We start from the raw sequence: 57,240 nt of genomic DNA on the forward strand, positions 1-57,240 counted from the left end.
GACGGCCTGGCCCGAGGGCCCGGGCGCCCCGGTGACGCTGTGCTGACCTGCCCGACCACCGAGGGACACGAAGAGAAGGGATCGTGATGCACGCAACCCCGGCCGCGACGGCCGGCCAGGCCCTGACCCCACCCTCCTGGGAGGACCTCGTCACCATCGCTCTCCTCGGCACCGACCGGCGCCCTGCGGCGCCGGCCGTGCCCGGGCGGGAAGCGCCCGTGGCCCTGCTGGACGCCGCCGCCGTGGCCACCCTGCGCCGGCGGGCGGGGCTGCGGCCCGGACCGGCCGCGCCGCGGCCGGAGCCCGCTCCCGAGGATCCGCGTCCGGCGCTGCCGGCCGCCGCCGCGCGCAGGCTCGCGCTGCTGCTGGCCGACCGCTCCGGCGGCCAGGGCGGTGGCAGGCGGGGCAGCGCACCGGACCTCATGGAGCTGCTCCCACAGTGGCTCGCGGCGGCCAACGCCCACGGGTACGCGGCGCCCCCGCAGGCGCTGCCCGCACTGCTGGACGCCGCCCGGGGCCGCACGGACCTGCGGCCGGCGGCGCTGGCGTTCGCGGGGCCGCGGGCGCTGTGGCTGGCCCGGCTGAACCCGGACTGGCGGTTCGCCCTGCGCTCGGCACCGGGCGGCGGAGCGACGCTGCCCGACCCCGAGGACGACGCGGCGGTGCAACGGCTGTGGCAGGAGGGCCTGTTCGCCGAGCGGGTCGCCCTGCTGTCCGCCCTGCGCGCCCGCACGCCCGGCCCCGCCCGGGAGCTGCTGACCACGACCTGGGCGACGGAGCGGGCCGAGGACCGGCTGATGTTCCTCGACGCGCTGCGCACGGGCCTGTCCGCCGAGGACGAGCCGTTCCTCGAGCAGGCCCTGGGCGATCGCAGCCGCAACGTCCGGGCGACTGCGGCGGAGCTGCTGTCCGCGCTGCCGGGCTCGGCGCTCGCCGGGCGGATGGCGGTGCGGGCCACGGCCTGCGTGGCCGTCGACCACATGGGGAACACGCCCACGATCGTCGTGGAGGCGCCCCTCGAATGCGACCCGGACATGGAGCGGGACGGCGTGGCGGCCAAGCCCCCGACAGGCCGAGGTGAACGGTCGTGGTGGCTGGGCCAGTTGGTGGAGGCGGCGCCGCTCGGCACCTGGCCGGGCCGGCTGGGCGGACGTACCCCGGAGCAGATCGTGGCGCTGCCGGTGGCCGACGGCTGGCAGGGCGAACTGCACGCGGCCTGGTGCCGGGCGGCCGTGCGGCAGCGGGACGCCGCGTGGTCGAGGGCGCTGCTCGGGGTGCCGTCGGCGCCGGAGGCCGGCGGGCCCGGGGCGGTGTCCCTGGCGGAGCGGGCGAAGCTGCTGGCCACGCTGGGGGACAGGGAGCGGGCCGAGTGGGTGGCGGGATTCATCGCGGCCCACGGCCTGTCCGAGGCGTTCCAGCTGCTCGGGGTGTGCGACATCCCCTGGGGCGCCCCGCTCGGCCGGGCCGTGGTGGACGCCCTCAATATCGCCCGGGACGCGGGCAGTTACCCCTGGAGCTTCAGCGGGGTGATGGGACTGGCCGAGCGCTGCCTGGACCCGGCCGAGGCCGCCCGCCTGGACGGCCTGCTGGCGATACCCGACGAGCGCGAGGACGCCTCGCCCGGCGCCGGGGGCTACTGGGCGGAGGCGTTCCAGCGGCTGGTGAGCACGCTGCGGTTGCGGGCGGCGATGGCCGCGGAGTTGAGCGAAACTTCCGGCACTTGACGACGAGCCGCCGCAAAATCCAGCCCGTCCGGCGCTTGAGGACGAGGCCGTTCAGGCCGAAGCGGGGGTCCGGGGGCGGCAGCCCCCAGCGACCGCAACAACAGCTCAGCGCACCGTCGGCCCAACCGCCGGAGGCACACGCACGTTCTCCCGGACCCACTCCACGATCGCCGTGGTGGTCGCGCCGGGCGTGAAGATCGCCGCGACCCCCTTCTCCTTCAGCGGCGGAATGTCCTCCTCCGGGACGATGCCGCCGCCGAAAACGAGGATGTCCGCGGCGTCGCGCTCCTTGAGGAGGTCGATGACGGCGGCGAAGAGGGTGTTGTGGGCGCCCGAGAGGATGGACAGGCCGATCGCGTCGGCGTCCTCCTGGATGGCGGTGTCGACGATCTGTTCCGGCGTCTGGTGAAGCCCGGTGTAGATGACCTCCATACCGGCGTCGCGCAGCGCCCGCGCGATGACCTTGGCCCCACGATCGTGGCCGTCGAGCCCCGGCTTGGCGACCACCACGCGGATCGGACCGGCTGCCACACCCATCACTGCCTCCATCAAGCGACCACGGAAGCGGCCGCTTCCGTCCGTACCGACAAGTACCGCATATCTGGCACGTTCCGCCACCCGTCGGGAAGTGAACGAACGTTATCTCCAGCATCCCGCAACCGGCGGTTTTACGGTGCGCAGCGAGGGGGAAATCACACGGTGGGACATGAGGGCGCACGGGGGATCGAGCCGTCTCTCCGTGTGCCGACAGGAGGTCGGCCAATGAAGGTCACCGGGGTACTGCCACTCTTCCTGCCGCTGTACCGGCGCTTGTGGCCCGGCAGGCTGGTCGATCTGGCCGCGCTGTCCATGACCCTCCTCAAGGCGACCGCGCTCGAGGCCGCGATCCTGGCCGGCCACCTGCTGCTGTATCCGACCGGCCTCACCCAGGAGCGCCGCTCCCCCGCGCTCCCCGCCGGGGAGGGTGCCACCCGGCTGCCCGACCGGGCCGGACCCCCGGTCGTCCTGCTGCACGGCTTCATCGACAACCGCTCGGTCTTCGTCCTGCTGCGCCGCAATCTCGCCCGGAACGGCAGTCAGCGCGTCGAATCGCTCAACTACTCCCCGCTGACCTGCGACATTCGCACCGCCGCCGAACTGCTGGGGCGGCACGTCGAGGAGATCTGCGAGCGCACCGGAAACGGCCAGGTCGACATCGTGGGGCACAGCCTCGGCGGGCTGATCGCCCGTTATTACGTACAGCGCCTGGGCGGTGACCTGCGGGTGCGCACCCTGGTCACGCTGGGCACCCCGCACTCCGGCACCCGGGCCGTACCGCTGGCCAGCGCCCATCCGATCGTGCGGCAGATGCGGCCCGGCTCGGAGGTGATCGAGGAGCTGACCCGGCCCGCGCCGGGCTGCCGGACGCGTTTCGTCAGCTTCTGGAGCGATCTCGACTCCGTGATGGACCCGCCGGAGACGGCCTGCATCGACCACCCCGACCTGGACGCCCTGAACGTCCGGGTGACCGGGATCGGCCACCTTGCGCTGCCGGTGCACCCCGCGGTGGCGGCAGGAATACGCGACGCGCTCGACAACACCCTGCACGAGGAACCGCTCAGCGACGGCCTGACGGTGGCCTGAGGGCGGCGGCCGACGGGCGGTCGGGGCGACGGCATGGGCGCGGCACAGCCGGTCCACAGGTGACGCACGGTCATCCGACATCGAACACTCTTCGAACACAAGGCCAAACTCGTGTCCGTCGTCCGCCAAAACACGGCTGATTGCCCGTTTCCGGCCCACGTGAAACCGGCCGAAGATTGTCGCGCCCGCGTACCGCCGGGTACAGTCGCCGCACTGCTCTGGCAGCCCCTGTTGTCGAGGCGAAAGAGAAGTTGGTGAACGATCGTCACCCGTCGGGGACCATGACCACCCCGACCCCGGCTTCCGACGCCTCCGCCGCGCACTACGCGCAGTACTACGGGGTTCAGGAAGCCCAGTACGACGACCTCACCACGTACGGCGGCTACGACGCCACAGGTTTTGCGGGCTGCACCACCGGCACCGGATCCTTCGCCACCGACCCGCTCTTCGGCAGCCTCCCGGGCAACGAGCAGCACACCGGCACGTACGGCACCACGCAGTGGCAGACCGGCACCGGCCAGACCCTGAACTACGACCCGTACGCGGCCCAGCACCACGCCGCCTACGACTCGGGCGTGTACGACAACACCGCCTGGTCGGTCCCCGCGCAGCCCACCGGGAACGACATCAGCGGCCAGTGGGACGCGAGCGCCTGGCTCCAGCCCGACCAGTCCGCGGCCGCCGACCCCACCCAGCAGTGGGAGTGGGGCACGCAGTCGTTCGAGACGGGCACGTACGACGCCACCCAGTGGAACTCCGACGGCGCGGCCGCGCCGCACGAGCAGCTTGCCGAACCGTTCGACCACCAGGCCACGGCCGCCTTCGAGCAGGTCGGCGAACCGTTCGACCAGCAGGCCACCACCACCTTCGAGCAGGTCGGCGAGTTCACCGAAATGCCGTCCGAGGACGGCGAGTTGGGCGACACGGGCGAGCTGCCCGCCGTACCGTCCCTGCTCGACGACCAGGAAGAGGTCACCCCGGCCCCGGCGACCCGCGCGGGCTCCCGCAGTGCGGCGCGTTCCCGGCGCCGTACGCCCCCCAAACGCTCCGCGCTGCTGACCGTCGCCGTGCCCTCGGTCTGTGTGATGGGCGTCGCCGGGATCGCCGCCGCCTCCGTCGGCAGCCTGACCGACGGCAACAAGGACACCACCGCCACCGCCTCGGACGCGCACGCGGTGAAGCCGTCGGTCGCCAACAGCAAGCTGGACTCCCAGCTGCGGACCCTCTCCGCCGGCGCCGACGACTTCGCCGACCGGGCCAGCCGGACGCAGGAGCGCATCGACCTCAAGGCGCAGCAGGAACTGCAGCAGAAGAAGGCGGCCGCGGAGGCCGCGCTCAAGGAGCGGCTGCGTCCCAAGTTCGCGCTGCCGGTCTCGCAGCACGGGCTCAGCGCCTACTTCGGCCAGGCCGGCGTGAACTGGATGTCCGTGCACACGGGCATCGACTTCCCGGTCTCGTACGGCACCACGGTCATGTCCGCCACCGACGGCGTCGTCTCCACGAAGTGGAACAGCGCCTACGGCAACATGATGATCGTGACGGCGAAGGACGGCACGGAGACCTGGTACTGCCACCTCTCCAGCTACCGCGTCGCCTCCGGTACGACCGTCAAGGCCGGAGACGCAATCGCCTACTCCGGCAACTCGGGCAACTCCACCGGCCCGCACCTGCACTTCGAGGTACGGCCGGCGGGCGGGGCGGCCATAGACCCCCTGCCGTGGCTGCGCAGCCACGGCCTGGACCCGACCTGAGCCATTGACGAACCCAGCCCCGCCGATCCGGCGGGGCTCACTCGTCCCCCTACAGCTTCTCCACCGGCGCGTACCGCAGCAGCAGCCGCTTCGGCTTCCCGTCGCCGAAGTCGATCGTCGCCTGGGCCTTGTCCTCCACGCCCGACACCGCGACGACCGTGCCGAGCCCGAACTGGTCGTGGGTGACCCGGTCGCCGACGGCCAGGGACACGACCGGCTTCTCGGAGGCCCGCCGGGTGGCGAACCCGGACGCGCCCGCCGCCGACGAGCGGGAGCGGGACGAGGACAGCGAGGCCGCGATCCCGGAGGCCGGCCCGGAGGACACCGGGGCGGCGGCTCCCGTCCGCTTCCACTCCATGTGGGTGGCCGGGATCTCCTCCAGGAAGCGGGAGGGCGGGTTGTACGACGGCTGGCCCCAGGCGCTGCGCAGCGTGGACCGGGTGAGGTAGAGCCGCTCCCGCGCGCGTGTGATGCCGACGTAGGCCAGCCGCCGCTCCTCCTCCAGCTCCTTGGTCTGGCCGAGGGCGCGCATGTGCGGGAAGACGCCGTCCTCCATGCCGGTCAGGAAGACGACCGGGAACTCCAGGCCCTTGGCGGTGTGCAGGGTCATCAGGGTGATGACGCCGGAGCCTTCCTCGTCCTCGTCGGGGATCTGGTCGGAGTCGGCGACCAGCGCGACCTGCTCCAGGAAGTCGGACAGCGCCACCGACTCGCCCTCGCCGCGCTCCTGCTCGAACTCCAGGGCCACGGCCGCGAGTTCCTGGAGGTTCTCGATACGGGTCTCGTCCTGCGGGTCGGTCGAGGCCTGCAACTCGGCCAGGTAGCCGGTGCGTTCGAGCACCGCCTCCAGGACGGTCGCCGGTCCCGCGCCGGACTCCACGATCGTGCGCAGGTCCTCCATCAGCGTGTTGAACCGCTTGACCGCGTTGGTGGACCGCGCGGCCATGCCGTACGCCTCGTCCACGCGCTTCAGGGCCTGCGGGAAGCTGATCTTCTCGCGCTGGGAGAGGGCGTCGATCATCGCCTCGGCGCGCTCGCCGATGCCCCGCTTGGGGACGTTGAGGATGCGGCGCAGCGGCACCGAGTCCTCGGGGTTGGCGAGGACGCGCAGGTAGGCCAGGACGTCCCGGACCTCCTTGCGCTCGTAGAAGCGGACGCCGCCGACGACCTTGTAGGGCAGGCCGACGCGGATGAAGACCTCTTCGAAGACACGGGACTGGGCGTTGGTGCGGTAGAAGACGGCGACGTCACCGGACTTCGCCTCGCCCGCGTCCGTGAGGCGGTCTATCTCGTCGGCGACGAACTGGGCCTCGTCGTGCTCGGTGTCGGCGACGTAGCCGGTGATCCGGGCGCCCTGGCCGGCGTTGGTCCACAGGTTCTTCGGGCGGCGGGACTCGTTGCGCTCGATGACCGCGTTGGCGGCGGACAGGATGGTCTGCGTGGAGCGGTAGTTCTGCTCCAGCAGGATCGTCGTCGCGTTCGGGTAGTCCTCCTCGAACTGGAGGATGTTGCGGATGGTCGCGCCCCGGAAGGCGTAGATCGACTGGTCCGCGTCACCCACGACGCACAGTTCGGCGGGCGGGAGGTCGTACTCGCTGGGCGGGGTGTCGGCGTCCTCGGGGGCGTGCTCGCCGGTGCCGACCAGCTCGCGCACCAGCGCGTACTGGGCGTGGTTGGTGTCCTGGTACTCGTCGACCAGGACGTGCCGGAAGCGGCGGCGGTAGTGCTCGGCGACGTCCGGGAAGGCGCGCAGCAGGTTGACCGTCGTCATGATCAGGTCGTCGAAGTCGAGCGCGTTGGCCTCGCGCAGCCGCGACTGGTAGAGCGCGTAGGCCTGGGCGAGGGTCTTCTCGAAGCCGTCGGCGGCCTGGGCGGCGAAGTCCTCCTCGTCGATCAGCTCGTTCTTGAGGTTGCTGATCTTGGCGCTGAAGGACTTGGGCGGGAAGCGCTTGGGGTCGAGGTCCAGATCGCGGCAGACCAGGGCCATCAGGCGCTTGCTGTCGGCGGCGTCGTAGATGGAGAAGCTCGACGTGAAGCCGAGCTTCTTCGACTCGCGCCGCAGGATCCGTACGCACGCGCTATGGAAGGTCATGACCCACATCGCGTTCGCGCGCGGGCCGACGAGCTGCTCGACGCGCTCCTTCATCTCGCCCGCGGCCTTGTTGGTGAAGGTGATCGCGAGGATCTGGCCCGGGTGCACGTTCCGCTCGGCGAGCAGGTGGGCGATGCGGTGGGTGAGCACACGGGTCTTGCCGGAGCCTGCGCCGGCGACGATGAGCAGCGGGGAGCCGGCGTGGACGACCGCGGCGCGCTGGTTCTCGTTCAGCCCCTCCAGGAGCGCCGCCGCGTCGAGCGCGGGGCGGGGCGCGCCGTCGCGGTAGTACGCGTCCCGGTCCGGCGGTACGTCGAACTTCCCGCCGAACAGATCGTCCGGAAGCGGCTCCGGAGCGTGATCGTCCTCGGGCGGCGGCGGGGGCTCCTCCTCGCGCCCGCGAGGGGCCTGGAGGTCCGCCAGGAAGCTGTCGTCAAAGAGGCTGCTCATCGCTCTCCGAGTCTAGGGCGCCGCACCGACAACCGGCTGCCGTCCCGGGAACATGGCTGGTTCGGAAAAGACGGGTCCTTCGCACCCAGGACGGCCGAACAGCCCCTCACACAGCGGAATCACCCTGTGACACGGGAGCGATCCCACACCCAGGTCACGAAAATGTATCGGACATATCGTGCACCAACCTTCACACGAGACACACCAGTTGGCTAGGTTGCGGGGCGGGCCGCACGCCCCCTTCCGGCGAACGTCGCCGATCCGCGCGGCCTCCGCCGAGTCCGGCGCGCCCCCGCACGGTGCCCGGAGCCGGGGACCCACCGACCTTTGGGGTGAATCGGCACACGTCCCGTCCCGGGACGAGTGCCGTAGGGCAAACCTTCCGACCACCCGCCCGAACCCGACAGCTAACCCGGTAGGCGGCACATGGAAGGAGTCGCCTCCCTTGGCGTCGCACCGCAAGTCGCGCCCCGCGGGCACACTCGGAGCAGGTTTCCGCACCCCAGTCCTCGCCACCGCCGCCCTCACCTCCGTGGCCGTGCTGTCCCAGACGGCCGACGCCGCTCCCGCGGCCGATGGAAAGCCGAGCCTGGAGGAGGTCGAGAAGAAGGTCGACGACCTCTACCGCCAGGCGGAGTCGGCGACCGAGAAGTACAACGCCGCCAAGGAGCAGACCGGCAAGCAGCGCACCCACATCGACAGCCTGCGCGACGAGGTCGCCCGGCGGACCGCCCGGATGAACAAGGCCCGCGAGGAGCTGGGCACGTTCGCCGCCGCCCAGTACCGGACCGGGGCCGCCTCGTCCGACACCGCCACCTTCCTGCTCGCGGACAGTCCCCAGGACTACTTCGACCAGAGCCAGCTGATGAACCGGCTGACCTCGCGACAGAAGAGCGCCGTCGACGATTACGTCACCGAGCAGGCCGCGACCATGAAGAAGCGGCAGGAGGCCGCCAAGAGCCTCCAGACGCTGTCCGAGTCGCAGAACGAACTGCAGACCGCCAAGGCCACCGTCCAGAAGAAGCTCGCCTCCGCGCGCGAACTGCTGTCCCAGCTGACGGCCGAGGAGAAGGCCCGGCTGGCGGCGATCGAGCGGCAGAAGCAGGAGGAGGCCGCGCGCAAGGCCGCGGAGCTGGCCAAGCAGCAGGCGGCAGCGGCCAAGTCCAAGGAGGAGGCCCAGGCCCAGGCGCAGGCGAGCGGTTCGTCCACGTCCAGCGGCTCGTCGACCTCCGGCGGCTCGTCCAGCTCTGGGGGCTCGACCAGCTCCGGCGGCTCGTCGACGTCCTCCGGGACGTATGCCACCAAGGCCGAGAAGGCGATCGCCTTCGCCCGCGCCCAGATCGGGAAGCCCTACGTGTGGGGCGCCACCGGACCAGGCTCGTACGACTGCTCGGGCCTCACCCAGGCCGCCTGGAAGGCCGCCGGCGTCTCGCTCCCGCGCACCACCTACGACCAGGTGAACGCCGGCACCACGGTCTCCCTGGCCAATGCGCAGCCCGGCGACCTGATCTTCTTCTACGACGACATCAGCCACGTCGGCATCTACATAGGCAACGGCATGATGATCCACGCCCCCAAGCCGGGCGCGTACGTCCGCGAGGAGTCGATCTACTACGGCGGCGAATCGATCATCCACAGCTTTGTCCGACCCGCCTGACCACCCCCTTCGTCCAGCCCGACCGTCCCCTTTTCGAAGTTTCGAGCGCCACGCGCGCGCGTGGCCTCCGCGCCCCGCCCGCGCGGCTGCCTAGCATCGGGCCCATGCCCGGCATCTCAGCTCTGCGTACGTGGTGGGCGGGGCGTCCGCCGGCGGCGGGTGCCGCAGTCATGGCGACCGGCATCGTCTCGGTGGGCCTGCATCTGACGGGCCCCGAGCCGGTGTCCCGGGTCTTCCTGTGGCTGGCCTGCGTCGCCTGGGTGGCGCTGGCCGCCGACTTCCTCGTACGGCTGGTGGCGCAGCGGGAACGCTGGGTGGCCGAGGCGCGCAGCCCGGGCTCGCTCACCGCCGTCGCCGCCACGGCCGTGCTCGGCGCCCGGTTCTCGGCGCTCGGCCGGCAGACGCCGGCCGAGGCGGCGCTGGCGCTGGCCGTGGTGCTCTGGCCGGTGCTGCTGTACCTGGTCATGCAGCACTGGGAGCGGCACATGCCGGGAGCGGTGTTCCTGTGTTGTGTCGCCACACAGGGGCTTGCGGTGCTGGCGGCCACGCTGGCCGCGGCCGAGACGACGGCCTGGCTCGCGCACGCCGCGCTGGTGCTGTTCTGGCTGGGCCTGGTGCTCTACGGCCTCGCCCTGCCGCGCTTCGATCCGCGGCAGATCCTCGAGGGGGCCGGGGACCAGTGGATCGCGGGCGGAGCACTCGCCATCTCGGGGCTGGCCGGGGCGAAGCTGCTCGCCGCCGACGGTCCGCGGCTGTACCTGTGGAACGACGACGACCGAGGCGTGCTGCGGAACGTGACGGTGGCGCTGGTCTTCCTGGACCTGTCCTGGTACGTGGTCCTACTGGCCGCCGAGGTGGCCCGGCCACGGCTGCGCTACGACATGCGGCGCTGGGCGACGGCGTTCCCCATGGGGATGACCGGGGCGGCCACGCTGTCGGTGGCGGCCGCCGTGGGCATCGGGTGGCTGAAGGGGCCGGGGCGGGTGCTGGTGTGGGTGGCGGTGGCGGCCTGGGTCGCGGTCGCGGCCGGCGCGGCCCTCGCGGCCCGCGCCGGGATCAGCGGACGGCGCTGAGCGTCACGTCCACAGCACGGCGATGAAGATGTTCGCCGTGGTCAGCAGGCCGACCAGCCCGAAGAGGCTCTTGTCCACCTTCTCCTCGTCGCGCTTCACGTAGACCAGCCCGAGGATCACGATCAGCAGGGCGAGCTTCACGCCGATCTTGACGGTGTTGAGGTGAGCGCCTTGGGCCTGGTTGAGGCCGACCAGGGCCACACCGGTGACCAGCATGGTGAACGCGCCGTGCAGCATCGCGGGGACGAAGCGGGCCGTGCCCTGGCCCATCGCCTTCGTCTGGGTGAGGAAACCGCCGAGCAGCGCGGCGATGCCGATGATGTGCAGGCCGACGAAGAGATGGATGAGTACGTCCATGAGCCCGGAGCCTAATCAGGGGCCCGGGAGCCCTCTGTCACCGGGCTCGCCGGGAGCACCGGTGCATCCTGCATATATGCGCCCCATAGCAGCACATGGCTCCCGTGTGTCCCACATTCCGCGCATCGGTCACCACGCTACGTGAAGGCGGCGACTCCATACCGGCAATCCGGTCACATGCGGTCACTATTCGATCGCTCGAAGCCAGTTCCGCACTCCGCGTTACCGGCCCGTCACACTCGGGTTTAGCGTCCTCCCCCAGGTGACCGGCTCCCCACCGCCGCCCGGGCCAGGGGCGGCAGTCGGGCACCACCGCCGAGAAAGGTCCGGCGGCGGCCCGCTTCCCCTGTGCGGGCCGTCGCCGGACGCACCGCTCGTTCGGTCGCAGGAGTCCTACGGAAGGACGTGACGGTCCAGGTGGCAGCGCACCGCAAGCCCCGACAGCGCTCGCTCGGCGGAACCACGGCCCGCACGGCCGTCACCTTCGCCCTGGCGGGCGCGGCCACCGCCACGGCCTTCGACGGAACCGGCCACGCCGAGCCGCAGCTGACACCGACGCAGGTGAAGGCCAGGGTGGACAAGCTGTACCAGGAGGCGGAGACCGCCACCGAGAAGTACAACGGCGCCAAGGAGAAGGCGGGCACGGCCCAGCGGCGGCTGAACTCGCTGCGGGACGAGACCGCCCGCAAGCAGGACAAGCTCAACGCGGCCCGCAACGCGCTGGGTTCGTACGCAACGGCGCAGTACCGCGAGGGCGGGATCGACCCCGCCTGGCAACTCGCGCTGTCCAGCGACCCCGACCGGTACCTGGACGGGGCCGCCTTCGCGGAGCGGGCCGGCGACCGGCAGGCCGGGGCGGTGGCGCGGGTACGCGAACAGCTGCGGGAGATCGAGCAGTTGCGCGGCGCCGCCCGGACCGAGCTGAACGCGCTGCGGTCACGGCAGGCCGAGCTGAAGCGGCAGAAGAAGACCATCACCCGGAAGCTGGCCGAGGCGCGCGACCTGCTGGCCCGGCTCACTCCGGCACAGCGGGCGCAGGTCACCGGCGACGGCACCGCGGCGGGGCACGCCTCGCGCTCGGCCCCGGGCGCCCGGCCGGACCTGGAGCCGACGGACTCCCCCGCCGCCCCGAACTCCCGCGCGGCGGCGGCCATCGCCTACGCCTACCAGAAGCTCGGCAGCCCCTATGTGTGGGGCGCGACCGGCCCGGACGCCTTCGACTGCTCGGGCCTGGTCCAGGCCGCCTACCGCTCCGCCGGCGTCTCCCTGCCCCGCACCACCTACACCCAGATCAACGCGGGCCGGCGGGTCTCCCGCTCGGAACTCCAGCCCGGCGACCTGGTGTTCTTCTACTCCGGCATCAGCCATGTGGGCCTCTACATCGGCAACGGCCAGATGATCCACGCCCCGAACCCCTCGGCACCGGTCCGGGTGGCCCCCATCGACCAGATGCCGTTCGCGGGGGCCACCCGGGTGGCGTGAGGGCGGCTGCCCGGCGGGGTCAGACCAGGCGGCGGGCCGTGGCCCAGCGGGTCAGCTCGTGACGGTTGGACAGCTGGAGCTTGCGCAGGACCGCCGAGACATGGGACTCGACCGTCTTCACCGAGATGAACAGCTGCTTGGCGATCTCCTTGTAGGCGTAGCCCCGGGCGATCAGGCGCAGCACCTCCCGCTCGCGCTGGGTGAGGCGGTCCAGATCCTCGTCGACCGGCGGGGCGTCGGTGGAGGCGAAGGCGTCCAGGACGAACCCGGCCAGACGCGGGGAGAAGACGGCGTCGCCCTCCTGGACCCGGAAGATCGAGTCGACCAGGTCGGTGCCGGTGATGGTCTTGGTGACATAGCCGCGGGCGCCGCCGCGGATCACACCGATCACGTCCTCCGCCGCGTCCGACACGGACAGCGCGAGGAAGCGCACCGGCTGCTCGGCGTCAGCCATCAACCCGGCGCACCGGCGCAGCACTTCGACCCCGCCGCCGCCCGGCAGGTGGACGTCCAGGAGGACCACCTCGGGCCGGGTCGCGGTGATGACCGTGACCGCCTGGTCGACGTCCGCGGCCTCGCCGACCACCTCCACGCCGGTCTCGGCGGTCTGCCCGATCTCGGCCTGCACCCCGGTGCGGAACATGCGGTGGTCATCGACGAGCACCACGCGCACGTGCCGCTTCCCGGCGGTGCCGGACCCGGCCGGCTCCGCCGCTCCCGCCGTACCGTTCGCCTCGGTCGCGTCGCTCATGACGTCTTCTCCGCCCTCTCCATCTCCAGCTCGACCTCCGTGCCGCCGCCCGGCACCGCCCGCAGCCGGGCCGTGCCGCCGTTGCGCTCCATGCGGCCGATGATCGATTCTCTGACGCCCATGCGGTCGGCGGGTATCGAGTCGAGGTCGAAGCCCGGGCCGCGGTCACGGACGGACACGAAGACCGTCCTCCCCTCGACTTCGGCATAGACCTGCACGGCACCGCCGTCGCCACCGTACTTGGCGGCGTTGACCATCGCCTCGCGCGCGGCCTGCATCTGCGCGGAGGTCCTCTCGTCCAGCGGGCAGTCGCCGACCACGACCACCTCGATGGGTACGCCGTGCTTGTCCTCGACCTCGGCCGCGCTGCGCCGCACCGCCTCGGCGACCGTGTCCGGCTCGTCGGCCTCGTCCTTGCCGGTGCCCTCCGGCTTGTACAGCCAGGTGCGCAGGTCCCGCTCCTGGGCGCGGGCCAGGCGCCGGACCTCGCCCGCGTTGTCGGCGTTGCGCTGGATCAGGGTGAGGGTGTGCAGCACGGAGTCGTGGACGTGGGCGGCGACCTCGGCGCGCTCCTGGGCGCGGATGCGCATCAGGCGTTCCTCGGACAGGTCCTGGGTCATGCGGACCAGGTAGGGGCCGGCGAGCAGCGTGATGCCGACGAGGACGACGAGGGCGGCCTGGAGGACCGCGCCGAGGTGGGCGGCCGAGCCCTGCATGACGAAGATGGCGGAGACGCCGGCGGTGACCAGCAGGACGCCGGCGCCCGCGCGCAGCAGGGTGAGGGTGCGGCGCCGGCTGCCGACCTCGACCCAGCGGGCGCGGCGGGCGTTGTCCGCCTGGCGCCAGACGAGGGCGACACCGGCCGCGACCAGGACGGCGGGCAGCAGATAGGCCTTGGCCGCGCTGGTCAGGTTGATGCTGCCCACGAAGACCATGGACACGATGACCATGAGGAGCAGGGCGACGATCTGGCCCTTGTCCGGCTTGCGGGCCAGCAGTCTGCGGCGGCCCTCCGGCGAGGTCGCGGTGCCCACCGGCGGCTGCGGCTTCTGGTCGCCGACGCCGCCGACGCCGAGCGGCACGAAGAACCAGAACGCGGCGTACAGCAGTGCTCCGAGTCCGTTCGCCATGAACAGGCCGACGAAGGCGAGCCGGACCCAGATCACGGGCAGCCCGAGGTGCCCGGCGAGGCCCCGCGCCACTCCGCCGAGCCAGCGGCCGTCGCTGCTGCGGTAGAGCTTGCGCGGCGGCCGCGGGTCGTCGAGGGGCAGGGCTGCGGCTTCCGGCATGCCATCGATGGTCACATGGCCGCGGGCGCGGAGCATCAGGGTCGGCCCCCTAGACTCCCCTGATCTTCGAGCCGGGCGTTCGAATCGGCCCGCCGGCCCGGTGTCGAACGCCTCCCCGCCGCCTCTCAGGGCCGATCTCAGGGTTTGCCCAGGGTCATCCCGACTGCCGTCGCGGCGGCCGGGCCGTCACCATGGACGCATGACGGATCACGAGCACGCCGCGACGGGTCCGGGACCCGGCCCCGGCCCGCGCCCGGCCCCGGGCACCGGACCGACGGATGCCGCGCCCGCCGCGACGGGAGGGACGGGAACCGCAGGAGAGAGGGAAGAGAAGAAAGAGAGGAAAGGGACGGAAGCGAGGCGGGAGCAGGACACCGCCGGGGAGCCGGAGACCACCGACGGTGTCCTCCAGTTCCGGCGCGACCGCCGGCACAAGATGATCGCCGGGGTGTGCGCCGGGCTCGGGCGGCAGACGGACATGGACCCGGTGATCTTCCGGATCACCCTGGCCGTGCTGTCCGCGACCGGTGGCATCGGCCTCATCTTCTACGGCTTCGCCTGGCTGCTGGTGCCGTACGAGGGGGAAGAGGAGAACGAGGTCCGCAGGCTGCTGACGGGCCGGGTCGACGGCCAGGCGCTGGCCGCCGTGCTGTTCGCCCTGGTCGGCTGCGGGATCTTCCTGACCATGCTGAAGAACGGCGGGGTGCTGACCTTCGCCGTGGTGCTCTCCCTGCTGCTGGCCGGCGCTGGGTACTGGTCGCGGCGGCGCGGTGCCGCCGACCCCGATCCGCTCGCCGCGCAGGCCGCCGCCGACGCCCCGCCGGAGGCCCAGGCGCCGCCGGTCGTCACCACCTACCCGTCCTGGTGGCGGGACCCGATCGTCAAGGACGGCACCCATGTCGGCGGCACCGGCTACCTCTGGGGCCCCGGGGACACCCGCGACCTGACCTCGGCCGTGGACGTCGGCATCGCCACCCCCTGGCCCCACGGCGGCTCGGCACACCCGCCGCGCACCGCACCCCCGAGACCACGCGGCCCGCGCTGGATCGGCGGCTGGATATTCCTGCTCGCCCTGCTGGCCGGGGGCGTGGGCACCGGGCTGACCTGGGACACGCACCCGCTGGGCATCAGCCTCCAGGCCGGCCTTGCCTGCGCGCTCGTGGTCTTCGGCCTGGGCATCACGCTCAGCGCCTTCCTGGGGCGGACCGGGGCCGGGTCGGTGTTCCTCGCGATTGTCACGGCGGCGCTGCTCGCCGGGGCCACTGCCCTGCCCAAGGACATCACGACCCACTGGAGGCAGACGTCCTGGAAGCCGACCGCGACGGCGGACGTGCGGTCCACGTACGGCCTCGGCACCGGTGTCGGCACGCTGGACCTGACCCGGGTGCACCCGGCGAAGGGGCAGACGGTGGCCACGGACGCGGAGGTGGGAGCGGGTCAGCTGAAGGTGATCCTGCCGACGGACGCGACCGTGCGGATGAGTATCGACGTGGGGGTGGGCGACATCCGGTTGCCCGGCGAGAACGGGAAGGACGTGGACGTGCAGCCCGGTAGGCACAAGGCCGTGACGCTGTCGTCGGTCAAGGGCGGCAAGGACGCCGGGACACTGCGGCTCGATCTGCGGGTGGGCGTCGGAGAGGTGGAGGTCAGCCGTGCTGCGTCATGAGTTCCAGCCCGGGAAGCTGGTCGCCGGCCTCTTCCTCACCGCCGCCGGCGCCGTCTACGCCGGTGACGCGGCCGGCCTGTGGCACACGCCCCCGTTGATGGCCGTCCCGCTGGTGGCGGGGGGCCTCGTCCTGGCCGGTGTCACAGCGGCGGTGACCCGGGGCATACGCAGACGGCGCGGCACCGAAAACGGCCGCGGGGCCTAGGGCCTGTCTGACAATTCCCGTCGTCCGCCAGAAGGGCGGGCCCCGCGGCGTCTGGTGCGTGCGATCGCAAGGCGCCGAAGCGTCCTCGTGGCGGAGCCACGCGGGCGGTTCGGCAACGCGGCTGGGGGTCCCCCCACGCCCTTGAGGCAGTGGGGGAGTGCGTGCCAGGCGCCGCGGGGCAGGCGGGAATTGTCAGACAGGCCCTAGCGGTAGCCGCCCGTCCGTTGCCGTCGGCGGGAGCGCCAGGCCGCGTCCAGGGAGAGGTAGGGCGCTCCGGCGAGGACGAGGGGCAGCCAGGCCATCAGGTAGGCGAGGTCGTTGCCGTAGTAGTAGGGCGTCGTGGCCCAGCTGACGGTCAGCCACAGGCTGAGCGAGATCAGCGCGCCGCCGAGGGCGGCCAGCCGACCGAGCAGGCCGAGCAGGGTGCCGATGCCGACGGCCAGCTCACCGAGGGCGATGGCGTAACCGAAGCCGACCGGGTTCTTCAGGGCCATGTCGATCAGGGCGGGGATGGCCGCGGAGTCGCGTGCGGCGCGCATCGTGTCGCCGATGGAACCGGCACCGCCGGACTTCAGGAACGCGCTGTCGGTGAGCTTGTCCAGGCCGGCGTAGATGAAGGTCACCCCGAGGAAGATCCGGAGCGGAAGGAGGGCGTAGCGGGTGGCCGTGTCCCGCCAGTCGCCGCCGCGGTTCAGGTAGGACGTCTCCGTGTCCGTCCGCATGCCGTGAGTCATCGCCGTTAGCCGCCTCTCACCCGCCGTGCCGACCTCTCTCTCGACCATACGTATGACAAACGGGAACGGTTCAATCCTCTCCTGGACGTTTTTCCGGATTTCGGATCCCCGTACTCGGGACGGCCGGCCGAGTTCAGATCCAGGCCAGGATCTGCCGCACGGCCTTCGCGCACCGCTCCCCTGCCCTTACTCCGTCACCTGGACTATGCACCGGTTGGTCGCCACTCCGGCCGCCGTGACCACCTGTACCTCCACCGAGCCGGGCTCCACCTCGACCGGGACCGGGACGGTCAGGACGGTGTCCGTGGGGTTGCGGAAGCCGCCGGTGACGGGCACCAGGGGGACGCGGACGTCGACCGCGCCGATGCGCACGACCATGCGGGAGAGGCGGTCGGCGCTGCGGGCGCCGTGCGGGACGAAGCCGGTGCCGCGGATCTCGATGTCGTCGCCGGTGCGGATCGGTCCGTCCAGGTCACCGGGCTCACGGGCGCGGACCACGGAGAGGATCACCGGGCGGCCGCCCTCGGCGTACTTGCCGGCCAGGTAGGTCGCGGCCGAGATCAGCACGACGACGGCGAGGCCCCAGGGCAGGTCGGGCAGTTGGTCGGGGCGGCGGGCCAGCCGTACCGCGGCGAAGGTCAGGGCGACGGCGCTGATGACGACGTACTGGATGTCGGCGAAGGCGCCCCGGCCGGAGTCGTCGGTCAGCAGGTCGGCGGCGCGCGGCCGGTGGGCCGGCACCTTCTGCAGCCGCAGGCCGAGGATGCGCAGGCCGACCACCCGGCGGACCAGCACGGCGATGCCGCACACCACGGCGAGGACGGTCACCACGCCCGCCCCGCGCGCGAGGTCGAGGCCGGAGAGCAGCGCGTCGCGTCCGGCGTGGTCGGAGGCGGCGGCCAGGCGGCCCGCCAGCAGCAGCACCGCGTAGACGACGAACAGCACCCAGCAGGCGGCCACCGTACGGGAGGTGGACATCCGGTTGTCCTCACCGATGACGGGGGCCAGGACTCCGCCGCGTGCCCGGTGGAACCAGGAGGCGGCGGTGAGGGCCGCCGCGACGACGAGCGCGGCGAGCAGTGCGGCCGTACGGGCGCCGGTCCAGTCCGCGCCGACCGCGGTGAGCGACTCGGCGAGCAGCAGGGCGACGACCGCGCCCCACACCGCGCACGCCGTGCGCAGCCACAGCCGGGCGAGCCAGGCCTCGCCCTCCGCCCGGCCCCGTTCGGCGACGGCCTCCGCCTGCTCGGTCAGCTCCGCGGAGACCCACTGGCGGGAGGCGGACGCCGAGTGCGCCACGCCCGCCGGCAGGCCCTGCCCGGCCGCGAACTCGTCACGGGCGCGCAGGAACGCGGCGACGGCCCGCCGATGCCCCTCGCGGGCCCCGTGCGGACAGTCCCCGCAGGCGCAGCCGCCTCCGTGCGCCCCTTCGGCACCCGTTGCCGCGCCCTGCCTCGCCTCCTGCACCGCCACGCCCGACGCCCGCCTTCCCCTCGGCCCGACACACGGCCGACGACCCCCTCTGCGGGCCGTCCCGCCGCCGTGCAACTCCCCTGTGTCGAGAGCGAATTGTGCCCTACGCAGGGCCGTTCCGGCCCCTGTGTCCGGGTCCCGGAGGGTGAAGTTCGGGCCGCTGTGTTGACCCAGCTGCGAGAATCTCCCCATGGCCGAGATCATCCAGCGGGACGGCACCTGGGCGTTCGACGGCAGCACGATCCGGATCACCCCCGGACTCCACCGTTCCGTACCGCTGTTCCGGCAGACGTACGGGGAGATCGCCGTGCCGCTGGAAGCGGTGTCGGGCGTCGGTTACGAACCCCAGCGCAAGCGGGGCCTGCTGCGGATGCGGCTGCGCGAGGGCGCCGACCCGCTGCTGCAGGCCACGGGCGGGCGACTCCCGGAGGCGGCCGACCCCTACCGGCTGGCCGTGGACGCGGACCGCGGCGGGGTCGCCGAGTTCGTCGCCGAGGAGATCCGGCACGCACTGCTGCTCGACCAGGTCCCCAAGGAGCCCACGGCGGCCTACCTCCTGCCGGGGCCGCCGGTACCGGTCTCGGTGCGCTCCTCCGACGGCACGGTCTGCTTCGACGGCACGCAGGTGCGCATCGACTGGGCCGACACCTCCGACCGGGTCAAGCGCGCGACCGGCCCGCGGATCATCGGCCTCGGCGACCTGGTCCAGGTCGAGTGGCTGCCCAACTCCGGCTACGAGGACGGCTTCCTCAGGTTCGTGACCCGGGAGACGGCGTTCTCCAAGCTGCCGCCCGAGCGGGACCCCTACACCCTCGACCTGTGGGGCAGTGTCCGGCGCGACCTGCTGACCGCGCTGGTCGCGGCGGCCGTCACCGCCCGGCTGCCGCATCCCTCCACCCGCACCGGCGGCGCGTCCACGGACCGGGACCGGCCGCCGGCCACCGTACCGGCGCAGCCCGACCACCACGACGTACTGCTGCGCCGGCTGCGAGAGCTGGGCGAGCTGCACCGCGACGGGGTGCTCACGGACGAGGAGTTCGCGCAGACGAAGGCCACCATCCTGCGGGGCTTCTAGCTGAGCAGATCCGGTTCGCTGCGGCTGATGTCCTGCCACAGCGGCTGGTAGTTGATCCAGCCCACCAGGTCGCCGCCGAGCTGTTCGCGGGTGGCCACGGCCTGCTTGTGGTCGATCAGGACGGGCCGGCCGGCCGCCTTCGCCATCAGCTGGACCTGGCAGGACCGCTCCAGCGACATGAACCACCAGGCCGCCGCGTCCACCGAGTCCCCGACGGTCAGCAGCCCGTGGTTGCGCAGCACGAGCGCCTTGCGGGAGCCGAGGGCCGTGGCGATACGGCGGCCTTCGTCGGCGTCGACGGTGACGCCGGTGTAGGCGTCGTAGAGCGCCACGTCCTCGTAGAAGGCGCAGCTCTCCTGGGTGATCGGGTCGATCAGGTCGCCGAGCGCGGCGACGGCCCGGCCGTGCACGGAGTGGCAGTGGGCGACGGCGACGACGTCGGGGCGGGCGGCGTGGACCTGGGCGTGCACGGTGAACGCGGCCTGGTTGACGTGGTAGCGGCCCTCGACGACCTGTCCGTCCTGGTTGGCGAGGACGAGATCGCTGACGGTGACGTGCTTGAACGGCATCCCGAACGGGTTGACCCAGAAGCAGTCGCTGAACTCGGGGTCGCGCGCGGTGATGTGGCCCGACACCCCGTCCTCGAATCCGGCGCGCCCGAAGATCCGCAAGGCGCCCGCGAGCCGCTCCTTGCGGTGCCGGCGCTCGTCCTCGACCGAGTCGTGCATCGGCGGCATGGCGAACTGCAGCTGGTCGGTGGGCAGCGGCAGGGGCGGGGTGGGCCCGTGCATAGGTCCTCCAGCGTGGGGAGTGCTGTACGGGCCGGAAGTTACCGCCGGTCAGCGCAAAAGGGCAGAGCTGTTTTGTAAAGATGACGTACGCAGCGAATACCCGACAGAGGATGTCCGGTTTGCCGGTGAGACTGGCACGTATGAACTGGGCAGCCTTCACCACCGCCGCACCCGAACTGTCGAAGATCACCGAGGAGCGCTTCGGCGCCTACCGGCACCACGTCCTCGCGTCCCTGCGCAGGGACGGGTCCCCCCGCACGTCCGGCCTGGAGGTCCGCTTCCTGGGCGGAGAGCTGTGGCTCGGCATGATGCCGCGCTCCCTGAAGGCCCTCGACCTGCTGCGCGACCCACGCTTCGCGCTCCAGGCGAATCCGGGCGACGGCACCGGCATGGGCGGCGGGGACATCCGGATCAGCGGCCGGGCGTTCGAGGTCGTGGACGGCGCGGCCAAGGCGGCATACGTCGAAGAGGTGGAACCGCCGCAGCCGTTCCACCTCTTCCGCACCGAGCTGACGGAGGTCGTACGGACCTACGTCGAGGACGAGAAGTACCTGGTCACCCAGGTCTGGAAGCCCGGAGAGCCGGTGCGCGCTCTCAAGCGGACGTGATCCTCAGGAGGGGGACTACTCCCACTCGATGGTGCCCGGCGGCTTCGACGTCACGTCGAGGACGACCCGGTTGACGTCCCGGACCTCGTTGGTGATCCGGGTCGAGATGCGGGCGAGGACGTCGTACGGCAGACGCGACCAGTCGGCGGTCATGGCGTCCTCGGAGGAGACCGGGCGCAGGACGATCGGGTGGCCGTAGGTGCGGCCGTCGCCCTGGACGCCGACCGAGCGGACGTCCGCGAGCAGGACCACCGGGCACTGCCAGATGTCCCGGTCCAGGCCGGCCGCGGTCAGCTCCTCGCGGGCGATGGCGTCGGCGTCCCGGAGCAGGTCCAGGCGCTCCTTGGTGACCTCGCCGACGATCCGGATGCCGAGGCCGGGGCCCGGGAAGGGCTGGCGCTGGACGATCTCCTCCGGCAGGCCCAGCTCCTGGCCGACCATCCGGACCTCGTCCTTGAAGAGCTTGCGGAGCGGCTCGATGAGCTTGAACTCCAGGTCCTCGGGGAGGCCGCCGACGTTGTGGTGCGACTTGATGTTGGCGGTGCCGGTGCCGCCGCCGGACTCGACCACGTCCGGGTACAGGGTGCCCTGGACCAGGAACTCCACGGCCGGGCCCTCGTCGGCGATGATCTCGGCCTGCGCCTGCTCGAAGACGCGGATGAACTCGCGGCCGATGATCTTCCGCTTCTCCTCGGGGTCCGAGACCCCGGCGAGCGCGTTGAGGAAGCGCTCCTCGGCGTCGACGACGACCAGCTTGACGCCGGTCGCGGCCACGAAGTCCTTCTCGACCTGCTCGGTCTCGCCCTTGCGCATCAGACCGTGGTCGACGTACACGCAGGTCAGCTGGTCACCGATGGCGCGGGCGACGAGGGCGGCGGCGACGGCGGAGTCCACGCCGCCGGACAGACCGCAGATCGCGCGCTTGTCTCCGACCTGCTCGCGGATCGCGGCGACCTGCTCCTCGATCACGTTGCCCGTGGTCCAGGACGGAGTCAGACCCGCGCCGCGGTACAGGAAGTGCTCCAGCACCTGCTGGCCGTGCGTGGAGTGCATGACCTCGGGGTGGTACTGGACGCCGTAGAGCTTCTTCTCGTCGTTCTCGAAGGCGGCGACCGGAACGACGTCCGTGGACGCGGTCACGGTGAAGCCCTCGGGGGCGGCGGAGCAGGCGTCGCCGTGCGACATCCACACGTGCTGCTCGGCCGGGGTGCCCTCGAAGAGGGTGGAGGACGTGCGGGAGACGTGCAGGTCGGTACGGCCGTACTCGCGGGCGCCGGTGTTGTCGACGGTGCCGCCGAGGACCTCTGCCATGAGCTGGAAGCCGTAGCACATGCCGAAGACGGGGACGCCGGCCTCGAAGAGCTCGCGGCCGAGGCGGGGGGCGCCCTCCTCGTACACGGACGAGGGGCCGCCGGAGAGGATGATCGCCGCGGGCTTCTTGGCGAGCATCTCCTGGACCGGCATGGTGCTCGGCACGATCTCGCTGTAGACCCGCGCCTCGCGGACACGGCGGGCGATGAGCTGGGCGTACTGCGCGCCGAAGTCGACGACCAGGACGGTGTCGGGGGTGGCGGCAGCGGGAGTCGCTGATGACACGGGGTGCCTTCCGGCGGTTGGGCGGGGGTCTTTGCTACCGATTCTAACGGGGTGGGCGCGGGACCCATCGCCGTCCTCCTGGGGGCTCCGCCCCCAGACCCCCGGCCTATGCCCACCCACCACCCGACTCGGCCGGTCGAAAGAGTGCCGTGGCATACTGGCCCCATGCTCACGCAGACGACCCGCTTCTTTACCTATGGCACCCGGCCCGCCGGCTGCCATGGTCGTGCTGCTTGAGCTGACGCCAAGCGACTTCCCAGGGCGCCCCGGGCCGACAAGGCCCGGGGCGCCTGTCGTTTTCCGGGTTCTGTCGTTCCGGGGCATCCACCAGTCACCTCACCAGGAGCCCCCAGCATGAGCACCGCGGCCACGACCAGTCCGGACCAGACCATCGCAGACGCCCGCGAGCGCATCGACGCGCTCGACGACCGGATCATCGGGCTCATCCAGGAGCGGATGGCCGTGTCCACCGTCGTCCAGCAGACCCGCATCGCCTCCGGCGGCCGGCGGGTGAACCTCTCCCGCGAGATGGAGATCCTCGGCCGCTACCGCGAGGCCCTCGGCAAGCCGGGCACCAGCCTCGCGATGACGCTGCTGGAGCTGTGCCGGGGTCGCATCTGAGTTCGGTCCCGCTCTCACCCGTACGGCGCGTGACCGGCCCGCCGACCGCTTCGTTGATCCCGGTGTCCGTGCCAGCCAGGGGCGGGCCCGACAGAACCACGCGTGGCTCGCTGGAGCGATGAGGCGTACGGGTCGTGCCGTGCGCCGTGGGACCTCGCTCCAGAGAAGTGACCGGACGGCAGGGGACAGCAGCCCGGTCACCCAAGAGAACGGCCGGCTCCGGGGACGCCCGGGGCCGACCGGCGGAAAATTGCAAATATGCACCAGTGCCGGGTCAAACGGTTGCGGATGCCTCGCTCATCCAGCACGATGCGTAGAAAGCCCCCAAGTCCCCTCGCAGACAACGGCATTGCCCATCCCCGCCTGTCCGCCCGGGGTCGAGACCACAGGAGAGGCGGCGCAACCCCCCGGCGCCGCTCCCAGGCACCGGCGCCGCCCTGACGTCGGTGCTGACGAAAGAGGGCCCCGCGGCTCAAGCCCGCGGGGCCCTTTCGCCATCCCCGACACACGCCCACCACACGCCCCTCACGCGTGACTCACGTCACATAAAAATCGCGTGAGGCAGCGCAACCGTTCAGGCCCCTCGCTGATCAAACCTGCTGCCGGATCAAGAAGACGGTAAGAGCGAGGGACCTGCGTTCGGAGGGGGATGCAGGTCCCTCGGTGCTCTTCCGGTCGCACCGGCTACTTCTTCGGCGGCACCGCCGGGATCCCCAGGAACGGCAGCTTCAGCGCGCCGAACGCGTCCGCCGGGACCGCCGGGGTGCGCGGCTCCACCGGCTTCAGGCGTTCGTACACCGCTCCCTGCGCCGGACGCGGATCCTCCTCGCCCTTGTTCGGCCAGTACGACATGGCCCGCTCGGCCTGCGCGGTGATCGTCAGCGACGGGTTGACGCCCAGGTTCGCCGAGACCGCCGCGCCGTCCACGACCGAGATGCCGGGGTGGCCGTACAGCCGGTGGTACGGGTCGATCACGCCCGTCTCGGGGGAGGCGCCGATGGGGCAGCCGCCCAGGAAGTGCGCGGTCAGCGGGGTGCCCATCAGCTCGCCGACGTTGCTGCCCGCGAAGCCGTTGATCTCGGTGGCGAGAGCCGAAGCTGCCTCCGAGGCGGCCTTGATCTGCTTGGGGTTCGGCGCGCCGTGGCCCTGCCGGGCGGTGAGCAGGCCCTTGCCGACGCCGTCCGGCTTCAGGTACGTCGTCAGCGAGTTGTCCAGGGACTGCATCACCAGGCCGATGATGGTCCGCTCCGACCAGCGCCGGTTGGACAGGGAGCGGGCGACCAGCACGGGGTGGCGGGCCGCGTTGGCCAGCCAGGCCAGGACGCGCGAGGAGCCCTCGGCGTAGGGGACCTGGAGGATCGACAGGCCGCCCATCGAGTTGGAGCCCTTGCCGTAGCGGACGGGCTCGATGTGGGTGTTCTCGTCGGGGTGGATGGAGGACGTGATGGCGACCCCGCGGGTGAAGTCGGCCCTCGCCTCTCCGGTCGCCCTGCGGTAGCGGCGGTTGTCCGTCTGTGCGCCGACCAGCGCCTCGGAGTTGGTGCGGGTCAGGTCGCCGAGCCGGGCGGAGAGATAGGGCAGCTGGCCGCCGGACTTCATGCGGTGCAGCAGGGTCTGGGTGCCGTAGGTACCGGCCGCGATCACGACCCGCCGCGCGGTGAAGAGCCGGCCCCTGCCCTTCTTCTTCTGGTTCGTCGGCAGCGTTGCCACCGCGTAGCCGCCCCGCGAGTCGTCGGTGACGGACACGACCGTCGTCATGGGGTGGACCACCGCGCCCGCCTTCTCGGCGAGGTACAGGTAGTTCTCGTTCAGGGTGTTCTTCGCGCCGTGCCGGCAGCCGGTCATGCACTCGCCGCACTCGGTGCAGGCCTTGCGGGACGGGCCGGCCCCGCCGAAGTACGGGTCGTCGACCTGCCCGCCCGGCCGCGCCTTCGCCGTCCCGTCGGAGTCCTTGCCGTCACCGAAGAACACGCCGACCGGCGCCATGTGGAAGGTGTCGCCGACGCCCATCCGCTGTGCCGCCGCCTTCAGATGCACGTCGGAGGGGGTCATGGTGGGGTTGAGCCGGACGCCGAGCATGCGCTGCGCCTGGTCGTAGTACGGCTTCAGCTCCTCCTGCCAGTCGGTGATGTCCTTCCACTGCGGGTCGTCGAAGAAGGCCTTCGGCGGTACGTAGAGGGTGTTGGCGTAGTTGAGCGAGCCGCCGCCCACCCCGGCGCCCGCCAGCACCATCACGTTGCCCAGCAGGTGGATGCGCTGGATGCCGTACATGCCCAACTTGGGGGCCCACAGGTAGTTCTTCAGGTCCCAGGAGTTCTTCGGGAGGGTGTCGCGGGCGAAGCGGCGGCCGGCCTCCAGGACGCCCACCTTGTAGCCCTTCTCCGTCAGGCGCAGGGCGGTCACCGAGCCGCCGAACCCCGAACCCACGACGATGACGTCGTAGTCGTACCCGTCCTCGTCCCGGGTCTGGACAGACTTCTCCTGCGACACGTGCTCTCCTCGTCGAGAACGGGTTGTCTTGCTCTAGCGGAAGCGGAACGCCTTCATGAGGCGGAGGCTGCGGCTCATGAACGCCGCGTACTTCTCGTCGTCCATCCCCAGCGACGGCGCCATCGGCAGCAGCCGCTGCTCGGCCACCGTCTGGGCCTCGGTGTACTTGAGGATGCCCTCGGAGCCGTGACGGCGGCCGAGACCGGAGTCCTTCATGCCGCCCATCGGGGACTGGACGCTGCCGTAGGCGGGTGCGTAGCCGTCGTTGACGTTGACGGTGCCGGTGCGCAGCCGGGAGGCGATGTCCTGGCCGCGGCGGGCGCTCCTGGTCCACACGGACGCGTTCAGGCCGTACGGCGTGGAGTTGGCGCGCTCGACCGCCTCGTCGTCGGTCTTGAAGCGGTAGATCGACACGACCGGCCCGAAGGTCTCCTCCTCGCACACGGACATGGAGTCCTCGACGCCGTCGAGGATGGTCGGCTCGAAGAAGTACGGGCCGATGTCCGGGCGGGCCGCACCGCCCGCGACCAGCTTCGCGCCCTTGGCGACGGCCTCCTCCACGTGCCGTTCGACGGTCTTCAGCTGCCGTTCCCCGACCAGCGAGCCCATGTCGGCTCCGTAGGCGAGGGAGTTGCCGAGCCGCATGCCCCTGGTGCGGGCGGCGAAGCGCTCCAGGAAGGCGTCGGCGACGGACTCGTGGACGTACAGCCGCTCGATGGAGATGCAGAGTTGACCGGCGGAGGAGAAGCAGGCGCGTACGGCGCCGGCGGCGGCCTTCTCGATGTCGGCGTCGTCGAGCACCAGCATGGCGTTCTTGCCGCCGAGTTCGAGGGAGACGCCGACCAGGCGGGCCGCCGCACCTTGCGCGACCTCGCGCCCTGTGCGGGTGGAGCCGGTGAAGGAGACGTAGTCGGCGTGCCGGACGACTTCCGGGCCGACGACCGGGCCCTCGCCGAGCACGACCTGGAAGACGTCGGCGGGCAGTCCGGCCTCGATGAGCAGGTCACGCGCCCAGAGCGCGGTGAGGCAGGTCTCGGTGTCCGGCTTCATCACGACCGCGTTGCCGGCGACGAAGGCGGGCAGCGCGTCGCCGACCGACAGCTCCAGGGGGTAGTTCCAGGGGGCGATCTGACCGACGACGCCGCGCGGGTGACGGAGTTCGGTGACCTTCGTCAGGGTCGGCATGGCGCCCGCGTGCCGCTTGGGCCGCAGGTAGGCGGGGGCCTTGCGGCCGTAGTGGCGGGCGGCCACCGCGACGGCCTGGACCTCCTCGTGCGCGTGCAGGCGGGCCTTGCCGGTCTCCAGCTGGATGAGGTCGAGGACCTCTGCCTGCCGTTCGAGCACCAGGTCGTGGAAGCGGAGCAGCACGGCGGCCCGCTGCCGTACCGGCGTCCTCTCCCACACCGCCTGTGCGGCACGGGCGGCCTCGAAGGCCTTGAGCACGTCCTCGGGGGTGGACTCGGGCAGGTCGGCCAGCTTCTCGCCGGTGAACGGCGTGTGGTTGGCGGTACGGCCCGAGCCGACGACGCCCTTGGTCAGCTGGGCCACCAGTTCGGGGGTGACCACGTCGGCGGCGGTGCGGGCGCCCTCGGGGGCGGGCGCGAGGGGGTTGGTACCGGTGATGTCCGGGGCCTGCGAGTCCGTCATGACGCGCAGGGTATGCCGAGGCGAAGGCTTTGGGTACCCGTCGGTAACGGGGATTCACGGAGTGCACACACAACGCCAGTGATCACTGGCAGCAAATGTGCTGATCAGGGCGTTGTCGGGGTGACGATCACTCGGCTCCGGGTTTTTTCGCGAGGAGGAGACCGAGGGCGGCGAGGGGGGTGCGGCGGCGGGGGTCCGGGGTGGAGGTAGCGGTGGGGGTGGGGGTGGAGGTAGGTGACACGGGGACCGGGGCGGGACGCGCGGGCCGGGGTTCCGGTTCGGGTCGGGCTTCCTGCTCAGGCCGGGGTTCCGGCTCGGGCTCGGGTGTCGTCTCCGCCAGGGGCAGCACGCCCCCGCACGCCTCCAGCGCCGCCTCCAGCACCGCCGCGACCTCCTCCGCACCCGGCCGCGCCTCCGGCTCCGGTGCGTGCAGCCGGGTCAGCAGGGGGCCGAGCGGGCCGGCGTCCCCGCCCTCGACGGCGGCGGCGAGCAGCGCCCCGAGGGACCACAGGTCGGAGGCGGGGCCGGCACCGCGCCCCGACGCCCGCTCCGGCGCGACGAACTCGGCGGGCCCTTCTCCGGCGTGCCCGTCCCCGATCCCGAAGTCCGTGACGACGACCCGTCCGGTGCCGGACTCGATCAGGACGTTGGCGGGCTTGAGGTCACGGTGCACGATCCCTACGGCATGCGCGGCCCGGAGCGCCCCGAGGACGGCGAGCCCGACCCGGGCGGCCTCGGCGGGCTCCAGCGGCGCGCGCCCGACGACCTCCCGCAGCGACTCCCCGTGGACCAACTCCATGACGATCCAGGGGAGTCCGTCCTCGGTGACGACGTCGTACAGGGTGACGGCCGAGGGATGCCGTACCCGGGCGGCGGCGCGCGCCTCCGTGTGGAGGCGGTGCGCGATCCGCCGGCTCTCCTCGCCGTCGGCCGGATCCCCGGGCAGGACGGGCTCCTTGACGGCGACGTCCCGCTGGTCCTGCTCGTCCCGCGCCCGCCAGACGGTCCCGGACGGACCGGCGCCGAGGCGCTCCAGGAGCCGGTAGCGCCCACCGATCAGCTGTCCGTCGGGCGAGCGTTCGCCGTCTCCAGTCATGTCACATGAGTACCGTGCGCACCACGCCCTTGTCGAAGCGGGCGGTCAGGCAGCCCACCGGTTCAGGGTGAACTCCCCTTTCTCCTTGCGGACTTCGACGGCACCGGCGCCACCGAAGTGCGCGGGGACGACCAACGCCCCCTCGTCGGCCGCGCGTTCGAGCACCCGGAGCCGGGTCGCGGCCGCCTGCCGCGGGTCGAGGCAGAAGCAGCTGCTGCACTCGGGGTGCAGGATCTGCACCGGACTGTGCAGCAGGTCGCCGACGAACACGGCCCGCTCGCCGCGCGAGGCGAGGCGCAGCACGGAGGATCCCGGGGTGTGGCCGGGGGCGGCCTCCAGGACCAGATGCTCGTCGATGCGGTACTCGCCGTCCCACACCACGGACTGCCCGGCCCGGTGCACGGGCGCGACGCTGTCCTCGTAGACGAGCCGGTCGTCCACGCGCACCCCGCCTCCGTAGCCGCCCTCGGGCCCGAAGTGGTGGTCGTCGGCGGCCGGCAGGAGGTACCGGGCGCCGGGGAAGGACGGTACCCACACGCCGTCGGCGTCGCGGGTGTTCCAGCCGACATGGTCGCCGTGCAGATGTGTGTTGACGACGACGTCGACGTCCTGCGGGCGGACCCCGGCCCGCTCCAGGCGGTCCAGGAAGTCCCCCTGCCGTTGGTGGAAGAGCGGGTTGCCGGGACGCTCACGGCCGTTGCCGACGCCGGTGTCGACCAGCACCGTGCGCCCGCCGGAGCGCACCACCCAGGTCTGGAGCGCCACCACGGCACGGTCGCCACCGGGCTCCCGGTGGTCGGGGACGAGTTCCTCCTCGTGGGCGCTCCACACCTCGGGGCCGCAGTCCGGGACGAGGGCTCCGGCGGGCACGTACGGCCCCCGCCACTCGACGATACGGAGCACCTCGACGTCGCCGACCCTGAAGCTCTGCACATTGTCATCAGCCATACCGATGACCCTATGAGCCCGGACTGAACGTCCCAATGCTCATTCGGCTCTGTCGAATACGCCGTTGTCTCATACGCTGTTGTCTCATGGATGTGGTGAGCGATGCGATCTCGGCGGTCCGGGCGGGCCGGCCGTCCTCGAACCGGCTGCGGGTGCGCGGCAGCTGGAGCGTCCGGCTCGCGCCGTACGAGGGGGCGGGCTTCCATGTCGTCCTGAGCGGCGCGTGCCGGCTCGTGCCGGACGGGGGCGGCGACCCGGTGTCCCTGGGCACGGGGGACGTGGTGCTGCTGCCGCACGGGGCGGGACACGTGCTGGCGGACCGGGCGGCGGGAGCCGCCGAGGTGCGGCGGGCGGTGCCGTTCGAGGAGGTGCGGGACACGGACGTACGGCTTCCCGGGTCCGGCACCGGCGTCGAGCTGCTGTGCGGCAAGTACCGTCTCGACCGCAGTCGCACGCACCCGCTGCTGGCGGAGCTGCCGCAGGTGGTGCACCTGCCGCACCGGGTCGGCGACCATCCCGAACTGCGCACCGCCGTCGACCTGTTGGCGCGGGAGCTGGACGAGCGCCGGCCGGGCTCCTGCCTGGCCCTGCCGAGCCTGCTGGACCTTCTGCTGATCTACATGGTCCGCGCCTGGATGGCCGGGGCGGAGACGGGCGCGTGGCCGGCGGTGCTGAACGACCCGGTGACGACGGCCGCGCTGCGGGCCCTGCACTCCGATCCGGCTGCTCCCTGGACGGCCGACCGGCTGGCCGCGGAGGCGGGCGTCTCCCGCGCCACCCTGTCCCGCCGCTTCACCTCCCTGGTCGGCCGCCCCCCGATGGCGTACCTCACCTGGTGGCGCCTGACCATGGCGGCGACCCGGCTGCGCGACTCGGACGTGCCCCTGGCGACGGTGGCCCGGGAGACCGGCTACGGCAGCCCGTACGCCCTCTCGCACGCGTTCAGCCGGGAGTTCGGGACCACGCCGGGGCGGTACCGGGAGCGGGTCCGGGCCGCGGAGCCCGCCCTCACGGCGTCGTGAGGTCCAGGTTCGCGATCGCCGCCTTCGCCACCTCCCGGCCCCGGGCGGTGAAGTCGCCCTTGCCCGGGTAGCCGATGGTGAGCCGGTACAGGTCGCCGGACTTGGTGCGGTAGTAGAAGATCTGGATCTCCCGCGGGAGCGGGTTCGCGCTGTCGTCGGTCGTGTAGGCGACGGTGTTCGTGGCGGCCTGCCTGCCGCGGTACTTGGTGTTCTCGCCCGGGTGGGTCCTCGCGCCCTTGGCCATGTGGAGGTCGTAGTCGCCCTCGTTCTTGAACTTCTCGTCGTCGGCCCACATCTGGGCCACGGCGTTGCTCTTGATCTGGTCGCCGGAGTCCTCCGACTTCCTGGTCAGATCCAGGACGACCGAGATGCCGCCGCTCCAGTCCGTGTACGACACCCAGCTCTTGTCGGTGGCGTTCTTGTCCGGGCGGCCCACCTGGTAGGTCGCGGGGACGGCGAGGGTGGCCCCCAGCCTGGGGGCCGCCCGCTTCGTCCAGCCGTCCGGGAGCGGGCCGGCGAAGGGGTCGGCGAGGACGAGGTATCCGGCCGTCGCGGCCGCGACCACGGCGGCGCCGACGCCCAGCCAGACCTTCCGGCCCGGCCGCGCGGAGCGGGCGGCGGGCTCGGTGACCCGGACCTGCTGGGTGGGTTCCGGCGCCGGCGGGTCGGCGGCCGCCTCCAGCAGGGCGCGGACCTGCGCCGCCGTCGGACGGCGCGCGGGGTCCTTCTGGAGCAGGCCGTTGATGGCCTCGGCCAGCGGGCCCCGCGCGGTGGCGGGCGCGGCCGGGGCGGCGTTGAGGACGGACTGCAGGGTGGCCGGGGTGTTGCTGCGGCGGAACGGGGAGACGCCCTCGGTGGCCGTGTAGAGGACCACGCCCAGGGACCACAGGTCGCTCGCCGGGCCGGGGCGCTGCCCCAGCACCCGTTCCGGCGCGATGTACTCGGGCGAGCCGACGAAGCCGCCGGTGTCGGTCAGGTTCGTTTCGCCCTCGATCTGCGCGATGCCGAAGTCCGTGAGGACGACCCGGTCGTACCGGCCCAACAGCACGTTGTCCGGTTTCACGTCCCGGTGCAGGACGCCCGCCGCGTGCGCGGCCTCCAGCGCGCCGAGCACCTGCAGACCGGTCCGGGCCGCCTCGCGCGCGTCCAGCGTGCCCTCCTGGAGCGCGTCGCCCAGCGAACGCCCGCGCACCAGCTCCATCACGATCCACGGGCGGTCGTCGACGACCGCGACGTCGTACACGTCGACCACCGCGGGGTGGTCGAGCCGGGCCGCCGCGCGCGCCTCGCGGCGCATTCGCTCGAAGGCGTTGGCGCGTTCCCGCTCCGGAAGGTGCTCCGGGATCCTCGGCTCCTTGACGGCGACCTCGCGGTCCACCATCTCGTCCTTGGCCCGCCACACGGTGCCCATCCCACCGTGCCCGAGCTTGGCAAGCAGCCGGTACCGCCCGGCGATCAGCCGCCCGGCGCCCTGGTCGGGCACCACCGGAGGCCGAGGACCCGGGTTCGGGCTCGGTGGTTGCAGAACAAAACTCGTCGTGTCGTCGGCCGTGCGGCCGGCTCCCCCGTCACTGCTCATGGTTCATCCATATCGCGCCATGAGCGTCCCAGCCACAAGGAACGCGAACCGGTCACGAACCCGTGACCGAGAAGGTGTCCACGGCCACGTCGAAGTACTCCCGGGCCTCCTTGACCTGCCCGACCGGCGCCGACACCCACACGTCGTACATCCGGCCGCCCTCCTCCCAGCACACGTCGTAGGTGTGGCGCGCACCCTCCGCCGCGCTGAAGCCGTTCCAGGTGAACTCCCAGAGCGCGGCGGGGTGTCCGGCGTGCGTGGTCGTGGTGACCCGGCCGTCGTGGTAACCGGGGTTGGTGCTGGGCCCGTCGGCCGCCGACCGGTTCATCACTGCGGTGGGGCCGCCGGGTTCGGGCGCGGCGACCTTGATGCCGAGGCGGAAGGTCTGTCCCGGGGAGAGGTAGAAGACCCGCTCGCCCTGGCGTTCGCGGGTGAAGTCCTCCGGCACGGCGAGGGAGAAGCCGGCCGGGTCCCGGGCGGTGCGGTAGCCGGAGGGTGCGGTGTGCGTGGTGGCGGTCGCCGGTGCGCTGCTCGCGGTGGGTGTCGGGGACTTCGGGGCGCCGGTGGACGGGGAGTTGCCGGTGGAACGGGAGTTGCCGGTGGGCGCCGTCGGGCTGGTCGCCGTACCGCTCGGGGTGCCGCCTCCTCCGTCGCCGTCCTGGTTCAGCAGCAGCGCCGTCGCCGAGACGCCCGCGCCGGCCACCGCGGCCACGAGCAGCGCGGCGACCAGCACTCCGCGCGCGGACTGGCGTGCGGCCGGGGGCTGTTCGGCGGTGGGCGCGGGCGGGGTGAGCGGCCCGCGCGGCACGTCGTGCTCGGTGGGCGTGTAGGGGGTCACGGGCGCACGGCTTCTGGAGTCACCGAGCCGGGGCGTACGGCTTCTGGAGCCACCGGTCTCGGATGTACGGCCTCTCGTGTCACCGGTCCGGGGTGTACGACCCCTCGTGTCCCCGGTCCGGGGCGTGCGGGCCGAGCCCGGTGTGCCGCCCGGCGCGGCCGGGGTGCGGCCCGTCTCCAGGTACGTCCGCAGCATCTGCTCGGCTTCCGCCGCGCCCAGCCGGCGGTCGGGGTCGCGCTCCAGCAGGCCGAGTACGACGGGCAGCAACGGCTCGGCCTGGGCGGGTGGCCTGATGTCGGCGGCGACGACGGCGTGCAGGATGCCGCCGAGCGAGTCGCGCCGGAACGGCGACTCGCCGCTGAGCGCCGTGCACAGCAGCGCACCCACCGACCACAGGTCGGACTCCGGCCCGGTACGGACGCCGGACATCCGTTCCGGGGAGGTGTACTCGGGCGAGCCGACGAAGGAGCCGGTCTCGGTGAGCGTGGTGGCACCCGCGACCTGTGCGATGCCGAAGTCGGTGAGCACGACCCGGCCGGTGTCGGACTCGATCAGCACGTTCGCCGGTTTGATGTCCCGGTGCAGCACCCCGGCCGCGTGCGCGGTGCGCAGCGCGCTCAGCAGGTCGATGGCGATCCGGGCCGCCTCGGCGGCGTCGACCGGCCCGCCGGTGGCGATGCGGTCGGCGAGCGAGCCGCCGTCGATCAGCTCCATGACGAGGTACGGCCGTTCGTCCTGCTCGACCACGTCGTGCACGACGATGATGTGCGGGTGCCGCAGCTGCGCCACCGCCCGTGCCTCACGGAAGGTGCGCTCCCGGCGGCGACGGGCCTCGTCGTCCGTGAGGGAGTCGTCCGGGGCCAGCTCCTTGACCGCCACCTGACGGCCCAGCAACTCGTCGCTCGCCCGCCATACGACGCCCATTCCGCCGCGCCCGATCCGCGCCAGTAGGCGGTAACGGCCCGCGATCACACGGAAGTCGTCCCCCTCGGATCCCATGAGCCCCATCATGCCGCACCGGCCGCACGCCCTCCGGGGCGGTCATCGGCCAAGCCTCGGGGACTCAGCCGGCGTTCGGCTGCCAGCCCTGCAGGACCCACTTGAACTGCTTGCTCGTCGTCGCCCAGTCGGCGGCGGGCGTCGACATGTAGATGGCGTACTCGACGCCCTCGCGCGAGTAGTACGTCTCTTCGATGGCGTGTCGCGGGCCGGCCACGTAGGGCGGGTCCTTCTTCAGCGCGGTCCAGGTGTACTCCCACAGCGAGCCCTTGCAGTCGCGGTAGGTGTTCTCCTTCATGGTCACGGTCCTGTAGTCGATCAGCCGCTGGAGCTGCTGTTCCAGGTCCTTCTGGTGCTGGTAGGCGTCGGCGAAGTCCGGGTTGGTGTCGATGGCGATGCGGACGAAGTGCAAGCCGCCGTCGGGCGAGTAGTCGACCTGCTTGAGCTCGCCGCCGTTCTGGTACACCTTGCGCGTCCAGCCCTTGGGCAGGAGGAGGCTGAAGCCCAACGGGTCGTTCTGGCGCACCCAGCCGTCGGGGACCGCGCCCTCCGGACCCGGGCTGCTCTTGGCCGAGGTCGCGGGCGCCGGGGTCGCCCCGCCGCCCGTCTCGGCGTCCTGCTGCTTCGTGTCCCACTGTCTGAAGGCCACCGCGGCACCGCCGCCGAGCACGGCCGCGACGGCGACGACCAGCGCGAGCGTGCGCAGACGGCGCCGGGGGCGCGGGCGAGCCGGTGCCGTGGGCCCCACCGTGGTCGGGCCCATCCCCTGCGGGCCCACCTCCGTCGGACCGGTCACGGAACGCCCCGTGGCACCCGGCCCGGAGCCGTGGCCCGAGGCGCCGGCCCCGGAGGCGTACGACCCGCTGCCGTACGACCCACTGGTGTACGACCCGCCGGTGTCCACGCCCCGGCCCTGGGTCGGTACGAACGCCTGTGCGGCGTTCGGCCGGCGGCCCTCCGCCGCCTCGGCGAGCAGCTGCTCCGTCTCCTCCGCGTTCGGCCGCTGGGCCGGCTCCTTGCGCAGCAGGGCCGTGATGACGGGGCCGAGCGCATCCGCGTGGCGGAGGTCCTCGGCCTCCTCCTCGACGACCGCCTGCATGGTGCTCAGCGGCGAGGTGCGGCGGAACGGCGAGCGGCCCTCGACCGCCGTGTACAGCGTGGCGCCGAGCGCCCACAGGTCCGAGGACGGGCCGGGGTCGTGACCGCGCACCCGCTCGGGCGCGAGGTAGTCGACCGAGCCGACGACCTCGCCGGTGCGGGTGATGGTGGTGTCGCCCTCGATCTGGGCGATGCCGAAGTCGGTGAGCAGCACCCGGCCGTCCCGGCCGAGCAGCACGTTGCCGGGCTTGACGTCCCGGTGCAGCACGCCGGCGGAGTGCGCGGCGCGCAGCGCCCGCAGCACCCACAGGCCGATCCGGGCGGCCTCGCGCGCGTCGAGGCGGCCGCGGTCCTTGACCGCGTCGGCCAGCGAGCGGCCCTCGACCAGCTCCATCACGATCCACGGGCGGCCGTCGTGTTCGAGCACGTCATGGACGGTGACGACGGCGGAGTGGTTGATACGCGCGGCGGCGCGGGCCTCCGCCCGGGTGCGGGCGAGCAGAACGGCCCGGTCGCTCTCGGAAACGTAGAGCGCGGCGGTCAACTCCTTGACGGCCACCGTCCGGTGGAGCACCTCGTCGTGGGCGCGCCACACCCGGCCCATGCCGCCGCTCCCGATGGATTCGGCAAGCCGGTAGCGGCCCGCTATCAGCAGGCCCTGCATCTGATTCACGTTGCCCCGCAATGCTCTTGACAGGGTCAGACTAAGGACCGGCCTGCCCGCTGGGAACACGCGGGGTGCCAAGGTGACAGTCCTGTGACGGTTGTCCCTGCCCCCGTGTACAGGCCGCTCAACGCGTGTAGCGGTACGTCGCCGTGGCCTGCTCGTAAAGCCGCGTCACCTCGTCCCGCTCGGCCTCGGGACCCCGCACCTGGACGATGTGGTAACGGCCGTTCAGCAGGATCGCCATGTTGCGCACGTACAGGTCGCGCCCCTGCCCGTCGGTCCAGGTGAACTGGCCCTCGGCCATGGTCCGTCCGCCCACCTCGATGGTTCTCAGGCCGGTGGCCGTGGCCCAGCTGGAGTCCCGGTACGGCTGCAGTTCACGTTCCTTGTCCCGCTGGTAGACCATCGGATCGCTGCCGCCCGCGGAGGCACTGTCCCGTCCCGGTACGAGGAGCAGCTCGAAGTTCCCGTGCGAGTAGACCACCTGGCCGCTGCCGTTCTTGGGCGTGCGGTCCCAGCCCTTGGCGACGGCGACCTTGAAGCCCTCCGGGTCGGTGCGCAGGGTGAACCCGTCGGCGACGGAGGGGTCGCCGCCCGTCTGTGTCTCGGTGGCGGGCTCGGACGCCGAGGGGCTGCCGCTCGCGGACTGCCCGGAGGACGGCTGCCGGGTGTGGGAGGGCGCGGGACTCGCCTCCCCGGCGCTGCCGGTACGGTCGCTGCCCGCCGCGCCGCTCTCCCCCTGCTTCGGCATGAAGACCATCGCGTACGCCACCGCCCCGGCCAGCAGGAGCAGTATCAGCAGGAGCAGCGTCCGGCCGAGGCTGCGCGGGGAACGGGCCGCCTCCTCCCGGGCCCGCTTGTGCCGGCCGTGCGGATGGGGCGCGGGCATCCCGGCGCGCCGCCGCCGCACCAGCTCACCGCGGCGCCGGACGATCGGCAGCCGCCTCGGGTCGGCGGGCGGGACGGGGACGACATGGGCGCCGGCGTCCGGCTCGGGCGCCGAGCGCACCAGCGAGCGCAGCCAGCCGCTCAGCTCCTCGAAGTCCAGCCGGTCGGTGGGGTCCTGGCGCAGCAGCGACTCCACGACCGGGCGCAGCGGCCCGCACTCCTCGGCGAAGGCGGGCGGCTCCGCGCACACCAGCTGCACCAGCTCGGCCGTGGACTCCTCGGGGTAGGGCGCGTGCCCCTGCACGGCCCGGAACAGCAACGCCCCGAGGGCCCACAGGTCGGTGGCGGGCCCGATCGGCGCCGCCAGCTGCCAGTTCTCGTGCACGGGCCCGGCCTGCTCGGGCGCCCACCGCTCGGTCACCGGCCCCACGACGGTCATCCGCACCTGCCGCGCCCGCTCGGCGGCGAGCGCGGTGCCGGGACCACGGCGTACGGCCCCGCCACCGGGCTCGTCCCAGCGGCCGCCACTGGCGACCGGGGTGAGACCCGCACCTGCGGGAAGGACGGGGGGCTGCCCGGAAACGGGCTCGCCGTGGGCTGAGCCGCGCAGCTGACCCGCGTGCCCCTGACCGGGCACAGGCAGGTGATCGGAGCCGGATGCTGCGCCCGGCTGCCCGGAAACGGGGGCGCCGCGACCTGAGCCGCCCCGCTGACCGGCAGGCCCCTGACCGGGTACGGGCAGCCGGCCCGAGCCGGGTGCTGCGGCGGGGTGCCACTCCCCGGGAGGCAGGCCGGGGCGCTGTCCGTCGCCGCCCGGCGCGGTCGGCGAGACCGGCGCGGTCGGCGTGCCTGCGGGGCCCGTGCGCGGTGTGGCGCCGTGCCAGGCGGAGCCGTGCACCCCGTAGGGGTCGGCGATACGGCCGGGCGGCGAGGCGGCCTGACCGGAGGAGTACGGCGGCTGCACCGTGCCGTTGTCCGTGGCCTCGCCCTCGGCGGGCGGGCGGGCTCCGGGCAGGGCGGCGCGGCCGTTCTGCTGGGTTTCCTGCACTCGGGCTGCGGCCCGGGCTCCCGCACGGTAGGCGGCGATGGCCCCGGCCCGCGCGGCACGGATGTCGTCGCCGCTCTCCAGGGCCCCTCGGCCCGCAGGTCCCGGGACGGTGGCTCCACCCGAAGCCCCGTTCGCGCCCGGCACCGGCAGCCCACCGGCCGCCCGCGCCTGGATCGCGGCCCGCCGCGCCGCCTCGGGATCCGCATCGGGGGACGCCACGGGTCCCGAACCGTCCGCCGGGCCGCTCACCGCACCGGCCGGAACACCGCCACCTGCGGCGCCCCGCCCGCCGTCGCCACCGAGACCCTGACCACCGGAGCCACCGAAGCCCTGGTCACCGGTTGCGCCGGGCCACTGTCCACCGGAGCCGCCCGGCCCCTGCCCGCGCAGGCTCTGCCCACCCGTGCCGACGCCGTCACCGGCACCGCCGCCCGGTCCGACGGCTCCCGCCGGCCCTTCCCGGCCCTGCTGCCCGTCCGGGACCGGCACCGGGTCGTACCCGCACAGTGCCTCCTCCGCCGCGCCGACCGCGAGGCCGGTCAGCATCACGCGGCCGTCGTCGCAGACGAGGACCGTGCGGGCGGTGATGTTGCGGTGCACCCAGCCGTGGCCGTGCAGGACACGCAGCGCCATGAGGACGTCGGAGGCGACCTCGGCCGCCCGGTACGGCGTCAGCGGCTGCTCGGCCAGCAGCGCGGACAGCGGACGCGCGGCCACCCACTCGCTCACGATCCACAGTGAGCCGCCCTCGGCGAACACGTCGAAGACCTGGTCCAGCCGCGGATGATCGGGGATGCTCGCCGCAGCCTGCGCCGCCTCGACGGCGCGCCGCACCGCCGGGTCCGAGGGCCGGCGGGTGGCGGTCCGGGCCGCCGGGGTACGACGCGTCCCGCGCTCACGGGCGGTGAACCCCTCGGGCAGCCCCTCGGCGTCGAGCACCTCGGCCTCGACGACCTCCGGCAACGGCACCTGACGGACCAGCACTTCCTGACCGCTGTAGGTGTCGAAGGCCCGGGTCTCGGTCAGTTCGTACTCGTCGGAGGGCGGCAGCGGCAGGCGGTAGCGGTCGGCGAGCACCCGGCCCGCATAGTCGTCCACGTTGCCTCCCCCGGCCGCCTGTTCGTTCACATCCGTTCCCATACGGCCCGTTGCGCATCCACAATCCGGCTCCGTACGGTCCGCAACCATTCACGATACGTGCCGGAGGCAAGTCGCATTGAGGGGATGACGGATTCTCACGGCCCCAAACAGGGCTCGTTCACATCACGACTTGGGCTCGAAGGACGTCGTCAGCGTCTTCCAGGTGTCCTTGCGCAGCGCGCTGTTCCACTCCGCGGCCTTGGCCGTGTACATCAGCCCGTAGCCTTGATGGCCGTTGACGACGAACCCCCGGTCGATCGAACGGTACTTGGTACCGCCCTCCACGTAAGTGAACTCCCAGTCGGCCGTGTTCCAGCCGCGGTAATCCACCTGTTCTATGCGGATCTTCCGGTACTGGGAGCGGTACATGTACCGCTCCTGGTTCTTCCAGTCCGCCACCGGGTCATCCTTGGGCGTGCTGGTCCAGCCGACGAGCAGCATCTGCCCGTTCGGCCCGGTGTAGCGGTCTCCGGCCTGCCCGGTGGACTTGTACTTCCACCCCTTGGGCAGCCCGATCGAGTACCCCTGGGCGCCCTTGCGGGTCGACGCCACCGGTGCGCTGCCGTCGCTCTTCGAGCCGGACGAGCCGGAGTCGTCGTCACCGGTCGGGCCGGCGCTCGTCTGCGTCGCCGAACCGGTCGTGGCGGACGCCGAGGTGTTCCCGTCCGTCTTGGCGTCGCCGTCGGTGTCGCCCTTGCCGCCCGTGCCCTTGTCCTGCTTGGTGGAGGCGCTGGCGCCGGCCGTGGCCTTGGCACCACTGCCGTTCTTGCTGCCCTTGTCGTCGCCCCCGTTGAACACGATGGCCAGCACGGTGCCGATCACGGCGAGGACGACCACCACCGCGATGATCACCAGCGTCCGCCTGGGCACCACGTCGGTGAGCGGCGCTCTCGGCACCGGCCGCGGCTGCAGGTCCAGGTCCGGCGGCGGTACCACGGGCCACCCCGAACTCGACTTGTTCGCGCTGGAGTTCGGTGCGACAGAACCCTGGGCCGAACCGGCCGGCCGCCCGGGCGTCCCGGCACCCGCGCCCGAACCGCTCTGCGCGGCCGGCTTGCCGCCCGCGCCCGGAGCCGCCGTACCGCCACCGCTCTTCGCGCGCGCGGACGGCGACGAGCCCGCTGCCCCGGCCGCCTTGCGGACCGAACGCAGCGCCCCGCGCAGCTTCTCCCCGGCCTCCTCGCCCCGCTTGCCCTCGGGCCCGTCGGGCTGCGCCGGCAGCGGAACCACCCGGGTGGCGTCCATCGCCTCCGGCGCCGGCGCGTGGATCACCTTGTTGAGCATCGTCCGGGCACCGGCGTCGTCGAGCCGCTGGGCCGGATCCTTGGTGAGCAGGCCGTAGATGACGTCCCGGAGCGGACCCGCGTTCTTGGGCTCCTCCAGGGGCTCGGTCATCACCGCGGTCAGCGTGGCGATCGCGGAACCCTTGTCGTACGGCGGCAGACCCTCGACCGCCGCGTACAGCAGGCCGCCGAGCGACCACAGGTCGGCCGCGGGTCCCGGCTTGTGCCCGCGGGCGCGCTCCGGGGAGATGTAGGAGGGGGCGCCGACGAGCATGCCGGTGGAGGTGATGGACGGGTCGCCCTCGACCTGCGCGATACCGAAGTCGGTGAGCACGACCCGGCCGTCGTCGGCGATGAGCACGTTGGACGGCTTCACGTCACGGTGCAGGATGCCCTCGCGGTGCGCGGAGCGCAGCACGTCGAGGATGGCCAGCCCGACCTCGGCGGCGCGCCTGGGCTCCAGCAGGCCGTCCTCGCGGATGGCCTCGGCGAGGGACTTGCCCTCGACCAACTCCATGACGATCCAGGGCCGGTCGTCCTCGTCGACCACGTCGAAGACCGTCACCGCGCTGTTGTTGCGGATCCGGGCGATCGCCTTGGCCTCGCGCAGGGTGCGCGTGATCAGGCGCCGCTTCTCCTCCTCGTCGATGTTCGACGGGAACCGCAACTCCTTGACGGCGACCGTCCGGCCGAGGGTCTCGTCCTCGGCACGCCACACCGTGCCCATGCCACCGCGGCCCAGCACGTCTCCCAGCCGGTACCGCCCGGCGAGGAGACGACGCTCGCTCTTGTCCTGACGAGTCTCCTGACGGGATGTGCCCGCCCGCTCCGCCTCCGACATGCGTCCCCTCATGCAACCCGCCCTGACAGAGCCTCCATTGTCTCTCACCCGACAAGTGGCCGACGCCCAGGGTGCCTCTGGCCCCGTCCCGGGCTCCGCACACCGGAACACCCGCTGAAGCCGAGGTTCCGCTTACCGGGATGATGGACCCGAGCAGAGAGGAGCCCGGATGCCGACGCTTCGGACAGTCCTGCCCATACCGGTGTTGCTGACGCTGCTGCTCGCCCCCACCGCCTCCTCTGCGAACTCGGCGGCCGCCGTCACGGACACGGCCCTCACGCTGCTGGTCACCCGGGGCGGTGCACCCGCCGCGGCCCTGCTGGCCCTGGACGGAAACCGCTCCCGCTACACCGCCGCCGGTCCGGGCATGGCGCGCGCCGACCACTTCCGCGCCGGCAGCGTCACCAAGACCTTCGTCGCCACGGTCGTGCTGCAACTGGCCGCGGAACACCGGCTGTCCCTGTCCGACACCGTGGAGCGGCACCTGCCGGGGCTGCTCCGCGGACGCGGCACCGACGGACGGCACATCACCCTGCGCGCCCTGCTCACCCACACCAGCGGGCTCGCCGACTTCACCCGGGCCACCCGGGGGACCGTCCCCCTGACCCCGCTTCAGGCCGTGCGCATCGCCCTCACCCTCCCTCCGGCCCACCCGGGCCGCTACGCCTACTCCAGTACCAACTACGTCCTGCTCGGCATGGTCGTCCGTCAGGTCACCGGCCACTCGTACGCCACCGAGGTCCGGCGCCGGATCATCGCTCCGCTCGGTCTTACGGACACCTCCCTTCCCGGATCCCGCAGCTCACTTCCGCTGCCGCACGGCCGCGCCTACGCCGCCGACGGCTCCGACGTCACCCGGCTCGACCCGCGCGTGGCCGGCGCGGCGGGTGAGCTGGTGACCACGCTCGCCGACCTGGACCGCTTCTACGCGGCCCTGCTCGGCGGCCGGCTGCTGCCCTCGCACTGGCTGCGCGAGATGCTCAACACCCGTGCCACACATGGCTCGTACGGCATGGGGATCTTTCCGGCAAAGCTCCCGTGCGGCATCACGGTGTGGGGACACAACGGCCGGATATCCGGGAGCTACGTGCGCACCGCGGCCACCGCCGACGGCCGACATGTCCTCACCTTCCGTGTGAACACGGACGCGATCGCAGATTCCCGGCTCGAACCGGCCTTGCTCGCCGCCGAGTTCTGCCCTCGCACCTGGTAGAACGCACCGGTTCCGAACGAAGATCCCGGTTCGCGACACTCGTTCGAGTGAAAGCCGGAGGCAGGCCCGGGGCAGGCCCGCCTCAGCTCAGCGGCACGATGTCCGGCGCCCCGAGCCTCGCCGCGTCCGCCGTCTGGTCGTCCGGCTGGAGCTGGGACTCCCGCTCGGCCTCGACCCGCTTCTCGTAGTGCTCCACCTCGCGCTCGATCTGGTCCTTGTCCCAGCCGAGCACGGGTGCCATCAACTCGGCGGCCTCACGGGCGCTGCGGGTGCCCCGGTCGAAGGTCTCGATGGAGATGCGGGTACGGCGGGTGAGCACGTCGTCCAGGTGCCTGGCGCCCTCGTGCGAGGCCGCGTACACGACCTCGGCGCGCAGATAGTCGTCGGCGGCCTGCAGCGGCTCGCCGAGGGCGGGGTCGGCTGCGATGAGGTCCAGGATCTCCTCGGCCATCGAGCCGTACCGGTTCAGCAGGTGCTCCACCCGGACCACGTGCAGTCCGGTGCGGGCCGCGATCCGCGCCCGCGCGTTCCACATCGCCCGGTAGCCCTCGGCGCCCAGCAGCGGGATCTCCTCGGTGACGCAGTCGGCGACGCGCATGTCGAGGCCGTGCACCGCCTCGTCGACGGCGTCCTTCGCCATCACCCGGTAGGTCGTGTACTTGCCGCCCGCCACGACCACGAGACCGGGCGCCGGATGCGCCACGGTGTGCTCGCGGGACAGCTTGCTGGTGGCGTCGGACTCGCCGGCCAGCAGCGGACGCAGGCCCGCGTACACCCCCTGCACGTCGTCGCGGCTGAGCGGGACGGCGAGCACCGAGTTTACGTGTTCCAGCAGGTAGTCGATATCGGCGCTGGAGGCCGCCGGGTGGGCCTTGTCCAGGTCCCAGCCGGTGTCGGTGGTGCCGACGATCCAGTGCCGGCCCCAGGGGATGACGAACAGGACCGACTTCTCCGTGCGCAGGATCAGACCGGTGGTGGAGTGGATGCGGTCCTTGGGCACGACCAGGTGGATGCCCTTGGAGGCGCGGACGTGGAACTGGCCCCGCTCGCCCACCATGGCCTGCGTGTCGTCGGTCCACACACCGGTGGCGTTGACGATCTGCTGGGCGCGGATCTCGTACTCCCCGCCGCCCTCCACGTCCTGCACCCGGGCGCCGACGACCCGCCCGCCCTCGCGCAGGAACCCGGTCACGCGGGCGCGGTTGGCCACCTTCGCGCCGTACGACGCCGCCGTGCGCACCAAGGTCGCCACATACCGGGCGTCGTCCATCTGCGCGTCGTAGTACTGCAGGGCGCCGACCAGGGCGTCCTTCTTCAGGCAGGGGGCGACGCGCAGGGCGTGACGGCGGGTCAGGTGACGGTGCAGGGGCAGGCCCCGGCCGTGTCCGCGGGCCATGGACATCGCGTCGTACAGAGCCACGCCCGAGCCCGCGTACAGGCGCTCCCAGCCCTTGTGCTGCAGCGGGTAGAGGAAGGGCACCGGTTTGACCAGGTGCGGGGCAAGCCGCTCCAGGAGCAGGCCGCGCTCCTTCAGGGCCTCGCGGACCAGGGCGAAGTCGAGCATCTCCAGATAGCGCAGGCCGCCGTGAACGAGCTTGCTTGACCTGCTGGAGGTGCCGGACGCCCAGTCGCGGGCTTCGACCAGGCCGGTGGACAGGCCGCGGGTCACGGCGTCCAGCGCGGTCCCGGCGCCGACCACTCCGCCGCCGACCACCAGCACGTCCAGCTCGCGCTCCGCCATCGCCGCCAGTGCCTCGGCGCGCTGCGCCGGACCCAGAGTCGCTGTCCTCACCGCTGCCTCCCGCTGTCGAACAACTCGCTCGCGTCGGCCGCACCCGGCGGGCGAAGCCCGGTTCATCCCCTCCTCATGCCCAAATTCTGACCGGCTTGCCCGACTTCAGCCACCACGGGCTCCCAACCTGTGGACAACACGAACGCAACCCCCGGAAGACACACGAACAGAATCCCACATAACGGTCATATTTACTCCTAGTGTGACAGTGCGCTCGCTCTGGCAGTCCACAGCGGTTGCGCATCTGTCCCGCTTCGGTTACTGGGAAGGACGGGCCCACGCCATGCCCGCAGATCTCGCCGTCATCGGACTCGGTCCCTACGGCCTCCCGCTCGCCCAGGCCGCCGTCGCCGCAGGCATCCCGACCATCGGGTACGCCACCGGCCCCGAGGCGGGTTCGCTCAGCCCCGCCGAGCTGCGGCGGATGCACGCGGCGGGCTTCCGGCCCGCCACCGACCCGGCCCAGCTCGGCCGGGTACGCACCGCCGTGATCTGCGCGCCCACCCCGCGCGGCGCCGACGGCGGGGTCGACCTCGGCCAGGTGGAGGCGGCCGCCCGCACCCTGGCCGAGCGGCTGCGCCCGCACACCACGGTCATCCTGGAGTCGCCGGTGCTCCCCGGGACCACCGAGAAGTTCCTGCGCCCCCTGCTGGAGAAGGGCTCCGGACTGCGCGCCGGCCGCGACTTCCACCTCGCCTACTCGCCCAGCCGCGTCGACCCCGGCAACCGCGACCGCACCCCCGCCGGCACGCCCAAGGTCATCGGGGGCCTCACCCCCGCCTGCACGGAGTCGGCCGCGGCCTTCTACGGACGGCTCACCGACAAGGTCGTACGCGCGCGCGGGCTGCGCGAGGCGGAGGCCGTACAGGTCCTGGAGACCAACTACCGGCACGTCAACATCGCGCTGGTCAACGAGATGGCCGTCCTCTGCAACGAGCTGGGCGTCGACCTGTGGGACGTCATCCGCTGCGCGGAGACCAAGCCGTTCGGCTTCCAGGCGTTCCGGCCGGGCCCCGGAGTCGGCGGGCACGGCGTCCCGCAGGACCTCACCGGCCACGCGAGCCGCACGCTGCGCATGGTGGAGCTGGCTCAGCAGGTCAACAACCGCATGCCCCGCTACGTCGTCCAGCGCGCCGCCACGCTCCTGAACGAGCACGGCAAGTCCGCGCGCGGTGCCCGCGTCCTGCTCCTCGGCGTCACCTACAAGCCCGACCTCGCCGACCTGCAGGGCACGCCCGCCCAGGAGATCGCCGTCCGCCTGATGGAACTGGGCGCCGCGGTGAGCTACCACGACCCGTACGTGCCCGCGTGGAGCGTCCTGGAGCGACCTGTCCCGCGCGCGGACTCGCTCTACGAGGCTGCCGCCGACGCCGACCTGACCATCCTGCTCCAGCAGCACCGGACGTACGACTTGCAGGGGCTCTCGGTGAAGGCCCAGCTTCTGTTGGACACGCGGGGGGCTACGCCTACGGGGGCGGCGCATCGGTTGTGAAGGGGGGCGCGTGGGCGGACCGGGCTCCGGGGCTGGTGGCATGCGGCTCGTAGCGCGGGTACCTTACGGAAACAGGTGGAGCCCACCGCAGTGGGTGCTGCAGCGGGCTCCGAGCTGATTCACGGGTGTCCGCCCCTAGTCTCCTTGGGGGCGGCCGCTCACCAGCTGCAAATCCACAAGACACACCTCCTCCGGAACTTCACCATCCGAAGACGGATCCGATCCCAGCGGGTGGGCTTGCGGTGACGTCCCATGGGCGCCCCCTTCCACGACGCCGCCCATTGACCCGGTAGGCGGACCGTTGGAAATCGGGCCGGGCCCCGAGGGTGGGGTCCGGACCATGTCCTTGGAAGGGGGCGCTCCAGAAACCTGGGGCGCCGACACGGACGTTATCGCTCTCGGACCGGCTGACCAGCCCGTATCCGCCCCGAACGCAACCGCGCGCCCCCGCGCCACGCCGCGCGCCCCGGGGAGGCACCCACGACACACGAAGGGGGCCGGTCACCTCACCAGGTGACCGGCCCCCTCACGTCATACGGACTACCGCCGATGCTGCGAGTCCGCCACCGTAACCTCCACCCGCTGGAACTCCTTCAGCTCGCTGTACCCGGTCGTGGCCATGGCGCGGCGCAGGGCGCCGAAGAAGTTCATCGAGCCGTCCGGGGTGTGGGACGGGCCGGTGAGGATCTCCTCGATCGTGCCGACCGTGCCCAGGTCGACCTTCTTGCCGCGGGGCAGCTCCTCGTTGACCGCCTCCATGCCCCAGTGGTGGCCCTTGCCGGGCGCGTCCGTGGCACGGGCCAGCGGGGAGCCCATCATCACGGAGTCGGCGCCGCAGGCGATCGCCTTCGGCAGGTCGCCGGACCAGCCGACGCCGCCGTCCGCGATCACGTGCACGTACCGGCCGCCGGACTCGTCCATGTAGTCGCGGCGGGCCGCGGCCACGTCGGCGACCGCGGTGGCCATCGGGACCTGGATGCCGAGGACGTTGCGCGTGGTGTGCGCGGCGCCGCCGCCGAAGCCGACCAGGACACCAGCCGCGCCGGTGCGCATCAGGTGCAGGGCGGCGGTGTAGGTGGCGCAGCCGCCGACGATCACCGGGACGTCCAGCTCGTAGATGAACTGCTTCAGGTTCAGCGGCTCGTGCGCGCCGGAGACGTGCTCCGCCGAGACCGTCGTACCGCGGATGACGAAGATGTCCACGCCCGCGTCCACGACCGCCTTGGAGAACTGGGCGGTGCGCTGCGGGGAGAGCGCGGCCGCCGTGACCACGCCGGAGTCGCGCACCTCCTTGATGCGGGCGCCGATCAGCTCCTCCTTGATGGGAGCCGCGTAGATCTCCTGGAGGCGGCGGGTCGCCTGCTCGGCGGGCAGCTCGGCGATCTCGTCGAGCAGCGGCTGCGGGTCCTCGTACCGCGTCCACAGGCCCTCGAGGTTCAGCACGCCGAGGCCGCCCAGCTCGCCGATCCGGATCGCGGTGGCCGGGGAGACGACCGAGTCCATGGGGGCGGCCAGGAAGGGCAGCTCGAAGCGGTAGGCGTCGATCTGCCAGGCGATCGAGACCTCCTTCGGGTCCCGCGTACGGCGGCTGGGGACGACGGCGATGTCGTCGAAGGCGTACGCCCGGCGGCCGCGCTTGCCGCGCCCGATCTCGATCTCAGTCACGTCTTGGCCTTTCCCTGATGCATTGCAGCGTCTTCCAGTATCGCCGACAGGTACGACAAGGGCGGCCCCGGATGCTCCGGGACCGCCCTTGCACGGCCTGTACGGCCCTCACGCGTGCGCGTGCGTCACTTCTTGTTGCTGTAGTTCGGCGCCTCGACCGTCATCTGGATGTCGTGCGGGTGGCTCTCCTTGAGGCCTGCCGAGGTGATCCGCACGAAGCGACCCTTGGACTCCATCTCCTCGATGGTGGCGGCGCCCACGTAGCCCATGGTCTGGCGCAGGCCGCCGACGAGCTGGTGCAGCACGTTGGACAGCGGGCCGCGGTAGGGCACCTGGCCCTCGACGCCCTCGGGCACGAGCTTCTCGTCGGAGGTCACTTCGGCCTGGAAGTAGCGGTCCTTCGAGTACGACTTGCCCTGGCCGCGGGACTGCATGGCACCCAGCGAGCCCATGCCGCGGTACGACTTGAACTGCTTGCCGTTGATGAACATCAGCTCGCCCGGCGACTCCTCGCAGCCGGCGAGGAGGCTGCCCAGCATGACCGTGTCCGCACCGGCGGCTAGCGCCTTGCCGATGTCGCCGGAGTACTGCAGACCGCCGTCGCCGATCAGCGGAATGCCCGCCGGACGGGCCGCGAGGGAGGCCTCGTAGATGGCGGTGACCTGCGGGACGCCGATGCCGGCAACCACGCGGGTGGTGCAGATCGAGCCCGGGCCGACACCCACCTTGATGCCGTCGACACCGGCGTCGATGAGCGCCTGGGCGCCGTCGCGGGTGGCGACGTTTCCGCCGATCACGTCGACGTTCACGCTGGACTTGATCTTCGCCATCCAGCTGAGGGCGTTGCTGTTGTGGCCGTGCGAGGTGTCGACGACCAGGAAGTCCACACCGGCCTCGGCGAGCGCCTGGGCGCGCTCCAGCGCCTCGGGGCTGGCACCGACAGCGGCACCGACGAGCAGGCGGCCCTCGGCGTCCTTGGCGGCATTGGGGTACTTCTCGGCCTTGACGAAGTCCTTGACCGTGATCAGGCCCTTGAGGACGCCCTCACCGTCGACCAGCGGCAGCTTCTCGATCTTGTGCTTGCGCAGCAGCTCCATGGCCTCGGGCCCGGAGATGCCGACCTTGCCGGTGACCAGCGGCATCGGGGTCATGACCTCGCGCACCTGGCGCGTGCGGTCGCTCTCGAAGGCCATGTCGCGGTTGGTGACGATGCCCAGCAGCTTGCCGGCCGGGTCGGTGACCGGGACACCGCTGATACGGAACTTGGCGCACAGGGCGTCGGCCTCGGCGAGCGTGGCCTCCGGGTGCACCGTGATCGGGTCGGTGACCATGCCGGACTCGGACCGCTTCACCAGGTCGACCTGGTTGACCTGGTCCTCGACGGAGAGGTTGCGGTGCAGTACGCCGACGCCGCCCAGCCGGGCCATCGCGATCGCCATGCGGGACTCGGTCACCTTGTCCATCGCCGCCGACAGCAGCGGGATGTTGACCCGGACATTGCGGGAGATGCGGGACGAGGTGTCGACCGCGTTGGGGAGCACCTCGGATGCACCCGGCAGCAGCAGCACGTCGTCGTAGGTCAGCCCGAGTGTCGCGAATTTTCCGGGCACTCCGTCGACGTTGGCAGTCATGACACCTTCCCCAAATGGCCTTGATCGGTGCGGATGTCCATGCTAACGGGAAGCACGGCTAGCAAATTCCACGGTCCGAGGTGACTTCAGGCTTCGTATGTTCGTACGGAAACGAACCCGCGCCTGTTCAAGAAAGGGAGCTACGAAGGCTCCGCCCAGGGCAGTTACTGCTCGGCGAGCGCGCGCAGCCGGCTCAGCGCCCGATGCTGGGCCACCCGCACGGCGCCGGGTGACATTCCCAACATCTGCCCCGTCTCCTCCGCGGTCAAGCCCACGGCGATGCGCAGCAGGAGCAGCTCGCGCTGGTTCTCCGGGAGGTTGGCCAGCAGCTTCTTGGCCCACTCGGCGTCGCTGCTGAGCAGGGCACGCTCCTCGGGGCCGAGGGAGTCGTCGGGGCGTTCCGGCATCTCGTCCGAGGGGACGACCGTGGAGCCCGGGTGGCGCATCGCGGCGCGCTGGAGGTCCGCGACCTTGTGCGAGGCGATGGCGAAGACGAAGGCCTCGAAGGGGCGGCCGGTGTCGCGGTAGCGCGGCAGGGCGAGGAGAACGGCGACACAGACCTCCTGGGCGAGGTCCTCCACGAAGTGGCGAGCGTCGCCGGGCAGCCGGGACAGCCGGGTGCGGCAGTAGCGCAGGGCCAGGGGGTGCACGTGGGCGAGCAGATCGTGCGTGGCCTGCTCGTCCCCGTCGACGGCACGATGCACGAGCGCACCGATCGGCCCTGGGGCCGTGCCCGCATCGTCGTCGCGCATCGGTCCATGGTGCCCTGCGGCCGTCCGGTCCGTCGCATCGTGTTCGTGGTTGTGCACCGAAGCGTTATGAGCAGGTGCGCCGGCACTCATCCCCTGCGCCCTCCCCTTCCGCTCGACCGACTCGTCCCCGAGAGACTCCACATCTCAAGGATGCGGCATCCGCGGCGAAACGAGCACCGCACGCCCTCCGCTGCCCCCCACATAGGCGTGAGTGGTGGATCAGTCCCCACGGGCACAGAGCAAAGCAGCAGGTCAGACAGATGCCCACCAAATCCGGGTGAGACGGATCCACCACTCGCCGCCGACCACGCCCACACCCGCGGGTGAGCCGGGCCGGGGGCGCGCGCCCCCGGCCGGCCGGCTCATCCGGCCCAGGCCTAGCGGACCAGACCCCAGCGGAAGCCCAGGGCCACCGCGTGGGCGCGGTCCGAGGCGCCGAGCTTCTTGAAGAGCCGGCGGGCGTGGGTCTTGACCGTGTCCTCGGAGAGGAACAGCTCGCGGCCGATCTCGGCGTTCGAGCGGCCGTGGCTCATACCCTCCAGCACCTGGATCTCACGCGCGGTGAGGGTGGGCGCCGCGCCCATCTCGGCCGAGCGGAGACGACGCGGGGCGAGACGCCACGTCGGGTCGGCGAGGGCCTGGGTGACCGTGGCCCGCAGCTCCGCGCGCGAAGCGTCCTTGTGCAGGTAGCCGCGGGCGCCGGCGGCGACCGCGAGGGCCACTCCGTCCAGGTCCTCGGCGACCGTGAGCATGATGATGCGCGCGCCCGGGTCGGCGGACAGCAGCCTGCGCACGGTCTCGACGCCGCCCAGGCCGGGCATGCGTACGTCCATCAGGATGAGGTCGGAGCGGTCGGCGCCCCAGCGGCGGAGGACTTCCTCGCCGTTGGCCGCCGTCGTCACACGCTCGACGCCGGGCACGGTCGCGACCGCGCGGCGGAGCGCCTCTCGGGCAAGCGGGGAGTCGTCGCAGACGAGGACGGATGTCATGACCGCCCTCCGCAGCTGATGCGCGTCACCTTGAGCCTCCAGGCTGGTACGGAATCGTCACCTGTGCGGTCGACCGTCTCGGACGCCTGCCCGAGCGCTTGTGTTTTCAACCGCCTCCGCACTCTCAACGACGGTCACTCGAAAGAGTTACGGGGCTGCGTGCCCTCTTCGGCACTCTACGTGAGGGCACCGACACGGTGCAGACATGCCCAACGGACCCTCAAGTTTTCATCACAACCAATGCCCCATTTAGCCGTTTTTGCTCCCATTTCTCAGTGTCTGGAGCTAGATTCGCAATGAGTCATATTTTCATCTCCTTAGACCGGAGATGTACGGTCGATGGCACCGTATCCGCCCAGCACGGCTACAAGGGGTCACGTAATGGCAGATTTCTCCCGCCTTCCCGGACCGAACGCGGACCTGTGGGACTGGCAGTTGCTCGCTGCCTGCCGCGGGGTGGACAGCTCGCTCTTCTTTCACCCCGAGGGCGAGCGCGGGGCGGCTCGGAGCGCTCGCGAGAACTCGGCCAAGGAGGTCTGCATGAGGTGCCCGGTCCGCGCGGAGTGCGCGGCGCACGCGCTGGCGGTGCGCGAGCCGTACGGCGTCTGGGGCGGCCTGACCGAGGATGAGCGTGAGGAGTTGATGGGGCGGGCACGCAACCGACTGGTCTCGGCGTCGACGACCAGCGGGGGCCCCGCACCGCACGCCTGAAGGAACGTTTCTGCGATAACTCGGCACCCGGGCACGCGCATGCGTGCCCGTCATCCTTGAGTGGATCCCCTCACCGACGTCACTGCCGAACGGCCGCCCGGGCGAGCTGCTCCAGCGTCGCCGCCACGGCCGGCACGTGTGCCAGGTCGGGCAGGGTGAGAGCGACGATCTGCCGTTGCACCACGGGTTCCAGCGCCACCGTGCGCACTCCCCGGGGCCGCACCGACTCCACCGCGAGCTGCGGCAGTACGGCAACGCCGAGACCTGCGCCGACCAGGCCGACCACCGCCGGATAGTCGTCGGTGGCGAAGTCGATGCGGGGCGTGAAGCCCGCGCTCTCGCAGACCTCCACCAGCTGGCCGCGGCAGCGCGGGCAGCCCGCGATCCAGGGCTCCCCGGCCAGCTCCCCGATGGCGACAGACCCCGAGGACCCTGTGCGCGCGAGCCGGTGCCGTTCGGGCACCAGGGCGACCAGACGGTCGGTCAGCAGGGGCCGTACGACGAGGTCGTCCCACTCCTCGGCGACCGCCGCTCCCTCGTAGCGAAAGGCGAGCGCCAGGTCGCAGTCGCCCTCGCGCAGCAGCTCGACGGACTTCGGGGGCTCGGCCTCCTCCAGCGAGACGCGGGTGCCGGGGTGGGCGGCGCGCAGGGCGGCCAGGGCGGTGGGGACCAGGGTGGAGCTGCCGCTCGGGAAGGAGACCAGCCGGACCCGGCCGGCCCTCAGGCCCGCGATCGCGGCGACCTCCTCCTCGGCCGCGGTGAGCCCGGCGAGGATCCCGGAGGCGTGCCGGACGAGGGCCTCGCCGGCCTGGGTCAGCCGCATCTCGCGGCCGCTGCGGACCAGCAGCGGGGTGCCGACCGAGGACTCCAGGGCCTTCATCTGCTGGCTGACGGCGGGCTGGGTGCAGCCCAGCTCGCGCCCGGCCGCCGAGAAGGAACCGGTGGTGGCGACTGCGCGCAGGACGCGGAGATGACGAGCCTCGATCACCCTCCGAGCATAAGCCTGACTTGGGCATGGCGCCGCATATTGCGTCGACGCTTTGGGGTGCGGTCCCGTACCGTGCGAAGCATGAAGCTTCTCTCGGTCAATCTGGGTCGCCCGACGCCGGTGCCGTACACGGACCAGGCGGAAGGTGTGACCGGCATCGACAAGCAGCCGACGGACGGGCCGGTGCGGGTGGCTGCCCCGGGGCCCAAGGGCGTCGGCGGGAGCGGGCTGGCCGGGGACGCGGTGTGCGAGCTGCGCCACCACGGCGGCTACGACCAGGCGGTGTACGCCTTCGCGCGCGAGGACCTCGACGACTGGGAGCGTGAGCTGGACAGATCGCTGGCGAACGGCTGCTTCGGCGAGAACCTCACGACGCAGGGCCTGGACGTGTCCGGGGCGCTGATCGGCGAGCGCTGGCGGATCGGGTCCGAGGTGGTGCTGGAGGTGACGTCGGGCCGGATTCCGTGCCGTACGTTCCAGGGCCATTTGGGCGAGCGGGGCTGGGTGAAGAGGTTCACCCAGAAGGGCGCGACGGGTGCCTACCTGAGAGTGATCGAACCGGGTGAGATCCGGGCGGGCGATCCGATCGAGATCGTGCACCGGCCGGACCACGCGGTGACGGCTGCGATGCAGTTCCGTGCGGTCACCACCGAGCGGGAACTGCTGCCGCAGCTGCTCGTGGCGGGCGAGGCGCTGCACTCCGAGACGCTGGCCGCGGCCCGCAAGTACGTCGCCGGACAGAGCCGCTGAGAGGCCGTCACCGCAGCGGACGCCGTCGCTCCGGGTCACTACCCTTGGGCCATGACAACGGCTCTGATTACGGGATCGACCGCGGGAATCGGTGCCGCGTTCGCGCGGCGGCTGGCGGCTGACGGGCATGACCTCGTCCTGGTGGCCCGGGACGCCAAACGGCTGCGCGAGCAGGCGACCGAGTTGCACGACCGGCACGGCATCGAGGCGGAGGTGCTGAGCGCCGACCTCGCCGAGGACAAGGGCATCGAGGCGGTCGCCGAGCGCCTGAGCGACCGGAAGAACCCGGTCGACCTGCTGGTCAACAACGCAGGCTTCGGCAACAAGGGCCGCTATCTCGAAGTGCCCATGGCCGACGAGCTGAAGATGCTCAAGGTGCACTGCGAGGCGGTGCTGCGGCTGACGTCGGCGGCGTCCGAGGCGATGCGCGAGCGCGGCCGCGGCGGCGTGGTGAACGTCGCCTCGGTGGCCGCCTTCGTGCCCCGGGGCACCTACGGCGCCTCGAAGGCCTGGGTCGTGCAGTTCACCCAGGGCGCGGCGAAGGACCTGGCAGGTACGGGCGTCCGCCTGATGGCGCTGTGCCCCGGCTTCGTGCGCACGGAGTTCCACCAGCGGGCCGGGATGGGCACGGACAACATCCCGGGCTGGATGTGGCTGGACGCGGACAAGCTGGTCGCGGCGGCCCTGGCCGACCTCGCGCGCGGCAAGACGCTGTCCATCCCGGACCCCCGGTACAAAGCGCTGATGGGACTGGTGAAGGTCGCCCCACGCGGGCTGATGGGCGGCATCAGCTCGAAGACGGGGCGCAAGTACGGCCCCCAGTAGGACGGGTGGCGGCCGCGTTCCGGTGGGAAAATGGGCCTGACGGATCCGGACCCAGGGGGCCGGGAGGCGGCGCCATGACGTTCGTACAGCTCATCGACTGCAAGACCAGCCGGATCGACGAGATGAACCGGCTGATGGACCAGTGGGTCGAACAGACCAAGGGGAAGCGGACCGCGACGCACGCGGTGGTCGGCAAGGACCGCTCGGACGCGTCACACGTCATCGAGATCGTGGAGTTCCCGTCGTACGAGGAAGCGATGCGGAACTCGAACCTGCCGGAGACCGACCGGATCTTCCGGAACCTGGTCGCCCTGTGCGACGAGATGCCCACGTTCACGGACCTGGACGTGGTGCGCGACGAGCCGTTGTACGCGGCCCAGGCGCGCCGGTTCTTCGACACCGTCGCGATCCGGGGGCCGTTGCCCGCGCTGAACGACCTGATCGCGGAGCACTACCACGACCACGACCCGGCCAACGAGCAGGACCAGCTCGGGCTGGACAACATGCGGCGTGAGATCGAGATGTGGCGCAACGCCTTCGACTTCACGTTCACGATCGAGGACCAGATCACCCAGACGGACCGGGTCTGCACCCGCTGGAGCTGGAACGGCATCCAGACCGGCGAGTTCATGGGCCTGCCCAACACCGGACGGCAGGTGTCGATGACCGGTACGACCGTCTTCCGGTTCGACCACGACGGCAAGATCTGCGAGGCCTGGTGGCAGTACGACCGGCTCGGGCTGCTGGACCAGTTGGGCGCGCTGGACGAGCTGGAGAAGTAGGGCGCACGGCAGCAGGGCGCACGGCAGCAGGGCGCACAGCGAAGGCCCGGCACCCCGAGGGGTGCCGGGCCTCAGTGCTGAGGTGCCTCAGTGGGCGTGGCCGTGACCGTGGCCGTGGCCCGCCTCGGCCGGCTCCTCTTCCTTCTTCTCGACGACCAGGGTCTCGGTCGTGAGCAGCAGGGAGGCGATGGAGGCGGCGTTCTCCAGGGCCGAGCGGGTGACCTTGACCGGGTCGATGACGCCGGCCTTGACCAGGTCGCCGTACTCGCCGGAGGCGGCGTTGTAGCCGTTGCCCTTCTCCAGCTCCGCCACCTTGGAGACGATGACGTAGCCCTCGAGGCCGGCGTTCTCGGCGATCCAGCGCAGCGGCTCGACGGCGGCGCGGCGGACGACCGAGACACCCGTGGCCTCGTCGCCGGACTTGCCGAGGTTGCCCTCGAGCACCTTGACGGCGTGGACCAGCGCGGAGCCACCACCGGAGACGATGCCCTCCTCGACCGCGGCGCGGGTCGCGGAGATGGCGTCCTCCAGACGGTGCTTCTTCTCCTTCAGCTCCACCTCGGTGGCGGCGCCGACCTTGATGACGCACACGCCGCCGGCCAGCTTCGCGAGGCGCTCCTGGAGCTTCTCGCGGTCCCAGTCGGAGTCGGTGTTCTCGATCTCGGCCTTGATCTGGTTGACCCGGCCGAGGACGTCCTCGGAGTTGCCGGCACCGTCGACGATGGTCGTGTCGTCCTTGGTGACCGTTACACGGCGGGCGGAGCCCAGCACGTCCAGACCGGCCTGGTCGAGCTTGAGGCCGACCTCCTCGGAGATGACGGTGGCGCCGGTGAGGACGGCCATGTCCTGCAGCATCGCCTTGCGGCGGTCGCCGAAGCCGGGGGCCTTCACCGCGACGGCGTTGAAGGTGCCACGGATCTTGTTGACGACCAGGGTCGACAGGGCCTCGCCCTCGACGTCCTCGGCGATGATCAGCAGCGGCTTGGAGGCACCCGCCTGGATGACCTTCTCCAGCAGCGGCAGCAGGTCCTGGATCGAGGTGATCTTGCCCTGGTTGATGAGGATGTACGGGTCCTCCAGGACGGCCTCCATGCGCTCCTGGTCCGTCACGAAGTACGGCGACAGGTAGCCCTTGTCGAAGGCCATGCCCTCGGTGAAGTCCAGCTCCAGACCGAAGGTGTTGGACTCCTCGACGGTGATGACACCGTCCTTGCCGACCTTGTCCATCGCCTCGGCGATCAGCTCGCCGACCTGCTGGTCCTGGGCGGACAGCGCGGCCACGGCGGCGATGTCGGACTTCTCCTCGATCGGGCGGGCCGAGGCGAGGAGGTCCTCGGAGACGGCGGCGACGGCCGCGTCGATGCCCTTCTTCAGGGCGGCCGGGGAGGCGCCCGCGGCGACGTTCTTCAGGCCCTCGCGCACCAGCGCCTGGGCGAGCACGGTGGCGGTGGTGGTGCCGTCACCAGCGATGTCGTTGGTCTTGGTCGCCACCTCCTTCACCAGCTGGGCGCCGAGGTTCTCGTACGGGTCCTCGACCTCGACCTCGCGGGCGATGGTGACACCGTCGTTGGTGATGGTGGGGGCGCCGAACTTCTTGTCGATGACGACGTTGCGGCCCTTGGGGCCGATCGTCACCTTCACCGTGTCGGCCAGCTTGTTGACGCCGCGCTCGAGGGCGCGACGGGCGTCCTCGTCGAACTTCAGGATCTTCGCCATGACAGCGGGAGCCCTCTCGGAAATCTGTGGGTGAAAAAAGAACTGCGCCCCGGCGCCCGGCTTCTTATGTGGTCGCGGGGGCCAGGGGCGCAGCTGGAAGCAACTGAGTGCTGGAGGCGATTACTTCTCGATGATCGCGAGAACGTCGCGAGCCGAGAGGACGAGGTACTCCTCGCCGTTGTACTTCACCTCGGTGCCGCCGTACTTGCTGTACAGAACGACGTCGCCGACCTTGACGTCGAGCGGAAGGCGCTCGCCGTTCTCGAAGCGGCCCGGGCCCACGGCGAGGACGGCGCCCTCCTGGGGCTTCTCCTTCGCGGTGTCCGGGATGACCAGGCCAGAGGCCGTGGTCTGCTCGGCGTCGAGCGGCTGGACCACGATGCGGTCCTCAAGCGGCTTGATGGCAACCTTGGAGCTGGCGGTCGTCACGATCCGACCTCCCCCTTCGGAGATCTCACGGGGTTAACTGTCTGAGGTGGCGACCAGGTCGATCCGTCGTCGCGGGTGCCGGACCTGCCCGTCGCGTTTGTTGGCACTCTCATCTGCCGAGTGCCAGAGCCGAGACTATGACCGGGATTAGCACTCGGTCAAGCGGAGTGCCAATGCCTGTGGCGCGTCGCGGGGAAGATCGGCCTGAACAGCCTCGTCCTCGAACGCCGGACGGGCTGGATCGGTGCGGCCGGCGCTGACAGGAACCGTTGCCGAAAGAGCCGTTACAGGTAGTCCTCAAGGCGGCCCACCGTCAGCCCACTTGCCTGCACCATGCGCAGCAGGCGTGCCGTGCGTTCCTTCAGCGCCGGGCCCGTCGCCTCGTCGGGGCCGACGAGGACGATGTCGCCCGGGCACAGGTGGCGCTCTCCGTGTGTGTAGGCGATGCCGTCGGGGGTCATGGCGGCGCGCCACAGGACGAGCGAGGAGATGCCGCAGTCGGCGGCGGCGCGCAGCGTCGTGGTGTCGTACGTGCCGTAGGGCGGGCGGAAGAGGCGCGGGCGGACGCCGAAGCGGGACTTGAGTTTGTCCTGCTGGCCGCAGATCTCGGCGCGCTGGCCGGCATACGGCAGTCCGGACATCGCCGGGTGGTCGAGGGTGTGGTTCTCGATGTCGGCGCCGACCGCGCGCAGGCGGGCGAAGTGGCCGTAGCCGGGGCCGACGACGCTGTCGGTGAGGAAGAAGCTGACCGGCAGCCTGAGTTCGCGGACCATGTCGACGAAGCGCGGGTCGCGCTCGGCGCCGTCGTCGTAGGTGAGGAAGACGACCTTGTCGGTGGTGGTGACGTGGTCGACGACGCGGGGCGGGGAGGCACCCGCCCCGTGGGCCGTCAGGGGTTGGGCG

Annotated in this window: 46 protein-coding genes and 1 riboswitch (2 of these 47 cut by a window edge); of the genes, 19 read left to right on the top strand and 27 right to left on the bottom strand. The window is 71.8% G+C overall.

The features are described from left to right. Together ACFYZZ_RS38910 and ACFYZZ_RS38915 are read left to right on the top strand one after the other, a co-directional pair. Positions 1-46 carry the 3' end of an SWIM zinc finger domain-containing protein gene (locus tag ACFYZZ_RS38910; protein ID WP_389186807.1) on the top strand. Its footprint begins 1,316 nt before the window's first position, so only the last 46 of its 1,362 coding nucleotides appear in the window; its start codon lies off the left edge, out of view; the stop codon is at positions 44-46. 40 nt (positions 47-86) lie between these two features. Beyond that, a complete protein-coding gene (locus ACFYZZ_RS38915; protein WP_389186810.1) occupies positions 87-1,724 on the top strand; it encodes a DUF5691 domain-containing protein in 1,638 nt (545 codons plus the stop codon). Positions 1,725-1,829: 105 nt separating this feature from the next. On the opposite strand, the gene ACFYZZ_RS38920 is transcribed toward ACFYZZ_RS38915, so the two are convergent. Then, positions 1,830-2,261 (bottom strand): cobalamin B12-binding domain-containing protein, encoded by a 432-nt coding sequence (locus ACFYZZ_RS38920; RefSeq protein WP_386578389.1) that lies wholly within the window; start codon positions 2,259-2,261, stop codon positions 1,830-1,832. A gap of 225 nt (positions 2,262-2,486) precedes the next feature. Between ACFYZZ_RS38920 and ACFYZZ_RS38925 the strand changes: the two genes are divergently transcribed. Together ACFYZZ_RS38925 and ACFYZZ_RS38930 are read left to right on the top strand one after the other, a co-directional pair. Next, positions 2,487-3,347, top strand: a complete 861-nt coding sequence (locus ACFYZZ_RS38925; RefSeq protein ID WP_389186813.1) for an esterase/lipase family protein — start codon at positions 2,487-2,489, stop codon at positions 3,345-3,347. Positions 3,348-3,601: 254 nt separating this feature from the next. After that, on the top strand, positions 3,602-5,098 hold the full coding sequence (locus ACFYZZ_RS38930; RefSeq protein WP_389186816.1) for a peptidoglycan DD-metalloendopeptidase family protein: 1,497 nt from the start codon (positions 3,602-3,604) through the stop codon (positions 5,096-5,098). A 49-nt stretch (positions 5,099-5,147) separates the two neighbouring features. On the opposite strand, the gene pcrA is transcribed toward ACFYZZ_RS38930, so the two are convergent. Beyond that, complete coding sequence (gene pcrA, locus ACFYZZ_RS38935) at positions 5,148-7,640, bottom strand: DNA helicase PcrA (protein WP_389186818.1); 2,493 nt, start codon at positions 7,638-7,640, stop codon at positions 5,148-5,150. Between the two features lie 263 nt (positions 7,641-7,903). Further along, a riboswitch (cyclic di-AMP (ydaO/yuaA leader) is annotated at positions 7,904-8,077 on the top strand. Positions 8,078-8,085: 8 nt separating this feature from the next. Here pcrA and ACFYZZ_RS38940 point away from each other — a divergent pair. Together ACFYZZ_RS38940 and ACFYZZ_RS38945 are read left to right on the top strand one after the other, a co-directional pair. Further along, positions 8,086-9,297, top strand: coding sequence for an NlpC/P60 family protein (locus ACFYZZ_RS38940; protein WP_389186821.1), 1,212 nt, complete (start codon positions 8,086-8,088; stop codon positions 9,295-9,297). A 104-nt stretch (positions 9,298-9,401) separates the two neighbouring features. Then, a complete protein-coding gene (locus ACFYZZ_RS38945) occupies positions 9,402-10,370 on the top strand; it encodes a tellurite resistance/C4-dicarboxylate transporter family protein (RefSeq protein WP_389186823.1) in 969 nt (322 codons plus the stop codon). 3 nt (positions 10,371-10,373) lie between these two features. On the opposite strand, the gene ACFYZZ_RS38950 is transcribed toward ACFYZZ_RS38945, so the two are convergent. Further along, complete coding sequence (locus ACFYZZ_RS38950) at positions 10,374-10,727, bottom strand: hypothetical protein (protein WP_389186826.1); 354 nt, start codon at positions 10,725-10,727, stop codon at positions 10,374-10,376. A 417-nt stretch (positions 10,728-11,144) separates the two neighbouring features. On the opposite strand from ACFYZZ_RS38950, the gene ACFYZZ_RS38955 reads away from it, so the two are divergent. Continuing rightward, positions 11,145-12,209 (top strand): NlpC/P60 family protein, encoded by a 1,065-nt coding sequence (locus ACFYZZ_RS38955; protein ID WP_389187040.1) that lies wholly within the window; start codon positions 11,145-11,147, stop codon positions 12,207-12,209. 19 nt (positions 12,210-12,228) lie between these two features. Here the strand turns inward: ACFYZZ_RS38955 and ACFYZZ_RS38960 are convergent, their stop codons facing one another. Then, positions 12,229-12,960 carry a LuxR C-terminal-related transcriptional regulator gene (locus ACFYZZ_RS38960; protein ID WP_386578382.1) on the bottom strand — a complete coding sequence of 244 codons (732 nt, stop codon included), beginning with the start codon at positions 12,958-12,960 and terminating at the stop codon, positions 12,229-12,231. Next, positions 12,957-14,249, bottom strand: coding sequence for a PspC domain-containing protein (locus ACFYZZ_RS38965; RefSeq protein WP_389186829.1), 1,293 nt, complete (start codon positions 14,247-14,249; stop codon positions 12,957-12,959). Before ACFYZZ_RS38965 ends, ACFYZZ_RS38960 begins: the two co-directional genes overlap by 4 nt. Positions 14,250-14,448: 199 nt before the next feature. Between ACFYZZ_RS38965 and ACFYZZ_RS38970 the strand changes: the two genes are divergently transcribed. Both ACFYZZ_RS38970 and ACFYZZ_RS38975 read left to right on the top strand, forming a co-directional pair. Beyond that, the gene (locus tag ACFYZZ_RS38970) at positions 14,449-15,915 is read left to right on the top strand and encodes a PspC domain-containing protein (RefSeq protein WP_389186832.1); all 1,467 of its coding nucleotides are present in this window, start codon (positions 14,449-14,451) and stop codon (positions 15,913-15,915) included. Continuing rightward, positions 15,902-16,120 (top strand): hypothetical protein, encoded by a 219-nt coding sequence (locus tag ACFYZZ_RS38975; RefSeq protein ID WP_389186835.1) that lies wholly within the window; start codon positions 15,902-15,904, stop codon positions 16,118-16,120. The genes ACFYZZ_RS38970 and ACFYZZ_RS38975 overlap by 14 nt, the downstream gene beginning before the upstream one ends. Positions 16,121-16,323: 203 nt before the next feature. On the opposite strand, the gene ACFYZZ_RS38980 is transcribed toward ACFYZZ_RS38975, so the two are convergent. Further along, the gene (locus ACFYZZ_RS38980) at positions 16,324-16,842 is read right to left on the bottom strand and encodes a DoxX family membrane protein (RefSeq protein WP_389186838.1); all 519 of its coding nucleotides are present in this window, start codon (positions 16,840-16,842) and stop codon (positions 16,324-16,326) included. Positions 16,843-17,040: 198 nt separating this feature from the next. Then, positions 17,041-18,327: a hypothetical protein gene (locus tag ACFYZZ_RS38985; RefSeq protein ID WP_389186841.1), complete on the bottom strand. Its 1,287-nt coding sequence runs from the start codon at positions 18,325-18,327 to the stop codon at positions 17,041-17,043. Positions 18,328-18,517: 190 nt separating this feature from the next. On the opposite strand from ACFYZZ_RS38985, the gene ACFYZZ_RS38990 reads away from it, so the two are divergent. Continuing rightward, the gene (locus ACFYZZ_RS38990; RefSeq protein WP_389186844.1) at positions 18,518-19,402 is read left to right on the top strand and encodes a DUF4429 domain-containing protein; all 885 of its coding nucleotides are present in this window, start codon (positions 18,518-18,520) and stop codon (positions 19,400-19,402) included. Here the strand turns inward: ACFYZZ_RS38990 and ACFYZZ_RS38995 are convergent. Continuing rightward, positions 19,399-20,193 carry a class II aldolase/adducin family protein gene (locus ACFYZZ_RS38995; RefSeq protein WP_145879589.1) on the bottom strand — a complete coding sequence of 265 codons (795 nt, stop codon included), beginning with the start codon at positions 20,191-20,193 and terminating at the stop codon, positions 19,399-19,401. The two genes, ACFYZZ_RS38990 and ACFYZZ_RS38995, sit on opposite strands and share 4 nt — an antisense overlap. Before the next feature lie 140 nt (positions 20,194-20,333). Between ACFYZZ_RS38995 and ACFYZZ_RS39000 the strand changes: the two genes are divergently transcribed. Next, positions 20,334-20,801: a pyridoxamine 5'-phosphate oxidase family protein gene (locus ACFYZZ_RS39000; RefSeq protein ID WP_389186847.1), complete on the top strand. Its 468-nt coding sequence runs from the start codon at positions 20,334-20,336 to the stop codon at positions 20,799-20,801. A gap of 15 nt (positions 20,802-20,816) precedes the next feature. On the opposite strand, the gene guaA is transcribed toward ACFYZZ_RS39000, so the two are convergent. Further along, a complete protein-coding gene (gene guaA, locus ACFYZZ_RS39005; RefSeq protein ID WP_389186850.1) occupies positions 20,817-22,397 on the bottom strand; it encodes a glutamine-hydrolyzing GMP synthase in 1,581 nt (526 codons plus the stop codon). A gap of 354 nt (positions 22,398-22,751) precedes the next feature. Between guaA and ACFYZZ_RS39010 the strand changes: the two genes are divergently transcribed. Beyond that, positions 22,752-23,018 (top strand): chorismate mutase, encoded by a 267-nt coding sequence (locus ACFYZZ_RS39010; RefSeq protein WP_389186852.1) that lies wholly within the window; start codon positions 22,752-22,754, stop codon positions 23,016-23,018. Positions 23,019-23,702: 684 nt separating this feature from the next. On the opposite strand, the gene ACFYZZ_RS39015 is transcribed toward ACFYZZ_RS39010, so the two are convergent. The 4 genes from ACFYZZ_RS39015 to ACFYZZ_RS39030 all read right to left on the bottom strand — a co-directional run bounded on the left by ACFYZZ_RS39015 (position 23,703) and on the right by ACFYZZ_RS39030 (position 29,199). Further along, positions 23,703-25,508 (bottom strand): GMC oxidoreductase, encoded by a 1,806-nt coding sequence (locus ACFYZZ_RS39015; RefSeq protein WP_389186855.1) that lies wholly within the window; start codon positions 25,506-25,508, stop codon positions 23,703-23,705. Between the two features lie 33 nt (positions 25,509-25,541). Next, positions 25,542-27,155 (bottom strand): succinic semialdehyde dehydrogenase, encoded by a 1,614-nt coding sequence (locus ACFYZZ_RS39020; protein ID WP_386578370.1) that lies wholly within the window; start codon positions 27,153-27,155, stop codon positions 25,542-25,544. Positions 27,156-27,282: 127 nt separating this feature from the next. Next, positions 27,283-28,251, bottom strand: a complete 969-nt coding sequence (locus ACFYZZ_RS39025; RefSeq protein ID WP_389186858.1) for a serine/threonine-protein kinase — start codon at positions 28,249-28,251, stop codon at positions 27,283-27,285. A gap of 45 nt (positions 28,252-28,296) precedes the next feature. Next, the gene (locus ACFYZZ_RS39030; RefSeq protein ID WP_389186861.1) at positions 28,297-29,199 is read right to left on the bottom strand and encodes an MBL fold metallo-hydrolase; all 903 of its coding nucleotides are present in this window, start codon (positions 29,197-29,199) and stop codon (positions 28,297-28,299) included. 86 nt (positions 29,200-29,285) lie between these two features. Between ACFYZZ_RS39030 and ACFYZZ_RS39035 the strand changes: the two genes are divergently transcribed. Beyond that, positions 29,286-30,221, top strand: a complete 936-nt coding sequence (locus tag ACFYZZ_RS39035) for an AraC family transcriptional regulator (RefSeq protein WP_389186864.1) — start codon at positions 29,286-29,288, stop codon at positions 30,219-30,221. Here the strand turns inward: ACFYZZ_RS39035 and ACFYZZ_RS39040 are convergent. The 5 genes from ACFYZZ_RS39040 to ACFYZZ_RS39060 form a co-directional block, all read right to left on the bottom strand. Further along, entirely contained in the window at positions 30,208-31,800 is a 1,593-nt protein-coding gene (locus ACFYZZ_RS39040; protein ID WP_389186867.1) for a serine/threonine-protein kinase, read from the bottom strand. The genes ACFYZZ_RS39035 and ACFYZZ_RS39040 overlap by 14 nt on opposite strands. Before the next feature lie 52 nt (positions 31,801-31,852). Next, positions 31,853-33,637, bottom strand: coding sequence for a protein kinase (locus ACFYZZ_RS39045; protein WP_389186870.1), 1,785 nt, complete (start codon positions 33,635-33,637; stop codon positions 31,853-31,855). 64 nt (positions 33,638-33,701) lie between these two features. Next, positions 33,702-35,399 (bottom strand): serine/threonine-protein kinase, encoded by a 1,698-nt coding sequence (locus ACFYZZ_RS39050; protein ID WP_389186873.1) that lies wholly within the window; start codon positions 35,397-35,399, stop codon positions 33,702-33,704. A 127-nt stretch (positions 35,400-35,526) separates the two neighbouring features. Further along, positions 35,527-38,436, bottom strand: coding sequence for a protein kinase (locus tag ACFYZZ_RS39055; protein WP_389186876.1), 2,910 nt, complete (start codon positions 38,434-38,436; stop codon positions 35,527-35,529). Positions 38,437-38,601: 165 nt separating this feature from the next. Continuing rightward, entirely contained in the window at positions 38,602-40,602 is a 2,001-nt protein-coding gene (locus tag ACFYZZ_RS39060) for a protein kinase (protein ID WP_389187043.1), read from the bottom strand. Positions 40,603-40,771: 169 nt separating this feature from the next. Between ACFYZZ_RS39060 and ACFYZZ_RS39065 the strand changes: the two genes are divergently transcribed. Further along, positions 40,772-41,815 (top strand): serine hydrolase domain-containing protein, encoded by a 1,044-nt coding sequence (locus tag ACFYZZ_RS39065; protein ID WP_389186879.1) that lies wholly within the window; start codon positions 40,772-40,774, stop codon positions 41,813-41,815. Positions 41,816-41,897: 82 nt separating this feature from the next. Here ACFYZZ_RS39065 and ACFYZZ_RS39070 read toward each other — a convergent pair whose 3' ends face one another. Beyond that, a complete protein-coding gene (locus ACFYZZ_RS39070; protein ID WP_389186882.1) occupies positions 41,898-43,607 on the bottom strand; it encodes a glycerol-3-phosphate dehydrogenase/oxidase in 1,710 nt (569 codons plus the stop codon). 283 nt (positions 43,608-43,890) lie between these two features. Between ACFYZZ_RS39070 and ACFYZZ_RS39075 the strand changes: the two genes are divergently transcribed. Next, entirely contained in the window at positions 43,891-45,099 is a 1,209-nt protein-coding gene (locus ACFYZZ_RS39075; protein WP_389186884.1) for a nucleotide sugar dehydrogenase, read from the top strand. 540 nt (positions 45,100-45,639) lie between these two features. On the opposite strand, the gene ACFYZZ_RS39080 is transcribed toward ACFYZZ_RS39075, so the two are convergent. From ACFYZZ_RS39080 to ACFYZZ_RS39095, 4 genes are all read right to left on the bottom strand, one after another. Further along, positions 45,640-46,764 (bottom strand): GuaB3 family IMP dehydrogenase-related protein, encoded by a 1,125-nt coding sequence (locus tag ACFYZZ_RS39080; RefSeq protein ID WP_386578361.1) that lies wholly within the window; start codon positions 46,762-46,764, stop codon positions 45,640-45,642. 125 nt (positions 46,765-46,889) lie between these two features. Continuing rightward, complete coding sequence (gene guaB, locus ACFYZZ_RS39085; protein WP_386578360.1) at positions 46,890-48,395, bottom strand: IMP dehydrogenase; 1,506 nt, start codon at positions 48,393-48,395, stop codon at positions 46,890-46,892. 164 nt (positions 48,396-48,559) lie between these two features. Beyond that, a complete protein-coding gene (locus ACFYZZ_RS39090) occupies positions 48,560-49,147 on the bottom strand; it encodes a sigma-70 family RNA polymerase sigma factor (RefSeq protein ID WP_389186888.1) in 588 nt (195 codons plus the stop codon). A 377-nt stretch (positions 49,148-49,524) separates the two neighbouring features. Then, positions 49,525-50,136, bottom strand: coding sequence for a response regulator transcription factor (locus tag ACFYZZ_RS39095; protein ID WP_003948568.1), 612 nt, complete (start codon positions 50,134-50,136; stop codon positions 49,525-49,527). A 381-nt stretch (positions 50,137-50,517) separates the two neighbouring features. Between ACFYZZ_RS39095 and ACFYZZ_RS39100 the strand changes: the two genes are divergently transcribed. Beyond that, a complete protein-coding gene (locus ACFYZZ_RS39100) occupies positions 50,518-50,847 on the top strand; it encodes a WhiB family transcriptional regulator (protein WP_381787066.1) in 330 nt (109 codons plus the stop codon). A 79-nt stretch (positions 50,848-50,926) separates the two neighbouring features. Here ACFYZZ_RS39100 and ACFYZZ_RS39105 read toward each other — a convergent pair whose 3' ends face one another. Then, on the bottom strand, positions 50,927-51,835 hold the full coding sequence (locus ACFYZZ_RS39105; RefSeq protein WP_386578357.1) for a LysR family transcriptional regulator: 909 nt from the start codon (positions 51,833-51,835) through the stop codon (positions 50,927-50,929). Between the two features lie 81 nt (positions 51,836-51,916). On the opposite strand from ACFYZZ_RS39105, the gene ACFYZZ_RS39110 reads away from it, so the two are divergent. The 3 genes from ACFYZZ_RS39110 to ACFYZZ_RS39120 all read left to right on the top strand — a co-directional run bounded on the left by ACFYZZ_RS39110 (position 51,917) and on the right by ACFYZZ_RS39120 (position 54,192). Then, on the top strand, positions 51,917-52,585 hold the full coding sequence (locus ACFYZZ_RS39110) for an MOSC domain-containing protein (RefSeq protein WP_389186892.1): 669 nt from the start codon (positions 51,917-51,919) through the stop codon (positions 52,583-52,585). A gap of 51 nt (positions 52,586-52,636) precedes the next feature. After that, positions 52,637-53,410 (top strand): SDR family NAD(P)-dependent oxidoreductase, encoded by a 774-nt coding sequence (locus ACFYZZ_RS39115; RefSeq protein WP_389186894.1) that lies wholly within the window; start codon positions 52,637-52,639, stop codon positions 53,408-53,410. 74 nt (positions 53,411-53,484) lie between these two features. After that, positions 53,485-54,192, top strand: a complete 708-nt coding sequence (locus tag ACFYZZ_RS39120; RefSeq protein ID WP_389186897.1) for an ester cyclase — start codon at positions 53,485-53,487, stop codon at positions 54,190-54,192. A gap of 87 nt (positions 54,193-54,279) precedes the next feature. On the opposite strand, the gene groL is transcribed toward ACFYZZ_RS39120, so the two are convergent. The 3 genes from groL to ACFYZZ_RS39135 all read right to left on the bottom strand — a co-directional run. Beyond that, positions 54,280-55,908 carry a chaperonin GroEL gene (gene groL / locus ACFYZZ_RS39125; protein ID WP_389186900.1) on the bottom strand — a complete coding sequence of 543 codons (1,629 nt, stop codon included), beginning with the start codon at positions 55,906-55,908 and terminating at the stop codon, positions 54,280-54,282. 120 nt (positions 55,909-56,028) lie between these two features. Then, on the bottom strand, positions 56,029-56,337 hold the full coding sequence (groES, locus tag ACFYZZ_RS39130; protein ID WP_039652762.1) for a co-chaperone GroES: 309 nt from the start codon (positions 56,335-56,337) through the stop codon (positions 56,029-56,031). A gap of 284 nt (positions 56,338-56,621) precedes the next feature. Next, a protein-coding gene (locus ACFYZZ_RS39135) for a polysaccharide deacetylase family protein (protein WP_389186903.1) crosses the window boundary here: on the bottom strand, positions 56,622-57,240 show its 3' portion. It continues 227 nt past the right edge of the window; 619 of the gene's 846 nt are visible here — the last part of the coding sequence; the start codon falls outside the window, past its right edge — the gene reads right to left on this strand; it ends in the stop codon at positions 56,622-56,624.

Origin of the sequence: Streptomyces sp. NPDC001816 (assembly GCF_042892235.1) — a bacterium.
Taxonomy (GTDB): Bacteria; Actinomycetota; Actinomycetes; order Streptomycetales; family Streptomycetaceae; genus Streptomyces.

Coding starts and splice junctions, on each gene's coding strand:
- ACFYZZ_RS38915 (WP_389186810.1), top strand. CDS start 87: ATGCACGCAACCCCGGCCGCGACGGCCGGCCAGGCCCTGACCCCACCC.
- ACFYZZ_RS38920 (WP_386578389.1), bottom strand. CDS start 2,261: ATGGGTGTGGCAGCCGGTCCGATCCGCGTGGTGGTCGCCAAGCCGGGG.
- ACFYZZ_RS38925 (WP_389186813.1), top strand. CDS start 2,487: ATGAAGGTCACCGGGGTACTGCCACTCTTCCTGCCGCTGTACCGGCGC.
- pcrA (WP_389186818.1), bottom strand. CDS start 7,640: ATGAGCAGCCTCTTTGACGACAGCTTCCTGGCGGACCTCCAGGCCCCT.
- ACFYZZ_RS38945 (WP_389186823.1), top strand. CDS start 9,402: ATGCCCGGCATCTCAGCTCTGCGTACGTGGTGGGCGGGGCGTCCGCCG.
- ACFYZZ_RS38950 (WP_389186826.1), bottom strand. CDS start 10,727: ATGGACGTACTCATCCATCTCTTCGTCGGCCTGCACATCATCGGCATC.
- ACFYZZ_RS38960 (WP_386578382.1), bottom strand. CDS start 12,960: ATGAGCGACGCGACCGAGGCGAACGGTACGGCGGGAGCGGCGGAGCCG.
- ACFYZZ_RS38965 (WP_389186829.1), bottom strand. CDS start 14,249: ATGCCGGAAGCCGCAGCCCTGCCCCTCGACGACCCGCGGCCGCCGCGC.
- ACFYZZ_RS38970 (WP_389186832.1), top strand. CDS start 14,449: ATGACGGATCACGAGCACGCCGCGACGGGTCCGGGACCCGGCCCCGGC.
- ACFYZZ_RS38980 (WP_389186838.1), bottom strand. CDS start 16,842: ATGCGGACGGACACGGAGACGTCCTACCTGAACCGCGGCGGCGACTGG.
- ACFYZZ_RS38990 (WP_389186844.1), top strand. CDS start 18,518: ATGGCCGAGATCATCCAGCGGGACGGCACCTGGGCGTTCGACGGCAGC.
- ACFYZZ_RS38995 (WP_145879589.1), bottom strand. CDS start 20,193: ATGCACGGGCCCACCCCGCCCCTGCCGCTGCCCACCGACCAGCTGCAG.
- ACFYZZ_RS39000 (WP_389186847.1), top strand. CDS start 20,334: ATGAACTGGGCAGCCTTCACCACCGCCGCACCCGAACTGTCGAAGATC.
- ACFYZZ_RS39010 (WP_389186852.1), top strand. CDS start 22,752: ATGAGCACCGCGGCCACGACCAGTCCGGACCAGACCATCGCAGACGCC.
- ACFYZZ_RS39020 (WP_386578370.1), bottom strand. CDS start 27,155: ATGACGGACTCGCAGGCCCCGGACATCACCGGTACCAACCCCCTCGCG.
- ACFYZZ_RS39025 (WP_389186858.1), bottom strand. CDS start 28,251: ATGACTGGAGACGGCGAACGCTCGCCCGACGGACAGCTGATCGGTGGG.
- ACFYZZ_RS39030 (WP_389186861.1), bottom strand. CDS start 29,199: ATGGCTGATGACAATGTGCAGAGCTTCAGGGTCGGCGACGTCGAGGTG.
- ACFYZZ_RS39035 (WP_389186864.1), top strand. CDS start 29,286: ATGGATGTGGTGAGCGATGCGATCTCGGCGGTCCGGGCGGGCCGGCCG.
- ACFYZZ_RS39040 (WP_389186867.1), bottom strand. CDS start 31,800: ATGAGCAGTGACGGGGGAGCCGGCCGCACGGCCGACGACACGACGAGT.
- ACFYZZ_RS39045 (WP_389186870.1), bottom strand. CDS start 33,637: ATGGGATCCGAGGGGGACGACTTCCGTGTGATCGCGGGCCGTTACCGC.
- ACFYZZ_RS39050 (WP_389186873.1), bottom strand. CDS start 35,399: ATGCAGGGCCTGCTGATAGCGGGCCGCTACCGGCTTGCCGAATCCATC.
- ACFYZZ_RS39060 (WP_389187043.1), bottom strand. CDS start 40,602: ATGTCGGAGGCGGAGCGGGCGGGCACATCCCGTCAGGAGACTCGTCAG.
- ACFYZZ_RS39065 (WP_389186879.1), top strand. CDS start 40,772: ATGCCGACGCTTCGGACAGTCCTGCCCATACCGGTGTTGCTGACGCTG.
- ACFYZZ_RS39075 (WP_389186884.1), top strand. CDS start 43,891: ATGCCCGCAGATCTCGCCGTCATCGGACTCGGTCCCTACGGCCTCCCG.
- guaB (WP_386578360.1), bottom strand. CDS start 48,395: ATGACTGCCAACGTCGACGGAGTGCCCGGAAAATTCGCGACACTCGGG.
- ACFYZZ_RS39090 (WP_389186888.1), bottom strand. CDS start 49,147: ATGCGCGACGACGATGCGGGCACGGCCCCAGGGCCGATCGGTGCGCTC.
- ACFYZZ_RS39095 (WP_003948568.1), bottom strand. CDS start 50,136: ATGACATCCGTCCTCGTCTGCGACGACTCCCCGCTTGCCCGAGAGGCG.
- ACFYZZ_RS39100 (WP_381787066.1), top strand. CDS start 50,518: ATGGCAGATTTCTCCCGCCTTCCCGGACCGAACGCGGACCTGTGGGAC.
- ACFYZZ_RS39110 (WP_389186892.1), top strand. CDS start 51,917: ATGAAGCTTCTCTCGGTCAATCTGGGTCGCCCGACGCCGGTGCCGTAC.
- ACFYZZ_RS39115 (WP_389186894.1), top strand. CDS start 52,637: ATGACAACGGCTCTGATTACGGGATCGACCGCGGGAATCGGTGCCGCG.
- ACFYZZ_RS39120 (WP_389186897.1), top strand. CDS start 53,485: ATGACGTTCGTACAGCTCATCGACTGCAAGACCAGCCGGATCGACGAG.
- groL (WP_389186900.1), bottom strand. CDS start 55,908: ATGGCGAAGATCCTGAAGTTCGACGAGGACGCCCGTCGCGCCCTCGAG.